Origin of the sequence: Actinomadura sp. NPDC047616 (assembly GCF_040642915.1) — a bacterium.
In the GTDB taxonomy this organism is placed as follows: domain Bacteria; phylum Actinomycetota; class Actinomycetes; order Streptosporangiales; family Streptosporangiaceae; genus Spirillospora; species Spirillospora miaoliensis.
Map to the genome: position 1 here is coordinate 150,502 of NZ_JBEYTB010000016.1, position 56,128 is coordinate 206,629.

General features: G+C 73.8%; 54 protein-coding genes. 20 read left to right on the plus strand and 34 right to left on the minus strand.

Annotated elements, in window-relative coordinates; genetic code table 11:
* The coding region (locus ABZ801_RS32105; protein ID WP_360705036.1) for a hypothetical protein at window positions 1-206 on the minus strand (206 nt) is incomplete at its 3' end.
* 36 nt (window positions 207-242) lie between these two features.
* On the opposite strand from ABZ801_RS32105, the gene ABZ801_RS32110 reads away from it, so the two are divergent.
* The gene (locus ABZ801_RS32110) at window positions 243-1,073 is read left to right on the plus strand and encodes a cyanophycinase (protein ID WP_344956718.1); all 831 of its coding nucleotides are present in this window, start codon (window positions 243-245) and stop codon (window positions 1,071-1,073) included.
* 3 nt (window positions 1,074-1,076) lie between these two features.
* Window positions 1,077-3,740 carry a cyanophycin synthetase gene (cphA, locus tag ABZ801_RS32115; protein WP_360705039.1) on the plus strand — a complete coding sequence of 888 codons (2,664 nt, stop codon included), beginning with the start codon at window positions 1,077-1,079 and terminating at the stop codon, window positions 3,738-3,740.
* Here cphA and ABZ801_RS32120 read toward each other — a convergent pair.
* From ABZ801_RS32120 to ABZ801_RS32175, 12 genes are all read right to left on the minus strand, one after another.
* Window positions 3,737-4,549 (minus strand): cytochrome c biogenesis CcdA family protein, encoded by an 813-nt coding sequence (locus tag ABZ801_RS32120; RefSeq protein ID WP_344956847.1) that lies wholly within the window; start codon window positions 4,547-4,549, stop codon window positions 3,737-3,739. The genes cphA and ABZ801_RS32120 overlap by 4 nt on opposite strands.
* A gap of 45 nt (window positions 4,550-4,594) precedes the next feature.
* On the minus strand, window positions 4,595-5,764 hold the full coding sequence (locus ABZ801_RS32125) for a 4-hydroxybenzoate 3-monooxygenase (protein ID WP_360705042.1): 1,170 nt from the start codon (window positions 5,762-5,764) through the stop codon (window positions 4,595-4,597).
* Between the two features lie 122 nt (window positions 5,765-5,886).
* Window positions 5,887-6,708, minus strand: coding sequence for an IclR family transcriptional regulator (locus ABZ801_RS32130; RefSeq protein ID WP_360705044.1), 822 nt, complete (start codon window positions 6,706-6,708; stop codon window positions 5,887-5,889).
* A gap of 26 nt (window positions 6,709-6,734) precedes the next feature.
* Window positions 6,735-7,163 (minus strand): 4-carboxymuconolactone decarboxylase, encoded by a 429-nt coding sequence (pcaC, locus tag ABZ801_RS32135; RefSeq protein ID WP_360705046.1) that lies wholly within the window; start codon window positions 7,161-7,163, stop codon window positions 6,735-6,737.
* A complete protein-coding gene (gene pcaD / locus ABZ801_RS32140) occupies window positions 7,160-7,933 on the minus strand; it encodes a 3-oxoadipate enol-lactonase (RefSeq protein ID WP_360705049.1) in 774 nt (257 codons plus the stop codon). The genes pcaC and pcaD overlap by 4 nt, the downstream gene beginning before the upstream one ends.
* Window positions 7,930-9,174 (minus strand): 3-carboxy-cis,cis-muconate cycloisomerase, encoded by a 1,245-nt coding sequence (gene pcaB, locus ABZ801_RS32145; protein ID WP_360705052.1) that lies wholly within the window; start codon window positions 9,172-9,174, stop codon window positions 7,930-7,932. Before pcaB ends, pcaD begins: the two co-directional genes overlap by 4 nt.
* Window positions 9,164-9,739: a protocatechuate 3,4-dioxygenase subunit alpha gene (gene pcaG, locus ABZ801_RS32150; RefSeq protein ID WP_360705055.1), complete on the minus strand. Its 576-nt coding sequence runs from the start codon at window positions 9,737-9,739 to the stop codon at window positions 9,164-9,166. The genes pcaB and pcaG overlap by 11 nt, the downstream gene beginning before the upstream one ends.
* Window positions 9,736-10,404 carry a protocatechuate 3,4-dioxygenase subunit beta gene (pcaH, locus tag ABZ801_RS32155; RefSeq protein ID WP_344956704.1) on the minus strand — a complete coding sequence of 223 codons (669 nt, stop codon included), beginning with the start codon at window positions 10,402-10,404 and terminating at the stop codon, window positions 9,736-9,738. Before pcaH ends, pcaG begins: the two co-directional genes overlap by 4 nt.
* A 41-nt stretch (window positions 10,405-10,445) precedes the next feature.
* The gene (locus tag ABZ801_RS32160) at window positions 10,446-11,129 is read right to left on the minus strand and encodes a 3-oxoacid CoA-transferase subunit B (protein ID WP_360705058.1); all 684 of its coding nucleotides are present in this window, start codon (window positions 11,127-11,129) and stop codon (window positions 10,446-10,448) included.
* Window positions 11,129-11,926 carry a CoA transferase subunit A gene (locus ABZ801_RS32165; protein WP_344956845.1) on the minus strand — a complete coding sequence of 266 codons (798 nt, stop codon included), beginning with the start codon at window positions 11,924-11,926 and terminating at the stop codon, window positions 11,129-11,131. Before ABZ801_RS32165 ends, ABZ801_RS32160 begins: the two co-directional genes overlap by 1 nt.
* 203 nt (window positions 11,927-12,129) lie before the next feature.
* Window positions 12,130-13,152, minus strand: a complete 1,023-nt coding sequence (locus tag ABZ801_RS32170) for a sigma-70 family RNA polymerase sigma factor (RefSeq protein ID WP_360705061.1) — start codon at window positions 13,150-13,152, stop codon at window positions 12,130-12,132.
* A 128-nt stretch (window positions 13,153-13,280) separates the two neighbouring features.
* The gene (locus tag ABZ801_RS32175) at window positions 13,281-13,520 is read right to left on the minus strand and encodes an XdhC family protein (protein WP_360705064.1); all 240 of its coding nucleotides are present in this window, start codon (window positions 13,518-13,520) and stop codon (window positions 13,281-13,283) included.
* A 133-nt stretch (window positions 13,521-13,653) separates the two neighbouring features.
* Between ABZ801_RS32175 and ABZ801_RS32180 the strand changes: the two genes are divergently transcribed.
* Window positions 13,654-15,462 carry a tetratricopeptide repeat protein gene (locus tag ABZ801_RS32180; protein ID WP_360705067.1) on the plus strand — a complete coding sequence of 603 codons (1,809 nt, stop codon included), beginning with the start codon at window positions 13,654-13,656 and terminating at the stop codon, window positions 15,460-15,462.
* A 131-nt stretch (window positions 15,463-15,593) separates the two neighbouring features.
* Complete coding sequence (locus ABZ801_RS32185; protein WP_344956694.1) at window positions 15,594-16,145, plus strand: universal stress protein; 552 nt, start codon at window positions 15,594-15,596, stop codon at window positions 16,143-16,145.
* 131 nt (window positions 16,146-16,276) lie between these two features.
* Here the strand turns inward: ABZ801_RS32185 and ABZ801_RS32190 are convergent, their stop codons facing one another.
* The 4 genes from ABZ801_RS32190 to ABZ801_RS32205 all read right to left on the minus strand — a co-directional run bounded on the left by ABZ801_RS32190 (window position 16,277) and on the right by ABZ801_RS32205 (window position 22,519).
* The gene (locus ABZ801_RS32190) at window positions 16,277-17,359 is read right to left on the minus strand and encodes an acyl-CoA dehydrogenase family protein (RefSeq protein WP_360705070.1); all 1,083 of its coding nucleotides are present in this window, start codon (window positions 17,357-17,359) and stop codon (window positions 16,277-16,279) included.
* Between the two features lie 85 nt (window positions 17,360-17,444).
* Window positions 17,445-18,638 carry an acyl-CoA dehydrogenase family protein gene (locus ABZ801_RS32195; protein ID WP_360705073.1) on the minus strand — a complete coding sequence of 398 codons (1,194 nt, stop codon included), beginning with the start codon at window positions 18,636-18,638 and terminating at the stop codon, window positions 17,445-17,447.
* A 166-nt stretch (window positions 18,639-18,804) separates the two neighbouring features.
* Window positions 18,805-20,955: an AAA family ATPase gene (locus ABZ801_RS32200; protein WP_360705075.1), complete on the minus strand. Its 2,151-nt coding sequence runs from the start codon at window positions 20,953-20,955 to the stop codon at window positions 18,805-18,807.
* 190 nt (window positions 20,956-21,145) lie between these two features.
* Entirely contained in the window at window positions 21,146-22,519 is a 1,374-nt protein-coding gene (locus ABZ801_RS32205) for a M28 family peptidase (RefSeq protein ID WP_360705078.1), read from the minus strand.
* 263 nt (window positions 22,520-22,782) lie between these two features.
* On the opposite strand from ABZ801_RS32205, the gene ABZ801_RS32210 reads away from it, so the two are divergent.
* The 3 genes from ABZ801_RS32210 to ABZ801_RS32220 all read left to right on the plus strand — a co-directional run bounded on the left by ABZ801_RS32210 (window position 22,783) and on the right by ABZ801_RS32220 (window position 24,808).
* Entirely contained in the window at window positions 22,783-23,562 is a 780-nt protein-coding gene (locus ABZ801_RS32210) for an ATP-binding cassette domain-containing protein (protein ID WP_360705081.1), read from the plus strand.
* A 130-nt stretch (window positions 23,563-23,692) separates the two neighbouring features.
* Window positions 23,693-24,286 (plus strand): TetR family transcriptional regulator, encoded by a 594-nt coding sequence (locus tag ABZ801_RS32215; RefSeq protein WP_360705084.1) that lies wholly within the window; start codon window positions 23,693-23,695, stop codon window positions 24,284-24,286.
* 84 nt (window positions 24,287-24,370) lie between these two features.
* The gene (locus ABZ801_RS32220) at window positions 24,371-24,808 is read left to right on the plus strand and encodes an SRPBCC family protein (RefSeq protein WP_344956682.1); all 438 of its coding nucleotides are present in this window, start codon (window positions 24,371-24,373) and stop codon (window positions 24,806-24,808) included.
* Here the strand turns inward: ABZ801_RS32220 and ABZ801_RS32225 are convergent.
* Window positions 24,766-25,767, minus strand: a complete 1,002-nt coding sequence (locus tag ABZ801_RS32225) for an alpha/beta hydrolase (protein WP_360705087.1) — start codon at window positions 25,765-25,767, stop codon at window positions 24,766-24,768. The genes ABZ801_RS32220 and ABZ801_RS32225 overlap by 43 nt on opposite strands.
* A gap of 145 nt (window positions 25,768-25,912) precedes the next feature.
* Window positions 25,913-26,665: a gamma-glutamyl-gamma-aminobutyrate hydrolase family protein gene (locus ABZ801_RS32230; protein WP_344956678.1), complete on the minus strand. Its 753-nt coding sequence runs from the start codon at window positions 26,663-26,665 to the stop codon at window positions 25,913-25,915.
* A 459-nt stretch (window positions 26,666-27,124) separates the two neighbouring features.
* Here ABZ801_RS32230 and ABZ801_RS32235 point away from each other — a divergent pair, with 459 nt between their 5' ends.
* Complete coding sequence (locus ABZ801_RS32235; RefSeq protein WP_360705089.1) at window positions 27,125-28,267, plus strand: globin domain-containing protein; 1,143 nt, start codon at window positions 27,125-27,127, stop codon at window positions 28,265-28,267.
* A 111-nt stretch (window positions 28,268-28,378) separates the two neighbouring features.
* Here ABZ801_RS32235 and ABZ801_RS32240 read toward each other — a convergent pair whose 3' ends face one another.
* Window positions 28,379-29,188: a helix-turn-helix transcriptional regulator gene (locus ABZ801_RS32240; RefSeq protein WP_360705178.1), complete on the minus strand. Its 810-nt coding sequence runs from the start codon at window positions 29,186-29,188 to the stop codon at window positions 28,379-28,381.
* A gap of 97 nt (window positions 29,189-29,285) precedes the next feature.
* Between ABZ801_RS32240 and ABZ801_RS32245 the strand changes: the two genes are divergently transcribed.
* Together ABZ801_RS32245 and ABZ801_RS32250 are read left to right on the plus strand one after the other, a co-directional pair.
* Window positions 29,286-29,738: a pyridoxamine 5'-phosphate oxidase family protein gene (locus ABZ801_RS32245; protein WP_344956674.1), complete on the plus strand. Its 453-nt coding sequence runs from the start codon at window positions 29,286-29,288 to the stop codon at window positions 29,736-29,738.
* 113 nt (window positions 29,739-29,851) lie between these two features.
* Window positions 29,852-30,244 carry a PaaI family thioesterase gene (locus tag ABZ801_RS32250; protein WP_360705092.1) on the plus strand — a complete coding sequence of 131 codons (393 nt, stop codon included), beginning with the start codon at window positions 29,852-29,854 and terminating at the stop codon, window positions 30,242-30,244.
* Window positions 30,245-30,462: 218 nt separating this feature from the next.
* Here ABZ801_RS32250 and ABZ801_RS32255 read toward each other — a convergent pair whose 3' ends face one another.
* On the minus strand, window positions 30,463-31,674 hold the full coding sequence (locus ABZ801_RS32255) for a hypothetical protein (protein ID WP_344956670.1): 1,212 nt from the start codon (window positions 31,672-31,674) through the stop codon (window positions 30,463-30,465).
* 185 nt (window positions 31,675-31,859) lie between these two features.
* Between ABZ801_RS32255 and ABZ801_RS32260 the strand changes: the two genes are divergently transcribed.
* Window positions 31,860-32,426 carry a hemerythrin domain-containing protein gene (locus ABZ801_RS32260; RefSeq protein ID WP_344956668.1) on the plus strand — a complete coding sequence of 189 codons (567 nt, stop codon included), beginning with the start codon at window positions 31,860-31,862 and terminating at the stop codon, window positions 32,424-32,426.
* Window positions 32,427-32,489: 63 nt separating this feature from the next.
* On the opposite strand, the gene ABZ801_RS32265 is transcribed toward ABZ801_RS32260, so the two are convergent.
* Window positions 32,490-33,215, minus strand: a complete 726-nt coding sequence (locus ABZ801_RS32265; RefSeq protein WP_360705096.1) for a dienelactone hydrolase family protein — start codon at window positions 33,213-33,215, stop codon at window positions 32,490-32,492.
* 134 nt (window positions 33,216-33,349) lie between these two features.
* On the opposite strand from ABZ801_RS32265, the gene ABZ801_RS32270 reads away from it, so the two are divergent.
* The gene (locus ABZ801_RS32270) at window positions 33,350-34,372 is read left to right on the plus strand and encodes a DNA polymerase IV (protein WP_360705099.1); all 1,023 of its coding nucleotides are present in this window, start codon (window positions 33,350-33,352) and stop codon (window positions 34,370-34,372) included.
* Between the two features lie 91 nt (window positions 34,373-34,463).
* Here ABZ801_RS32270 and thyX read toward each other — a convergent pair whose 3' ends face one another.
* Window positions 34,464-35,261 (minus strand): FAD-dependent thymidylate synthase, encoded by a 798-nt coding sequence (gene thyX / locus ABZ801_RS32275; protein ID WP_344956655.1) that lies wholly within the window; start codon window positions 35,259-35,261, stop codon window positions 34,464-34,466.
* 156 nt (window positions 35,262-35,417) lie between these two features.
* Here thyX and ABZ801_RS32280 point away from each other — a divergent pair, with 156 nt between their 5' ends.
* From ABZ801_RS32280 to ABZ801_RS32290, 3 genes are read left to right on the plus strand one after another with little or no spacing between them, the layout of a single operon-like run.
* Window positions 35,418-35,909 (plus strand): hypothetical protein, encoded by a 492-nt coding sequence (locus ABZ801_RS32280; RefSeq protein WP_344956653.1) that lies wholly within the window; start codon window positions 35,418-35,420, stop codon window positions 35,907-35,909.
* A complete protein-coding gene (locus ABZ801_RS32285) occupies window positions 35,909-37,963 on the plus strand; it encodes a molybdopterin oxidoreductase family protein (RefSeq protein ID WP_360705103.1) in 2,055 nt (684 codons plus the stop codon). The genes ABZ801_RS32280 and ABZ801_RS32285 overlap by 1 nt, the downstream gene beginning before the upstream one ends.
* A gap of 57 nt (window positions 37,964-38,020) precedes the next feature.
* The gene (locus ABZ801_RS32290) at window positions 38,021-38,800 is read left to right on the plus strand and encodes a hypothetical protein (protein ID WP_360705106.1); all 780 of its coding nucleotides are present in this window, start codon (window positions 38,021-38,023) and stop codon (window positions 38,798-38,800) included.
* 58 nt (window positions 38,801-38,858) lie between these two features.
* Here ABZ801_RS32290 and ABZ801_RS32295 read toward each other — a convergent pair whose 3' ends face one another.
* Window positions 38,859-39,635, minus strand: a complete 777-nt coding sequence (locus tag ABZ801_RS32295) for a hypothetical protein (protein WP_360705109.1) — start codon at window positions 39,633-39,635, stop codon at window positions 38,859-38,861.
* Window positions 39,632-40,663 (minus strand): adenosine deaminase, encoded by a 1,032-nt coding sequence (gene add, locus ABZ801_RS32300; protein WP_360705112.1) that lies wholly within the window; start codon window positions 40,661-40,663, stop codon window positions 39,632-39,634. The genes ABZ801_RS32295 and add overlap by 4 nt, the downstream gene beginning before the upstream one ends.
* A 95-nt stretch (window positions 40,664-40,758) precedes the next feature.
* Here add and ABZ801_RS32305 point away from each other — a divergent pair, with 95 nt between their 5' ends.
* Window positions 40,759-41,736, plus strand: coding sequence for a YafY family protein (locus ABZ801_RS32305; protein WP_344956638.1), 978 nt, complete (start codon window positions 40,759-40,761; stop codon window positions 41,734-41,736).
* On the opposite strand, the gene ABZ801_RS32310 is transcribed toward ABZ801_RS32305, so the two are convergent.
* From ABZ801_RS32310 to ABZ801_RS32320, 3 genes are all read right to left on the minus strand, one after another.
* Window positions 41,727-42,701, minus strand: a complete 975-nt coding sequence (locus ABZ801_RS32310) for an SDR family oxidoreductase (RefSeq protein ID WP_360705114.1) — start codon at window positions 42,699-42,701, stop codon at window positions 41,727-41,729. The genes ABZ801_RS32305 and ABZ801_RS32310 overlap by 10 nt on opposite strands.
* 116 nt (window positions 42,702-42,817) lie before the next feature.
* Window positions 42,818-42,967 carry a GPGG-motif small membrane protein gene (locus tag ABZ801_RS32315; protein WP_344956636.1) on the minus strand — a complete coding sequence of 50 codons (150 nt, stop codon included), beginning with the start codon at window positions 42,965-42,967 and terminating at the stop codon, window positions 42,818-42,820.
* Window positions 42,968-43,301: 334 nt separating this feature from the next.
* A complete protein-coding gene (locus ABZ801_RS32320; protein ID WP_360705118.1) occupies window positions 43,302-45,473 on the minus strand; it encodes an anthranilate synthase component I in 2,172 nt (723 codons plus the stop codon).
* Between the two features lie 579 nt (window positions 45,474-46,052).
* Between ABZ801_RS32320 and ABZ801_RS32325 the strand changes: the two genes are divergently transcribed.
* From ABZ801_RS32325 to ABZ801_RS32340, 4 genes are all read left to right on the plus strand, one after another.
* Window positions 46,053-46,274 carry a DUF3311 domain-containing protein gene (locus ABZ801_RS32325; protein ID WP_360705121.1) on the plus strand — a complete coding sequence of 74 codons (222 nt, stop codon included), beginning with the start codon at window positions 46,053-46,055 and terminating at the stop codon, window positions 46,272-46,274.
* A 3-nt stretch (window positions 46,275-46,277) separates the two neighbouring features.
* Window positions 46,278-47,888, plus strand: coding sequence for a monocarboxylate uptake permease MctP (mctP, locus tag ABZ801_RS32330; RefSeq protein WP_344956630.1), 1,611 nt, complete (start codon window positions 46,278-46,280; stop codon window positions 47,886-47,888).
* Between the two features lie 269 nt (window positions 47,889-48,157).
* The gene (locus ABZ801_RS32335) at window positions 48,158-49,054 is read left to right on the plus strand and encodes a hypothetical protein (RefSeq protein ID WP_360705125.1); all 897 of its coding nucleotides are present in this window, start codon (window positions 48,158-48,160) and stop codon (window positions 49,052-49,054) included.
* Window positions 49,041-49,664, plus strand: coding sequence for a class F sortase (locus ABZ801_RS32340; protein ID WP_344956626.1), 624 nt, complete (start codon window positions 49,041-49,043; stop codon window positions 49,662-49,664). The genes ABZ801_RS32335 and ABZ801_RS32340 overlap by 14 nt, the downstream gene beginning before the upstream one ends.
* 97 nt (window positions 49,665-49,761) lie before the next feature.
* Here ABZ801_RS32340 and ABZ801_RS32345 read toward each other — a convergent pair whose 3' ends face one another.
* From ABZ801_RS32345 to ABZ801_RS32370, 6 genes are all read right to left on the minus strand, one after another.
* A complete protein-coding gene (locus ABZ801_RS32345) occupies window positions 49,762-50,163 on the minus strand; it encodes a phosphomannose isomerase type II C-terminal cupin domain (protein ID WP_344956624.1) in 402 nt (133 codons plus the stop codon).
* A gap of 17 nt (window positions 50,164-50,180) precedes the next feature.
* Window positions 50,181-50,825, minus strand: a complete 645-nt coding sequence (locus ABZ801_RS32350; protein ID WP_360705128.1) for a TetR family transcriptional regulator — start codon at window positions 50,823-50,825, stop codon at window positions 50,181-50,183.
* A gap of 138 nt (window positions 50,826-50,963) precedes the next feature.
* Window positions 50,964-51,452, minus strand: a complete 489-nt coding sequence (locus ABZ801_RS32355) for a peptidoglycan-binding protein (RefSeq protein ID WP_344956621.1) — start codon at window positions 51,450-51,452, stop codon at window positions 50,964-50,966.
* 474 nt (window positions 51,453-51,926) lie between these two features.
* Complete coding sequence (locus ABZ801_RS32360; RefSeq protein ID WP_344956618.1) at window positions 51,927-53,156, minus strand: acyl-CoA dehydrogenase family protein; 1,230 nt, start codon at window positions 53,154-53,156, stop codon at window positions 51,927-51,929.
* 239 nt (window positions 53,157-53,395) lie between these two features.
* Window positions 53,396-54,373, minus strand: coding sequence for a glucosyl-3-phosphoglycerate synthase (locus ABZ801_RS32365; RefSeq protein WP_344956616.1), 978 nt, complete (start codon window positions 54,371-54,373; stop codon window positions 53,396-53,398).
* A 177-nt stretch (window positions 54,374-54,550) separates the two neighbouring features.
* Window positions 54,551-55,987, minus strand: coding sequence for a helix-turn-helix domain-containing protein (locus ABZ801_RS32370; protein ID WP_344956613.1), 1,437 nt, complete (start codon window positions 55,985-55,987; stop codon window positions 54,551-54,553).
* Window positions 55,988-56,128: the final 141 nt, after the last annotated feature.

The following is a 56,128-nucleotide window of genomic DNA, read 5'->3' on the forward strand; positions in this document are numbered from 1 at the left end:
CCGCCGTGCCTGTCGTCGCCGTGCCTGTCGTCGCCGTGCCTGTCGTCGCCGTGCCTGTCGTCGCCGTGCCTGTCGTCGCCGTGCCTGTCGTCGCCGTGCCTGTCGTCGCCGCCTCTGTCGTCGCCGCCCGGGTCGATGATGTCCCGGTCGATGCCAACGCGGCCGGAGTTCGTACGCTCATCCCTGTGCTCACCATCCGCACTCATATGACTACCTCTTGTGATCGAGGGTAACTACCCCGTGTGACAGACAGCACCACGGGGCACCGTCGCAGGGGCCGGCTGCTGATCATCGGCGGCGCGGAGAACCGCACGTGCGGCACCGGACCGCTGGAGACGTTCGTGCGCCTGGCGGGCGACGCCGCCGCGCGGGTGGTGGTGGTGACCACCGCCACCGAGATCCCCGAGGAGGTGACCGCCGAGTACACCGCCGCGTTCGGACGGCTCGGCGTGACCGCGGTGCGCGAGCTGCGGCTGCTGGGCCGGGCCGCGGCCGACGACCCCGGCGTGCTGGACGCCCTGGAGGAGGCCACCGGCGTGCTGTTCAGCGGCGGCGACCAGTCGCGCATCCGCACCCTGGTCGGGTCACAGACCAACCGGCTGCTGCGCCGCCGGCTGGAGGAGGACGGCCTGGTCATCGCCGGGACCAGCGCGGGCGCCACCGCGATGGGCCACTGGATGATCCTGGGCGGCAAGGGCCACGAGGTCGCCGCGTCCACGGTGCGGGTCGGGCCGGGGCTGGCGCTGATGGACAACGTCCTGATCGACATGCACTTTCTGGAACGCGGGCGGCTGCCGCGCCTGCTCAGCGGCATCGCGCTGGACACCCGGCTGCTGGGCGTGGGGATCGACGAGGACACCGCGATCGTGGTCGGCGACGGCGCCTTCGAGGTGGTCGGCTCCGGCCTGGTCACGGTGGTGGACGCCGAGCGGGCCACGGTCGGCTACGCGGCGGGCGACGACGAGCCGATGGCGATGCTGCACGTCGACCTGCACATGCTCCCGGCGGGCTGCCGCTTCGACATGGACCGGCGCAGACCCGTCATCGGCCGGCGTCCCGGGGAGGAGTCCTGACCGATGCGCATCGACGCGCTGCGCCGCCTCGGCGGCCCGAACGTGTACCTGTCCCGTCCGGTGCTGGTGGCCCGGCTGGAGCTGGCGGAGCTGACCGAGCGGGAGACCACCGACCGTCCCGGCTTCGCCGAGCGGCTGGTGGAGCTGCTGCCGGGCCTGGCCGACCACCACTGCTCGGCCGGCCGTCCCGGGGGGCTGCTGGACGCGATGGCCCGCGGCACCTACTTCGGGCACGTCACCGAGCACGTGTCGCTGGAGCTGTCCTGCCTGATCGGCCGCGAGGTGTGCTTCGGCCGGACGGTGTGGGCGGGCGCCCCCGGCGTCTACGACGTGATCGTCGAGTGCCCGCGCGACGAGCCGTCCGGCAGCGCGGTCCCCGGAACCCTGCTGGCGCTGGCGGTGCGGACGGTGACCGGGGTGCTGGACGGGCGGCCGCCCGCGCTGGAACTGGAACTGGCCCGTGTCCGCGCCGAGTACGAGCGGACCCGCCTGGGCGTCAGCACCGCGGCGCTGGCGCGGGCGGCGCGGCGCCGGGGCGTGCCGGTGCGCCGGGTGGGCGAGCTGAACCTGCTGCACCTGGGGCACGGGCGGCACCGCCGCACGGTGTGGGCGGCGATGACCGACGAGACGTCGGCGATCGGCATGGAGATCGCCGCGGACAAGCGGCTGGCGCAGGTCGTGCTGGCCGAGGCGGGGATCCCGGTGCCCGAGGGGCGGCTGGTGACGAACGCCGCCGAGGCGCTGGACGCGCTGCGCGAGATCGGCGCGCCCGTGGTGGTCAAGCCGCTGTCGGGGCACCAGGGCGAGGGCGTGCGGATCGAGCTGTCCGAGCCCGCCGAGGTGCTGGCCGCGTTCCGCGCCGCGGCGGGCGTGGACGACAGGGTGCTGGTGGAGTCCTACGTCCCCGGCCGCGACTACCGGGTGCTGGTGGTCGGCGGGCGGATGGCGGCCGCGGCCGAGCTGACCGCCGCGCACGTCGTCGGCGACGGGACGGCGACGGTCGCGGCGCTGGTCGCCCGCGTCAACGCCGACCCGGCGCGGGGCGAGGGCCACGACCGGCCGCTGACGCGGCTGCGGCTCGGCGCGGCGGAGGTGGCGCACCTGGCCCGCCAGGGGCACCGCCGCGACACCGTCCCCGCCGACGGCGAGGTGGTGTGGCTGCGCCGCAACGCCAACCTGTCCACCGGGGGCACCAGCCGGGACGTGACGGACCTGGTGCACCCGCAGGTCGCGCGGATGTGCGTGCGGGCGGCCGCGGCGATCGGCATGGACGTGTGCGGGGTCGACCTGCGGCTGCCCGACATCGCGGCGCCGCTGCCGTCCGATCCCGGCGCGGCGGGCGTGCTGGAGGTCAACGCCGCGCCCGGGCTGCGCATGCACCTGGAGCCGCACGAGGGCGAGGGCCGCGACGTCGCGGCGACGATCATCGACCTGATGTTCCCGCCGGGCACGCCGTCGCGGATCCCGATCGTGTCGGTCACCGGCACCAACGGCAAGACCACGACCGTGCGGATGGTCGCCCACATCCTCGCGCGCCGGGGCCTGCGGGTCGGCATGGCCTGCACCGAGGGCGTCTACATCGAAGGGCGCGGGGCGGGCGGCCTGGTGTACAAGGCCGACGCGTCCGGGCCCCGGTCGGCCGGGATGGTGCTGGCCGACCGTTCGGTGGAGGCGGCGGTGCTGGAGACCGCGCGCGGCGGGATCGTCCGCCGCGGCCTGGGCTACGACCGCGCCGACGTGGCCGTGGTCACCAACATCACCGCCGACCACCTCGGCGTCGACGACACCCTCACCCTGGACGACCTGGTGCACATCAAGGCGCTGGTGGCCGAGGAGATCCGGCACGGCGGGCAGCTGGTGCTCAACGCCGACGACCCGCGGACGGCGGGCCTGGCCGAGCGTCCCTCCGTGCGGCGGCGCGCGCCGGTGGTGCGGCTGTTCGGCGCCTCGGCGCGCAGCGGGGCCATCGCCCGGCACGTGGCGGCGGGCGGCGTGGCCTACTTCGTGGACGGCGGTGTGCTCATGGAGGCGGCCGGGGAGGAGCGCACGCCGCTGCTGCCGGTCGGCGAGATCGCCGGCGCGTTCGGCGGGCGCGCCGCGCACGTGGTCGCCAACGCGCTGGCGGCGGCGGCCGCCGCCCGCGCCCTCGGCACCCCGCCCGAGGTGGTCGCCGACGCGCTGCGCTCGTTCGCCCCGCACGACCGCAACCCCGGCCGCGGCTGCGTCTACCACGTCGGCGACAACCCGGTGCTGGTCGACTACGCGCACAACCCGGCGGCGGTCGCCGCGATCGGCGCGTTCGTGCGCCGCCAGTGGGACCGCCCGGGCGTGGCCGCCGTCACACTGCCCGGTGACCGCGAGGACGCCCTGGTCGCCGAGACCGCCCGCGCGCTGGCGGACGCGTTCGGCCGCGTCGTGATCTACGAGGACGAGGACCTGCGCGGCCGCGCGCCCGGCGAGATGACCGCACTGATCATCCGCGGGCTGCGCGAGCGCCGCCCGGACGTGCGGCACGTCGCGGCCGGTGACCTGAAGAGCGCGCTGACCACGGCCCTGACCCTCGCCGACCCGGGCGAGCCGGTGCTGCTGATGTACGAGAAGCTGCAGCCGGTCACCGACCTCCTGCACACCCTCGGCGCCGTCCCCCTTCAGCCGGGTGGCGGCTAGCCGCGGGTCCTGCGCGCGGCCCACCAGGTTCCGGCCGCCGCGACGCCGAGGAGGAGGACGAACGCCACGTCGGGCACGGCCCGACCCATCCGCTGCGCCCACTGTTCGAGCGCGACCTCCCGGTCGGGGCCGAGCGGCGAGGGCAGCGCGGCCGTCCCCTCGAAGGCCAGGAACAGCCCGCCGACGGCGACGAACAGCAGCCCCGACGCCAGCGACGTGGTGTGCAGCCGCAGCGGGCCCACGGTGAACGGCCTGCCGCGCAGCCAGCGGCGGCGTCCCAGGTCGAACCGGTCCCACAGCAGCGCCAGCACGAACAGCGGCAGCGCCATGCCCAGCGCGTAGACGGCGAGGAGCACGCCGCCGTACAGCGGGTCCCCCTCCACTGCGGCCACGGTGAGGATCGCGCCCAGGATGGGACCCGCGCAGAAGCCCGCCAGCCCGTACACGGTGCCCAGCAGGTAGGTCGACACCGCCGACACCGGACGCAGCCGTCCGGCCGCCTCCTGCGCGCGTCCCGAGGCGAACCCCAGACCGAGGATCTGCGCCAGCCCCAGCGCGATGACGATCACGCCTCCGGCGGTGACGAGCAGCCCGCGATGGCCGTTGAACAGCCGCGCGGCGGCCGACCCGGCCACGCCGAGCGGGACGAGCGTGGTGGCGAGCCCCGCGTAGAAGACGCCGGTGCGGGCCAGCAGCCGCACGGGCGCGGCGAACGAGTAGGCGAAGAACGCGGGCAGCAGCACCGCGCTGCACGGACTGACCAGGGCGAGCACGCCCCCGAGGAACGCCGCCGGATACCCGATGTCGATCACGTGCCCCCTCCCACGTGACCGGCAGGCTACTAGGGGCCGGGCCTACGCGGTGGAACCGGCCAGGGGCAGGCCGACGTAGTTCTCCGCCAGGCTGGTGGACGCGGCCTTCGACGACACGACGTAGTCCAGGTGGGAGCGCTGCAGGCGCAGGGCGAAGTCGTCGGCGGCCGGGTCGACGTGCAGCAGGGTGGTCATCCAGTACGAGAAGTGCTCGGCGCGCCAGACCCGGCGCAGGCAGTCGTGCGAGTAGGCGTCCAGCAGCGTCTCGGACCCGGTCGCGTAGTACTCGGTCAGCGCGGCGGCCAGCACGGTGACGTCGGAGACCGCCAGGTTGAGCCCCTTGGCGCCGGTGGGCGGGACGATGTGCGCGGCGTCCCCGGCCAGGAACAGCCGGTCGTGCCGCATCGGCTCGGCGACGAAGCTGCGCATCGGGGTGACCGCCCTGTCGGTGATCGGCCCGGGGGTCAGCTCCCACCCGTCGTCGGTGGCGAACCGGGCGGCCAGCTCGTCCCAGATCCGCTGGTCCGACCAGGCGGCCAGGTCCTCGTCCGGCGCGACCTGCAGGTACAGGCGGCTGACCTTGGGCGAGCGCAGGCTGTGCAAGGCGAAGCCGCGGTCGTGGTTGGCGTAGATCAGCTCCTCGGTGGACGGCGGGACGTCGGCGAGGATGCCGAGCCAGGCGAACGGGTACTCACGGGTGAACGTCCGCACGCCGGGCACGGCGGGACGCGACACCCCGTGGAAGCCGTCGCAGCCGGCGACGAAGTCGCACTCCAGGGTGTGCGTGCGGCCGTCCCGGCGGAACGTCACGCTCGGCGCGGACGGGTCGACCGCCACGACCTCGGCCTCGAAGCGGATGTCGCCGCCGTCGGCCAGGCGCCGCGCCACCAGGTCCTTGACGATCTCGGTCTGGGCGTAGACGGTGACCGTCCGGCCGGTCAGGTCGGTGAGCGGGATCCGGTGCCCGGCGCCGCCGAACCGCAGCTCCAGCCCGTGGTGCACCAGGCCCTCGCGGTCGAGCCGCTCCCCCACCCCGGCGGCGCGCAGCACGTCGGTGGTGCCCTGCTCCAGCATCCCGGCGCGCTGGCGGTGCTCGACGTACTCCCGGTCGCGGCTCTCCAGCACCACCGACTCGATGCCCTGCCGGTGCAGCAGCTGGGACAGCAGCAGTCCCGCCGGTCCGCCGCCGATGATCGCGACCTGGGTGCGCATGGCTCCTCCTCCTCGTGTCATCTGCGATCCTGGCGCCCGCCCCCGCCGGGTCAAGGCCCGATCTTCCGCCCACCGGAAACCGGCCGGTGGACTCGGGCGGTCGACTCGGCCGGCGGGCCGGGTCATTCGCCGGACGCGGCGGGCGGCGCGTCGCCGGGCGCGGGCGGCCGCGGCACCGCGGGTTCGACGCGCCAGTGCAGGGCCACGTCGCGCGACAGGGCCCGCGCGGCGGTCATCAGCGGCGGCAGCAGCCGCCGCACGTCGGCGCTGCGGGTGCGGGCGACCAGCGACAGGGCCGCCACGACCTCGCCGTCGGCGTCGCGGACCGGAACGGCGACCGAGGACGCGCCCACGGTCATGTCGTCGCGTGTGACGGCGTAGCCGTTGTGCCGCACCCGGGCCAGGACGTCCCGCAGCTCGTCCGGGTCGGTGATGGTGCGCGGCGTGTGCCGGGACAGCCCGGCCGCCAGGACCGGCTCGAGCACCTGCGGCGGCGCGAACGCCAGCAGCACCTGCCCCACTCCGGTGGCGTGCGGCGGCAGCGTGCTGCCGACCTGCGTGACCACGGGCACCGACCGGGTGCCGCGCAGCCGCTCCACGACCAGCGCCCGCCCCTCGCGCAGCACGGCGAGCTGCACGTTGTCGTGGGTGACCTCGTAGACGTCCTCCATGTGCGGCAGCGCCAGCTCGCGCAGGCCGGTGACGGCCGGGGCCTGGCTGCCGATGCGCCACAGGCGGGTGCCGATGCGGTAGGTGCCGTCGGGGACGCGTTCCAGGAACCCACCGGCGACCAGCTCGCCCACCAGCCGGTGCCCGGTGGCCAGCGGCAGCCCGGCGCGGCGGCAGATCTCGCTGAGGTTGAGTCGGACGCCGCCGAGGGCGAAGGCGTCCAGGATCGCCATGACCTTGCGCGCCACGCTGGGCGGCCGTGTTCCGTCCGTCATCGCACGCCACCCCCCTCGTCCGGCCGCTACCCGGCCTCGGGCGTCCCGCTCGCCTGCTCCTCCTCGGCCAGTACCCGCTGGGCGACGGCGAAGGCGGAGTTGGCCGCGGGCACCCCGCAGTAGATCGCGCTCTGCAGCAGCACCTCTTTGATCTCGTCCGGCGTGAGCCCGTTGCGCAGCGCGGCCCGTACGTGCATGCCGAGCTCCTCGAGGTGGCCGCGGGCGACCAGGGCGGTGAGGGTGATGCAGCTGCGGGTGCGGCGGTCCAGGCCGGGGCGGGTCCAGATCTCGCCCCAGGCGTACCGGGTGATCAGGTCCTGGAAGTCGGCGGTGAAGTCGGTGGTGCGGGACACCGCCCGGTCGACGTGGGCGTCGCCGAGCACCTCGCGCCGCACCTTCATGCCGTCGGCGTGCCGCCGCCGGTCGTCCACGGGCTCGTTGTTCGCGGAGGTCATGCGGGGAGTCCCTTCCAGGTGCGGTCCAGGTGCCGGGTGATCGCGCCGGTGACGGGGCCGGGGCGTTCGGCGTTGGCCAGGTGCCCGGCGCCGTCGACGACGACCAGGTCGGCGCCGGGGATGCGGCCGGCGAGCACGTCGCCGTGACCCGCGGGCGGCGTGGGCACGTCCTCGGCGCCCGCGATCACCAGGGTGGGCGCGGTGATCCGGACGAGCCGGTCGGTGACGTCGAAGGCCGCCAGGGCGTCGCAGCAGGCGGCGTACCCGGCCGGGTCGGTGGCGCGCAGCATCGCCACGTACGGGCCGGCGCCGGTGAAGCCGGGCGCGAACCACCGCTGCGCGGCGGTCTCGGCGACCGGCCCGACGCCCTCGCGGCGCACGAGCGCGGCGCGCTCGTGCCAGCCCTCCGGCGGGCCGAAGCGGGGGGACGTGCAGCACAGGATCAGGCTGGCGACGCGGTCGGGCGCGCTCAGGGCGAGCGCGGCTCCGACCGCCCCGCCCAGCGAGACCCCCGCGTAGGCGAACCTGCCGACGCCCTCGGCGTCGAGGATCTCCAGCACCTGGGCGGCCAGGTCGCCGACCGTGAGGGTCCTCCCGCCGCCGGGCGGAGGCGACTGGCCGTGGCCGGGCAGGTCGTACCGCAGCACCCGCCAGCGCGCGGTGAGCGCGGGCAGTTGCGGGGCCCACAGGCCGGTGGTGGTGCCCAGGGACGGGCCGAGGACGACGACGGGGGCGTCGCCGGGCCCGTCGACCTCGTGGTACAGGCTCACGTGCGGTTCCTCCGATACTCCCGGTACCGTGCCAGGGCCCGGTCGACCAGAGCCGGGGCGGCACCGGCGTCGGCGCGCCCGCCGTGCTCGGCCAGCACCTCCAGCAGGCCGTCGAGGTTGGCGCGCATGCGGTCGGACGCCACCTCCAGGCCGTCCAGCAGCTCGGCGGCGGTCTCGGCGGCGCCGCCGGTCAGGCGCAGCATCTCGCGCAGCGGCTGCCACTCGGCGTGCCACTCCCCCGCGGGCCGCTCGTGCGGCGCGGCCTGCGCGGCGAAGACGATCTGCGCGTACGCCGGTACCTGCAGCGCCGCGGAGCGCACCAGCGTCGACAGCGCGGGATTGCGCTTGTGCGGCATCGCCGACGATCCGCCGCGTCCGGGTCCGGCGGCCTCGGCGACCTCGTCGACCTCGCTCTGGGCGAGCAGGACGACATCGGTGGCGATCTTGCCGAGGGCCCCGGCGACCAGCGCCAGCGCCCCGGCCAGCTCGGCCACGGGCGTGCGGCGCGTGTGCCAGGGCAGCTCGGGCTCGGCCAGCCCCGTCTGCGCCGCGTAGGCGGGCGGCAGGTCGAGCGCGTGCTCGCCGAACGCCGCAAGAGTGCCCGCGGCGCCGCCGAGCTGGACGGGCAGCCGCAGCGCCGCCAGCCGTTCCCGGGCGTCCAGGCAGCCCAGCAGCCATCCGGCCGCCTTGAGCCCGAAGGTGGACGGCACCGCCTGGCGCGCCAGCGTCCGCGCGGCCATCGGCGTGTCGCGGTGCCGTGCGGCGTGCCCGGCCAGCGCGTCCAGCGCCCGGTCCAGATGCGCGAGGATCACGGCGCGGGCGCGGGACGCGACGAGCATCGCGGCGGTGTCGACGATGTCCTGGCTGGTGGCGCCCCGGTGGACGTGCCGCCCGGCCGGGCCCGCCAGCTCGCGCAGGTCGGCGATCAGCGGGACGACCGGGTTGCCCGCGCCGCGCGCCCGCCGCGCCAGGCCGGGCAGGTCGAACCGGTCGGCGCGGGCCGCCGCGGTGATGGCGTCGGCGGCCTCGCGCGGCACGACGCCGAGGTCGGCCTGCGCGCGGGCGAGCGCGGCCTCGGCGTCCAGCAGCGCCTGCAGCCACGCGGCGTCGCCGGTGGCCGCCTCGGCCTCGGTGCCCGCCCGCACGGGCGACAGCAGACCCGCGTCCGGCGAGAGAACCCCGGCGGAGGCGCCGCCGGACGCGGGGGCGGCCTCGGCGGGCCGTGGACGGTCAGAGGTCAAAGAAGACGGTCTCCCGTTCGCCCTGCAGGTGCACGTCGAAACGATACGACGCCTCGCCGTCGCGTTCGGCGATCAGGGTGGCGCGGCGGTCCTCCGGGACGACGCCGAGCACCGGGTCGCCGGCGTGGGCGGCGGTGTCCTCGGGGAAGTACACGCGGGTGAAGACCGGCTTGAGCAGGCCGCGCGCGAACACCAGCAGCGCGACGTAGGGGGCGCCGTCGCCGACGCGGCCGGGCTTGACCGTGCTGAACCAGTACTGGCCGGCCGGGTCGGTGCCGCAGCGGCCGAAGCCGGAGAAGTCGTGCCCGGCGCGGCGCAGCCCGCCCGGCCGCCGGGGGATCTCGCCGTCGGCGTCGGCCTGCCAGATCTCCAGCAGCGCGTCGGGCACCGGGGCGCCCGCGCCGTCCAGCACCCGGCCGTGCAGCCGGATCGCGCCCGCCTGCCAGCCCGGGACGACCTTGGGGCCGTCGTCGTAGGGAAGCGCGTACCCGTAGAACGGCCCCACCGTCTGCGACGGGGTGACGCCGAACGCCGGGGGGGCCTCGCCGCTGGTCGCCGCCGTCACGATGCCTCCATCGGGGTGTCGCCGAGCACGATGTCGAACTGGTAGCCCAGGGCCCACTCGGGCTCGGTGGTGTCCATGTCGAAGCGGGAGATCAGCCGTTCCCTGGCCTTGGCGTCCGGGATCGACTGGAAGATCGGGTCGAACGGGAACAGCGGGTCGCCGGGGAAGTACATCTGGGTGACCAGCCGCTGGGTGAACGCCGTGCCGAACACCGAGAAGTGGATGTGCGCGGGCCGCCAGGCGTTGTGGTGGTTGCGCCAGGGGTAGGCGCCGGGCTTGATGGTGACGAACCGGTAGCGGCCGTCGTCGTCGGTCAGGCACCGGCCCGCCCCGGTGAAGTTGGGGTCGAGCGGCGCGGGGTGCTGGTCGCCGCCGTGCGCGTACCGTCCGGCGGCGTTGGCCTGCCACAGCTCGACCAGGGTGCCGCGGATGGGGCGGCCCGCGGTGTCCAGGACCCGGCCCGTCACGATGATGCGCTCGCCGAGCGGCTCGCCGGGGTGCTGACGGGTCAGGTCGGCGTCCAGCGCGCCCAGTTCCTGGTGGCCGAAGACCGGGGAGGTCAGCTCCACGCTGTCGGGCCCGAGCTTGGGCATCACCAGCGGCTGCGAGGGGGCGCGCAGGACGGTGCTCTTGTAGTCGGGATGCAGGTACGGGGGATGGGTCATGGCCCGGGTCCCTTCTCGTGCGGGCGTCTGCGTGGGGGTGGTCATGCCACGGAGGGGCCGGTGGCGGACGCGGACTCGGCGGACGCGTCGGCGGGCGCGTCGGCGACGGGGGGTTCGGTGCGTTCGCGGATCTCCTCGGCGGTGACGCCGGGGGCGGTCTCGACCAGCACCAGGCCGCCGGGGGTCACGTCCAGCACGCCGAGGTCGGTGATGATCCGGTCGACGCAGCGCGCGCCGGTCAGCGGCAGCGAGCACTCCTCGACGATCTTGGGGGAGCCGTCCCGGGCGGTGTGGGTCATCACCACGATCACCCGCCGGGCCCCGTGCACCAGGTCCATCGCGCCGCCCATGCCCTTGATCATCTTGCCGGGCACCGACCAGTTGGCGAGGTCGCCGCGCGCCGAGACCTGCATGGCGCCCAGCACCGCGATGTCGATGTGGCCGCCGCGGATCATGCCGAACGACAGCGCCGAGTCGAAGCAGGACGCGCCGGGCAGCGCGGTCACCGTCTCCTTGCCCGCGTTGATCAGGTCGGGGTCGACCTCGTCCTCGACCGGGTAGGGGCCGACGCCGAGGACGCCGTTCTCGGCGTGCAGCACCACGTGCCGTCCGTCCGGGACGAAGCCGGGGATCAGCGTGGGCAGCCCGATGCCGAGGTTGACATAGGCGCCGTCCGGCAGCTCGGCCGCGGCGCGCGCCGCGATCTCCTCCCTGGACCAGGGCATCAGCCCTCCCCTTCCGCACCGGCCGGCGCGTCCGCCGCCGGGGCGGGACGCGTCGTGCGCTTCTCGATCGGCTTGTCGGCGGCCTGCTCGGGGGTGAGCGGCACCACCCGCTGGACGAACACGCCGGGCAGGTGCACGGCGTCCGGGTCGATCTCGCCCGGCTCCACCAGCTCCTCGACCTCGGCGAGGGTGACGCGCCCGGCCATCGCGCACAGGGGGTTGAAGTTGCGGGCCGCCTTGTGGAACACCAGGTTGCCGTGGCGGTCGCCCTTGGCCGCGCGTACCAGCGCGAAGTCGGTGGTGATGGCCTCCTCCAGCACGTAGGAGCGGCCGCCGAACTCGCGCACCTCCTTGCGCGGCGAGGGCACGGCGACGCTGCCGTCGGGCGCGTACCGCCACGGCAGCCCGCCCTCGGCGACCAGCGTGCCCACCCCGGCGGGCGTGTAGAAGGCGGGGATGCCCGCGCCGCCCGCGCGCAGCCGCTCGGCCAGCGTGCCCTGCGGCATCAGCTCGACCTCGATCTCACCGGCGAGGTACTGGCGGGCGAACTCCTTGTTCTCGCCCACGTAGGAGCCCATCGCCCGCACGATGCGGCCCGCGGCCAGCAGCTGCCCCAGGCCGCGGCCGTCCAGGCCGCAGTTGTTGGACACCACCGTCAGCCCGCCGGATCCCCGCTCGAACAGCGCCCCGATCAGCGCGGTGGGCACCCCGCACAACCCGAAGCCACCCACGGCCAGCGAGGCTCCGTCACCGATGTCGGCGACGGCCTGCGCCGCCGAGGCCACGACCTTGTCCATGTGCCTCCCGCCCGCGTCGCGCGCGGCGCCCCCGCCGGTGCGTCCGCCGCCGGGGTCGGCAGGGTTCGGCGTCATCGGCGGGCCGCCGCCTGGTTCGTTGCGCGCAGCGGGCCCGGAGCCGTCCGCGTCCGGGACCGCCGCCATCACCCACCCTGGCAGCGGACCGGTCCGGTGAGGAGGCCGATTTTCCGCTCAGTGGAAACTCAGGCGGGTGCGGGCAGCGCCTCCGGCAGGCCGAACACGGGGAACAGCGTGGTGTCGAAGAACGTCGAGGTGCGCTCCACGCCGTGCGGGCCGAGCGTGAGGACCTGGAGCTGGAACGGCCGGTGCACGCCGTCCTCGCCGCGCCGGTACATGGCGAAGGCGGGCTGCCCGTTGGCGGCGGTCGGCACCATCCGCAGCTCCCCCGGCTCGGGGCCGCACTGGGCGGCGATGAGCCGCACGATGTGCTCGCGGCCGACGAACCACTCGGGGAACGGCGGCATCTCCCAGACCGCGTCCTCCTTGAACAGCTCGACCAGCGCCGTCATGTCGGCGTTCTCGAACGCGGCGGCGTAGCGGTCGAGCAGCGCGCGCTGCTCGGGGTCGGCGGGCTCGACGACGTCGTCCCGGGCGGGCGCGATCTGCTCCAGCTGGGCGCGGGCGCGCTGCAGGGCGCTGTTGACCGCGGCGGTCGAGGTGTCGAACAGCTCGGCGACCTCGGCGGCCTTCCACTTGAGCACGTCCCGCAGGATCAGCACCACCCGCTGCTTGGGCGGCAGGTGCTGGAGCGCGGCGATGAACGCCAGGCGCATGCTCTCGCGGGAGGCGACGATGGCGGCCGGGTCGGCGGCGTCGCCGCCCATCGCCGTGTCGGGCATCGGCTCCAGCCACGGGACCTCGGGCGCGGCCACGACGGGCTTCTCCGGCTCGGCGGAGGGCGCGCCCAGGCCGGACGGCATGGGCCGGTTGCCGCGCTGGTCGATCGCGGTCAGGCAGACGTTGGTGGCGATGCGGTACAGCCAGGTGCGCAGGGAGGAGCGCCCCTCGAACCGGCCGTAGGAGCGCCACGCCCGCAGGTAGGTCTCCTGGACCAGGTCCTCGGCGTCGTGGATGGACCCCAGCATCCGGTAGCAGTGCGCGAGCAGCTCCCGCCGGTAGGGGTCGGCGAGCCGCTGGAAGTCGCCGTCCTGCGCGTCGCTCGGGGCGGTGCGCTGCCGGTCCTGGTCGACGGTCGGATGGGCCATGGTCGTCACCTTCGTCACGGGGCGCTGAGCCGGTTCGGTTCCGACGTTAGGCCAGCCCTCTGACAGAACGCGATTAAAACATCGATGTACCGGTTGACCAGGGACGACGGCGAAAATTACCGCGCGTCTCAGAACTCGTGGCCGCCGGGGCGGCCGTTGCGGTCGGCCAGCAGTCCCGCCAGCGTCGCCACGGCGATCTCGGGCGGGGTGCGGGACCCGATGTTGAGGCCGATGGGCCGGTGGACGCGGGCGATGTCCTCCGGCGGGACGCCCAGGCCGGTGAGCGCGGGGACGTGCGGCGCGGGATGGCGCGGGTTGCCCATGACGCCGACCCAGCGGACGTCGTGGGCCAGCACGTCGCGCAGCACCGGGCCCAGTTCGGGCCGGTGATGGTCGGCGTCCTCCCGCGTGCGCCTCCGCCCTGTTCACGTAATGTCCGCGCGTTCCGTCGGACCGGTATGGCAGGGTTCATCCAGCATCAACGGATCTTGGAGGGGGCACGTGACGGATCCGAGCGAGGGCATGACCGATCCCCGGCTGCAGGCGCAGGGCGAGCTGAGCATGGCGCGGCTCGCGCTCGACGACGGGGAACTGCGGCACGCGGCCGACCATGTCGCCAGGGCGCTGGTGTGCGACCCCGTCCTGCCCGAGGCGCACGAGCTGCTGGCGGCGCTGGCCGCGCACCCGCGGGGCGGCGCGGACCTGTTCCCCCTGGACCAGCCGGTGTTCCTGGGCACGGTCGTGGCGCGCGCGCACGTGCTGGCGTCCCGGGGCGAGCCGCAGCAGGCGTTGTCGCTGCTGGTGTCGGCGCAGAGTCACGAGCCCGGGGGCGCCTGGGCGGACGTGCCGTGGATGCGCGACCCCGCCCTGCCCGCCCGGCTGGCGCCCGACGACGTCAGCATGCTGGTCATGCGGCTGGCGAGCGGGCTGGGCGATCCGGTGCCCGAGGACGAGCGGCCGCCGCTGCGGCCGTTCTGCGACCTGGCCCGCGCCATGTGCGCCGCGCACCCGGGGCACGGCGCGATGCTGTGGACGTCCTCGATCCTGATGCGCCGCGTCGGCGCCACGGGCGAGGCCATCGAGCTGGCGGCGCGGTCGGAGTCGGTGGAGCCCTCGTTCCACGCGGCGATGGCGCTGGGGTACGCCTACCGCGCCGAGCGGCGCTACCAGGAGGCCGAGCAGGCGTGGCTGCGCGCGCTGCGCTTCGACCCGGGCAACCTGGCCCTGTACACCGACATCGGGGAGCTGCTCGCGCTCGCCGGCCGCCCGGCCGACGGCCTGGCGTGGGTCGAGCGCGCGTTGCAGCAGGACCCGCGCGACCCCAGCGCCTTCCCCACGGCCTGCGGGATGCGTTTCGAACGCGACGGCGACCTGGCCCACCTGGTGGCGCTGTCGGACTACATGCGCGAGCACCCCGACAACGGCCACGCCGACAGCGTGCTCACCCACCATTCGCAGCGCCTGTACTGGCTGGGGCACATCCCGCAGCCGGGTGAGGCGGTCATCAACGTGTTGCGCCAGGTCCTCTCCGACGAGGGTCCGCAGGACCCCACCGGCATCTCGCTGACCATCTCCGCTCCGGAGCCGCCCAGCGCCCTGCTGGCGTTCGCGGCGTCGGTGGGGGTCTCCGACGGCGTCACCATCACCGAGGTGCCCGAACCGGACGCGCGCCGCCCCGTGCCCGAGGTGTTCGCCGACGGGCCGGTGCGCGCGGTGCGCGGGAGCGTGTGGGCGTACCAGGGCACCCTGGCGCGGCCCGCCATGGCCCCTCCGTCCCAGGCCGCCGTGCAGGCCGTCCACGGCCTGGCGGGCCATCGGTGGCGTCACCTGCCCGCCGCCTACGACGACGCGGTGCGGCTGTCCGGGCTGAGCCTCAACGACCTGCTGGGGCTGCTGGTGCACCCACCGGTGCCGCACGAGGTCCCCCCTCAGCACCGCGCCGACTGGATCCGCTCGGTGCAGGCGTGGACGTGCCTGGGCATCGCGCACTTCCAGGCCGACCAGCCCTGGCACGGGTCCGAGCGCAGGGCCGTGCTGGTGGACCTGGCGTACGGGCCCGAGGACTGGGTGTCGGAGATGGCGCTCGCGGCCATGATCGCCACCGCGTGGGTCGACCCCGGCGTGCGCGCCGACGTCGCCGAGCTGGTCGCCTGGCGTTTCATGGCGGCCATCCAGGCGAGCCAGAGCCGTCCCGTCACCGTGCTGGAGTCACTGGCGTTCCTGGTGCGGGCCACCCCGGACGTGCATCCGGAGGTGCGCTCCCTCGCCGACGACGTCGTGGCGCCCCCGGACCCCCGCGCCACCGCCTAGCCGTCGCGCGCCGCGCCTCCCCGCTGCTCTTTCGCCGCCCGTACCGCGTCCGCGAGCCCTCTTTCACCCGCGGGTCATGCCTGCCAAGCTGAGGGGCACAATTTGAGGAGGAGGCGCGGAGGCGAGGCACCATGATCGCGAGACCGGAGGGCGGCCCGCGCGTGGTCGTGGGGGTCGACGACTCCCCCGGGGCCCGGTGCGCCCTGTCGTGGGCCATCGGCGAGGCCCGGCTTCGCGGCCTGCCGTTGTTGATCGTGCACGCCGCGCCGCTGCCGCCGCACGTGTCGGCGGCGGGCCAGCTCGGCTCGGGGGTCACCGAGGCGCTGCGCTCGGCGGGCGCGGAGCTGATCGCGCAACTGCTCGACGAGGTGGCCAACGGCACCCCGTGCGGCGTGGAGATGTCGGCGATGGCGCTGGTCGGCGAGCCGGGCGCGGCCCTGGTGCGGCTGGCCCGCGAGGACGACATCCTCGTCGTCGGGCAGGGCTCCCGGGGGCTGTGGTCGCGGCTGGTGCGGCCGTCGGTGCGGCTGCACTGCGCGCGGCGCAGCAGGGCCACGTTCGTGTGCGTGCGGCCACCGGCGTTCGAGTCGCTGCTCAACGACCTGGCCGGGCAGGACGACGGTCCCGAACGCTCCCGTCTGCGCCGCATGCTCGGCTGGGGCGGCTGGCAGCACACGACCTGAGCGCGCCGCCCGCCGCGGCCGGCGGGGCGGCGCCCCGGAGCAGGCGGACGGCCGGCGGCCGTCCCCGGCGGCCTGAGGCGCCACGCCCGCCGGCGCAGTGGAGGCGGAGGCCGCACCCCCGGGGGCGGAGGTCAGACCGAGGGCAGGTCCACCAGGTCGGCCAGCGCCGCGCGGTGCTGGTCGGGGGTGCCGAGGGCGATGGCCGCGGACTTGGCGCGCTTGAGGTAGAGGTGCGCGGGGTGCTCCCAGGTGAAGCCGATGCCGCCGTGCATCTGCACGCATTCCTCGGCGGCCTTCACCGCGACGGCCGAGCAGTGGGCCTGGGCCAGCGCCATGGCGACGGCGGTGTCCGGGTCGCCGGAGGCCAGGCAGGACGCGGCGTAGCGGGCCACCGCGCGGGCCTGCGTGACCGACGTCCACAGGTCGGCGAGGCGGTGCTTGAGGCCCTGGTACGAGCCGACCGGGCGGCCGAACTGGTAGCGGGTCTTCAGGTACTCCACGGTGGACTCCAGGCACCGTTCGGCCAGGCCGAGCTGTTCGGAGGCCAGCATGGCGGCGCCGGCGGCCAGGGCGGCGCGCACGGCGGCGTCGCCCTCGGCGACGCGGCGCGCGGGCACGCCCGGCAGCGCGATGTCGCACAGGCGCCGGGTCATGTCCAGCGAGGTCACCGGGGTGCGGCGGGCGTCGGCGGCGTCGACCGTGTACAGGCCGTCGGGCGCGGGCACCAGCAGCACGTCGGCGGCCGCGCCGTCGGCGACGCTGGTGACGGTGCCGGTCAGCGCGCCGTCCTCCACCCGCACGGACGTGCCGAGCGGGGCCCCGGGCGCCGTGTTGAACGGCACCGCCACAACGGCGATCCTCTCTCCGGCGGCCAGCTCGGCGAGCAGGTCTCCCCCGGCCTCGCCGGCGGCCAGCAGCGCGGCGGTGGCCAGGACGGCGCTGGACAGGAACGGGACGGGCGCCACCGCGCGGCCGAGCTCCTCCATCACCACGGCGGTCTCGCGCCAGGACGCGCCCGCGCCGCCGTGCTCCTCGGGCACCGGCAGCCCGGCGCAGCCGAGCTGGACGGCCACGGCCTGCCACAGGGCCGCGTCGTACGGCTCGTCCTTCTCGATGCCCGCCAGCACGTCGGTCCAGGGGCACCGGTCGTCGAGCACCCGGCGGACGCCGCCGCGCAGGTCGTCCTCGATCTCGCTGTAGAGCAGGTTCGTCACGGGCGCTCCTCCGTCGGCCCCGGGGTGGTCACGCGCTCGGTCACTCGGGGCTCGGTCACTCGGGGCTCGGTCACTCGGGGCTCGGTCACTTGGGCAGGTCCTTCCACGCCACGTCCTTGTCGACCCTGATCTCGCCGGGCAGGCCGAGCACCCGTTCGGCGATGATGTTGCGCAGGATCTCCGAGGTGCCGCCCTCGATCGAGTTGCCCTTGGCGCGCAGGTAGCGGTAGCCGGGCGAACGGCGGGTGAAGTCGACCTCGGTGGGACGGCGCATCGTCCAGTCGTCGTAGCGCAGGCCGTCCTCGCCGAGCAGTTCCAGCTCCAGCCCGGAGATCTCCTGGTTGAGCCGGGCGAAGGCGAGCTTGGCGGCCGAGCCCTCGGGGCCGGGGGCGCCGGCGGCCAGTTGCTGGCGCAGCCGCTCGCCGGTCAGGCGGGCCGCCTCGGCCTCCACCCACAGCCGCAGCAGCGTGTCGTGCAGCCCGGGGGTGCGCAGCTCGGGACGGTCGCGCCACAGCCCCGCCACCACGCCGATCATGCCGCCCTCGCGGGGGACGGCGTTGCCGCCGATGGCGACCCGCTCGTTCATCAGCGTGGTGGTGGCCACCCGCCAGCCCTCGCCGACCTCGCCGAGCCGGTGCTCGTCGGGGATGCGCACGTCGGTGAGGAAGACCTCGTTGAACTCGGCCTCGCCGGTGATCTGCCGCAGCGGCCGTACCTCGACGCCGGGCGCGGTCATGTCGCAGACGAAGTAGGTCATGCCGCGGTGCTTGGGCACGTCCGGGTCGGTGCGGGTGACCAGGATCGCCCAGCGCGCCTCGTGCGCCATGGACGTCCACACCTTCTGGCCGTTGACGACCCAGTGGTCGTCGTCGCGCACGGCGCGGGTGCCGAGCGCTGCCAGGTCCGATCCGGCGCCCGGCTCGCTGAACAGCTGGCACCAGATCTCCTCGCCCGTCCACAGCGGGCGCAGGAAGCGCTTCTTCTGCTCCTCGGTGCCGTAGGCCAGGATCGTGGGCGCGGCCATGCCGAGGCCGATGCCGTTGCGCTCGGGGTCGTTGCGCGGCGCCCCCGCCGCGGCGAACTCGGCGTCCACGACCGGCTGCAGGGCGCGCGGCGCGCCCAGCCCGCCCAGGCCCGGCGGGTAGTGCACCCACGCCAGCCCGGCGTCGAACCGGGCCCGCAGGAACGCCAGCCGCTCCATGCCGGACGGATCGTGGTCGGAGAGGAAGCTTCGGACCCGCTCACGCAGGTCGTCGGCGTCCGGCGGTGCTGAGCTCAAGGGGCGGACCTCCGTGGGACGAGCGGCGCCGCGGCCGCGATGCCCGACATACCAACTGGTCGGTATGGTCACCCTAGGAACAGCCGCCGACCGCGTCAACAGCGCGCCGGAGCCCCACGCGGATCCCTGGGGCCCGGCGCGCCGTCTCGACGGGAGAGGCGGCCGGTCAGCGGGACGGGACGGCGTCCAGCTCACCGGGCAGCGGGTCGCGGTGCAGCACCGTCAGGCTGGTCACGGCGCGGGTGAGCACCACGTACAGGCGGGCCAGGCCGCGCGGCTCGGCGGCCACGATCTCCGCGGGCTCCACGACGATCACGTGGTCGTACTCCAGGCCCTTGGCGAGCGTCGCCGGGACGACCAGCAGCCGGTCCCCGTCGCCGGTGTCGGGGCCGAGCAGCCCGTGCGGCACCTCCGCGCCGGCGAGCGCCTCGGCGTGGGCGGCGGCCGTGGCGTCGGGGACGATCAGCCCGACGGAGCCCTCGCGTTCCAGCGCCCGGCGCGCCTCCGCGACGACCGCCTCGGCCAGGTCGGGCACCTGGCGCACCGTCAGGGCGTCCGTTCCCGCGCGCAGGGAGCGGGGCGCGGCCAGGCCGGGGGCGATGTGCGGCAGGAGCCGGGCGGCGTAGTCCAGGACCGCGCCGGGGACGCGGAAGCCCAGCCTCAGCTCCGTCACCTGCCCGTCCTGGCCGAGGTGGCGCAGCACCTCGTCCCACGAGCGCGCCGACCAGGCGGTGGTGCCCTGGGCCAGGTCGCCGAGCACCGTCGCCGAGCCGGTGGCGCAGCGGCGGCCGAGGGCGCGCAGCTGCGTCGCCGACAGGTCCTGCGCCTCGTCCACCACGATGTGCCCGAGGGACGGGGTGCGCTCGATGAGGTCGTTCAGCTCGTCCAGAAGGGCGCGGTCGGCGGCGGTCCATTTCGCCGACCGGTGCGAGCGGTACGGCTTGCGCCACAGCAGCGCGGCCTGCTCGTCCTCGCCGAGCACGCCCTTGGCGGCGGTGCGCAGCAGGTCGGCGTCCGACAGCAGGCGGTACAGCACCTGCTCGGCGGTGACCTTGGGCCACACCTGGTCGACGAGCCGTTTGACGGGCCGGGAGCGGGCCACCTGGTCCTGGACGCGGTCGTCGGGCGCCTCGCCGCGCCGTTCCATCAGCACCAGCACCTGGTGCGCCAGCCGCTGGGCGAACGCGGCGCGGCCGTTGGCGTAGCGCATCGTCCCGCGCAGCGACGCGGCGATCTCGCGCACCTCGTGGTCGGCGAGCCGGAACCGGCTGACCCCGCGGGTGTAGAGCAGGCCCTCCTCGGGCTTGCGGATCTGCCGCCACAGGGCCCGGCGGAGCACCTCGGCCATCCGGGCGTCGCCCTTGAGCGCGGCGACGTCGGCGGGCTCCTCGGCGGCGGGCGCGCCGAGCAGGTCGTCCACGGTGGCCTGGTCGACGCGGATCTCGCCGAGCGCGGGCAGCACCGCGGAGATGTAGGCCAGGAACGCGCGGTTCGGTCCGACGATCAGCACGCCGGAGCGGGCCAGCCGCTCCCGGTGGGCGAACAGCAGGTAGGCGGCGCGATGCAGGCCGACGGCCGTCTTGCCGGTGCCGGGGGCGCCCTGCACGCACACGGTGTCGGGCAGCCCGGCGCGGACGATCTCGTCCTGGTCGGGCTGGATGGTGGCGACGATGTCGCGCATGGGGCCGGTGCGGGGCCGTTCGATCTCCCTGGTGAGGATGCTCGACGGGCCGAGGGAGCGGCCGTCGAGCGGCTCGTCCTCGTAGGCGGTCAGCTCGCCGCCCTGGAAGCCGAACCGGCGGCGCCGCCGCCAGCCCATGGGGTCGGCGGGCCCGGCGCGGTAGAAGGCCCGGGCGACCGGGGCGCGCCAGTCGAGCACCAGCGGGCGGCCCTCGTCGCCGTCGTGGACGTGGCGCCGTCCGACGTACATGGTGGCGGGCAGGTCGCCGCCGCGTCCGTCGCGCGCGTCCATGCGGCCGAAGAACAGCGGGGTGTCGGGCTGGTCGGCCAGCGCGGCGACCCGCTGGTCCAGCAGCGACTCCAGGTACTGCCGCGACACCCAGTCGGCGGCCACGTCGGCCGACAGGGAGCGGGCGGTCTCGCGCATGCGCCGCAGCGCCGCGCGCGACTCGGCGAGGTGCGCCCGCTCGGCGGCGAGCACCGCCTCGCTGTCGGCGGGCTCGTCCTGCGGGGGCCCGTCCTGGGAGAGCCCGTCTTGGGGTTCGGTTTGCGGGGGCTCGGCCGGCGGGGGCTCGGTCTCGCCGGTGTCCGGCTCCTCGGGCGATTCGCGCGCTACGGCCGTCGGGTCGGCGGGCATGCGTGTACTCCTCCGCGTGTGATGGTGGGCGACGCCGGGGCGTGGCCGGCGTCAGGCGAAACCATCGAGCTTAGCCGCGTTCCCGATCATGTGGTGGGACGTCGCGGAGGAGCCGTCCGGATGCGGACGGGCGTGCGCCGCCCCGCGTCCGAAGACGCGGGGCGGCGATGCCGCCGAGGAGAGCCGGGGCTCAGCGGTGGCGGGCCACCTCGTAGGCGGCGCAGCCGATGAGCTCCAGGGACACCTGCAGGCGCGGCAGGCTGATGTTGCCCTCGATGGTGTCCTCGGGGGTGTGGTAGACGGGCTCCAGCTGGCTGGGGGCCTCCTCGCCGCGCCAGCTGAAGTTGCCCGCGGCGATGCCGCGCTCGTAGAACGCCTCGTGGTCGCTGGAGCCGCGAGCCGTCGGGCCCTTGGTCTGGCCGACGTAGCCGAGCCGTTCGGCCGCCGCGGCGACCGCGGCCGTGGTGGTGTTGTTCGCGCCGTCCACCGACAGCAGCCAGTACGTGCCCGCGGGCGGGTGGCTGGTGGCGACCATGTCGTTCTGGAAGCAGCCGGTGATCTGGGCGACGCCCGCCTCGTCGAGCTGCTTGACGTAGTGACGGGCCCCGACCAGGCCGATCTCCTCGGCGCCCCACAGGCAGATGCGGATGTCCTGCTGGGTGGGCAGGCGGCGCAGCACGCGGGCCAGCTCCAGGCACAGCACGGTGCCGCTGCCGTCGTCGTTGCCGCCGGGCGAACCGGGGACGCTGTCGTAGTGGGCGCTGATGATGACCGCCTTGCCCTGCGGGTTGGGGAAGGTGGCCTTGCGCTCGGCGAGCACGTTGTAGGAGGTCAGCCCGGTGTGCTTGGTGACCTCCAGGGACAGCCGCCGGACGCCGCCGCGGATGCGCTCGGCGTGGTACTCGGCGATGCCCAGCACCGGAACGGCCACCGGCTCGGCCAGGTTCGGGAAGAAGGTCGACGCCTTGCGCTCGGGGTAGGTCGCGGTCCGCACGTTCTGGATGAGGACGGCGACGGCGCCCTTGGCGGCCGCGGCCTTGGCCTGGGCCAGTTCCTGGCCGGCGACCCGGGTGAACAGCGCGATCTTCCCGGTGAGGTCGGCGGTGACGGTGGTGGCGTCGCCGAGGTCGACGACGTCGCCCTTGGCGCTGCCCACGGCGCCGTTGGCCGCGGCGGCGCTCTGCCAGTCCTCGCGGCCCGCGCGCAGGACGGCCAGGCTCTTGTCGGGGATGCCGAACGGCTGCAGCGTCACCTTGTAGCCGAGGTCGCGCAGCACTCCGGCGATGTACTTGGCGGCGGCGTGCTCCTGCCTGGTGCCGCACACCCGCCAGCCGATCTCGTCGCTGAGGACCTTGAGGTGCTTGAGGGCGCGGCGCGCGTCGACGCGGGCGACCACCGCCTTGTCGGCGGTGGACAGCGACGGGGGGCGGACGGCGCCGGGGCGCTGCCGGGTGGCGGCGGCCGCGGTGCCGGGCAGCAGTCCGACGGTGGCGAAGCCCGCGACGGCCGCGGCTCCGGCCAGCAGGTCGCGACGCTTGACCGGCGCCGTCTTCTTCTGCGACATGGCGTCTCCTCGGGATATGAGGGCAGGCGGCGACGTCGGCCCCGGCCGGATCGCGGTCCGGGCGGCCGGCGGTCGACCTGCGACGGAGATCAGGGGGCGCCCTGTTCGCGGCGAAACTACGGAACGCGCCTTTTGGGGGGCAATGTCGCGCCTCGTTCCGAAACCTAACCGTGATCAACTTTGGTCGTCTTGCCCACCCCCGGGCACGTCAGTATCGTGACGACTCAGTGGTGATCCACGTCACACCCGGAAGGCGGTGGGTCGTGCGGGACGGAGAGCCCGGGCTGCGCGTGTGCGGCGTCACCGTGCGGCGCCGCGGGGTGACCGTGCTCGACGGCGCGGACCTGACGGCGCAGCCCGCGACGGTCACCGGACTGGTCGGGCCGGACGACGCCGGGGCCGCCGCCCTCGCCGACGTGGTCTGCGGCCTGCTGCGGCCCGCGTGCGGCAGCGTCCACCTGGACGGCGCCGACCTCGTCCGCAGGGCCCCGCGCCTGCGCGGCCGCCGGGGCGTGGCGCGCACCTTCCGCCGCCCCGAGGTGTTCCGCGGGCTCACCGTGCGGGAGAACGTGCTGGTCGCGGCGCAGGCGCACGCGCTGACGCGGGAGGTGCCCGGCCGCTCCCGCCGCGACCGGCGGCGGATCCGGCGGGCCGCGTTGCGGGAGGCCGGGACGGTCGCCGACGCGCTGCTGGAGCGCCTCGGCATCACCGCGTACGCGGCGCGGCGCGCCGGCCGGGTGCCGCCCGGCGTGGCGCGGCTGGTCGAACTGGCGCGGGCGCTGGCCGCCGACCCGCGCCTGCTGGTGCTGGACGAGCCGTCCGCGGGGCTGTCGGTCCCGCAGACGCGCGCGCTGGAGGTGCTGCTGCGCGAGGTGGCGGCCGAGGGCCCGGCGGTGCTGCTGATCGAACGGGACCTGGAGCTGATGATGGGCGTCTGCGACCGGCTCCACCTCATGCGCGCCGGCCGGGTCGTCGCGTCGGGCTCGCCGTTCGAGGTGCGCGAGACCTGCCGGCCCCGCCCGGCGCCGGTCGCCGGCCGCTGACCGCCGCCCACCAGGCGTCACGCCCGGCCCGCCGCCGTCCGGCGGCCGGCCGGGCGGCGATAATGACGGCACACGGTGGCCGTGCCGGATCAGGCCCGCGCCACGAGCCGACGCCGAAAGCGAGACGCGCATGACGACCGAGCGGCGCCCCGTCCGGGAGGCCCTGCTCGACGCGGCCGCCGAGATCCTCACCCGCGACGGGTACCGGGGACTGCGGATGCGGGACGTGGCGGAGGCCGCCGGGGTGAGCCGCCAGACCGTCTACAACGAGTTCGGCGACAAGTGGGGGCTGGCCCAGGCGGTCGTCATGTGCCACAACGACAGGTACCTGGACGGCATCGACCGGGTGCTGTCCGAGCACGCCGACCTGTACTCGGCGGTGGCGGCCGCCGTCGTCTACACGATCGAGACCGCCGCCGACGACCCGATCAACAAGACCGTGCTCACCGGCGCCGACGGGGACGAGCTGCTGCCGCTGCTGACCACGCGGGCCGAGCCGCTGCTGTTCACCGCCCGCACCCGCATCATCGACCACGCCACCGCCCAGTGGCCCGGCCTGGACCCGGTGGCCCTCACCGAGATGGCCGACGTCGCCATCCGGCTGACGATGAGCCACATGATGCTGCCGCACGAGCCGCCCGAGCGCGTCGGCCACCTCATCGCCCGCCTCGTCACCCGCTACCTGGCCCCGGCCACGGGAACGCGCGACGCCCGAGGTTCTTGATCGTCTCCTGTTGCCTTGATCACATCCGCGGCGCAGCATAGGGGCGAACCGGTCACACCCCCCAGACCGCCGAGGAGAACCGCGATGCCCACCAGGTCCTACGCCAGCACCGTGCTCAGCGCGCCCGCCGACGAGGTGTGGCGCTTCCTGCGCGACTTCGGGAACCTGGCCGACTGGATGCCCGCGGTGGCCACCGGCGTGATCGAGGACGGCGGGCCCGCCGACCGGGTCGGATGCGTGCGGCGGCTGATCGGCCCCGGCGACACGGTGTTCCGTGAGCGGCTGTGCGGCATGGACGACGCCGACCGCTCCTACTGGTACGAGATCCTGGAGTCCCCGCTGCCGATCCGCGACTACGTCGGCCGCATCCGGGTCGCGCCGGTCACCGACAGCGGGCAGTCGTTCGTCGAGTGGTACGGCGAGTTCTCGGTGGACGCGGCCGACGAGGAGGCCATGCGCAAGACCCTCACCGGCGCCATCTACCGCCCCGGACTGGAGGCGCTCGGCAAACGCTTCTCCTGACGTCCTCCCGCCCCGGCCGCCCCCGCCGCCGCGAAGGCGGCGCGCAGGCGGCGCACCGCGAACCGCATGGCGTCCACGGCGGCGTCGAAGTGCTCGGGCAGCAGGAAGAACGAGTGCACCACGCCCTCGTACCGGCGCAGCTCGACCGGCACCCCCGCCTCCGCCAGGCGCCGCGCGTACGCCTCGCCCTCGTCGCGCAGCACGTCCAGCTCGGCGGTGATCACGGTGGCGGGGGCGAGGCCGGACAGGTCGGGCGCGCGCAGCGGGGCCAGCAGCGGGTCGGCCGGGTCGGCGTCGCCCCGGTACATCTCCAGGCAGCGGGCCATCCCGGCGGCGTCCAGCCCGTACCCGGTGCCGTACGCGGCGTAGCTCGGGGTGTCCATGGCGGTGTCGGTGACGGGGTAGACCAGCAGCTGGTGCGCCAGGTCGAGGCCGCGGTCGCGGGCGGTGAGCGCGACCGCGGCGGCCAGGTTGCCGCCCGCGCTGTCGCCGGCGACCGCCACCGCCGCGGGGTCGGCGCCGAACCGCCCGGGATCGCGCGCGACGGCGGCGGTGACCGCCCACGCGTCGCGCACCGCCGCGGGGAACCGGTGCTCGGGGGCCAGCCGGTAGCCGACGCTGATCACGACGCAGCCGGTGTCCGCGGCCAGGTCGCGGCAGGCGGCGTCCACGCTGTCGAGCCCGCCCAGCACCCAGCCGCCGCCGTGCAGGTACACCAGCGCGGGCAGCGGCGCCCCGCCGGGCGGCTCGGGACGGTACAGCCGCACGGGGACGGCGCCGTCGGCGCCGGGCACGGCCAGGTCGGCGACGTGCGGCAGCTCGCGGCGGCGGATCGGCAGGGCCCGCAGCGTGGCCTCCAGCATGCGGCGGGTCTCCGGCAGCGTCGGCTCCGGCCCGTCCAGCGTGGTCAGGGGGGCGAGCATCTCCAGGTAGCGGGCGGTCTGCGGATGCATGGGCATGGCCGGCCTCCGGTCGCGGGCCGCGACGCGGCCAGACGGACGGGACAGCGGCGAACGTACCCCGATAAGCCGGGCTGAAGATCTCCCCGATTGCCATACCGGTCAGCGCACGGGGGGGCGGGGCGGCGTCAGCGCACGGGGCGGGTCAGCGGCCCCAGGCCTCGGCGACCAGCGCGTCGAACAGCCGGCGGTCCTCGCCCTCCTCGGGGTGCCACTGCACGCCCACGCCGAACCGGTGACCCTGCAGCTCGACGGCCTCCACGACCTGGTCCTCGGCCCAGGCGACCGCGGCCAGGCCCTTGCCGAGCCGGGCGATGGCCTGGTGGTGGCCGGTGACCACCTGGGCGGTCTCGCCGAGGATCTTGCCGATCCTGCTGCTCGGGCTGATCTGCACCGCGTGGCCGCCGTACATCCCGCCGGGCGGGGCGTGCCCGGTGTGCCCGACCGCCTCGGGCAGGTGCTGGACGAGGACGCCGCCGCGCGCCACGTTCAACGCCTGCATGCCCCGGCCGACGGCCAGGAACGGCATGTCGGCGTCGATGACGGCGCGCAGCAGGGCCAGCTCGAACCGGTCGCGCTGCGGCTGCGGCGGCCCGGTCTCGTGGTGGCGCCCCATCCCGTACAGCTGCGGATCGAGGTCGGCTCCCCCGGCGAACACGACCCCGCCCAGCCCCTCGACCAGGGCGTCGAGGCCGCGCAGCCCCGCCGTCGGCGGCAGCATGACCGGCACGCCCCCGGCGCGTTCGACCGACCGCAGGTAGGACACGGGCAGCAGGGCGGCCTCCCGCACCCACTCGCTCCAGCGGGCCGGTTCCAGACAGGTCGTCACGCCGATGAGCGGCGGTGCGCCGACGGCGGCCGCGCGGGGCTCGGGAGCCCCTCGGATCGCCTCTCCCATGCCCTCCCCCTTGATGAGCGCCGGCCCCGACCCCGGGCCGCACGGCCGCGAAACCGGCCCGGCCGGGAGCACCCCGGCCCGGCCGATTTCGAAATCTACCCTCCGGGTTGAGATTTATCCACCGCCCGGTAAATCGTGTTGCCATTCGCGGTCGGCCGCCCTTCCGCGCATGACTCCCCGCTTTGGTCCGGATTCACCCGAAAAATGAGTCCGAATGATCATCGAGACGGACCCGAACACATACCGAGCAGTATTCTTCTCCCGCCCTCACATGCGCCGATGACACCGGATAACCATTCCGCCACTCTTCGCACACCCCGCGCCGCCTTCCCTTCGACCGGTTGATTACCAGCGTCTTTCAGTGCGAGAATCTCACGAACTCGGACGTGGGGGGCGTCCGGCAGGCGCCGGCGGGCGGAGGGGCCCCGGCGAGAAAAGCCCTGGGGGGCGAGCTGGCAAATGTCATCGATACCCCGAATCGTCAAAGAGAGCTTCACCCGTATCGAACCCGTGGCGGACGGCGCGATCGCCTATTTCTACGGTCGCCTATTCGCCGAGAATCCACGGCTGCGCGCGCTTTTCCCGCCCGCGATGGACGGCCAGCGCGAACGCCTTTTCCAGGCGCTGGCCCGCGTCGTGTGGAGCCTGGACGCGCCCGGCGAACTGACCGACTACCTGGAACGGCTCGGCCGCGACCACCGCAAGTACGGGGTGCTGCCCGAGCACTACGCGGCCATGGGCGCGGCGCTGATCGCCACGCTGCGCAGGTTCGGCGGCGCCGACTGGTCGCCCGAGGCCGAGGCGGCCTGGACCGCCGCCTACCGCACCGCCGCCGACATCATGATCGCCGCGGCCGAGCGCGACGCGGCCACCGCCCCGCCCTGGTGGGTGGCCGAGGTCGTCGGCCACCGCCGCCCCACACCGGACCTGGCGGTGGTGACCCTGCGCCCCGACCGGCGGCTGGAGTTCACCGCCGGCCAGTACGTGCAGGTGCAGACCGCCCGCTGGCCGCGCGTGTGGCGCAGGTACTCGATCGCCAACGCCCCGCACCCCGACGGGACCCTGTCCCTGCACGTGCGGGCCGTGCCGGGCGGCTGGGTCAGCGGCGCGCTCGTCCGGCACACGCGCGTCGGCGACACCCTGCTGCTCGGCCCCGCCCGCGGCACCCTGACGCTCGACCCCGGCTGCGACCGCGACCTGCTGCTGGTCGCGGGCGGCACCGGCCTGGCACCGCTCAAGGCCCTGGCCGAACAGGAGCTCGCCTGGGGCCGCGAACGCCGCGTCCACCTGGTGGTCGGCGCGCGCGCCCCGCTCGACCTGTACGACCTGCCCGACCTGCGCCTGCTGGAGTCCGGCCACCCACGGCTGCGGGTGATGCCGGTGCCGTCCGACGCCCCGCCCCACGACGGGCTGCGCGGGCCCGTCGCCGACGCGCTGGGGCGGATACGCGAGCGCTGGGACGACCACGAGGTCTACGTGGCCGGTCCCCCCGGCATGATCAGGGCCACGGTGGACGCGCTGCAGAACCTCGGCGTGCCCCTGGACCGCGTCCACCACGACCTGCTGGAGGCCGAACGAGACGACGCCCGGACCTCCTCCTGACCCGCGCGCTCCTGCCGCCGGCCGCCCGCACCGCGCGGGCAGTTCCAGGGGGACGGCGCACCGGCGGCAGGTGCACCTCACCACCGCTCGACAAGGGGCGGTACCGCCCGGTCACCACCCGGCGCGCTCACGCAGGAACGCGCCGGTCTCCTCGTCGGCCGGGTAGAACGACTCGATGGCCAGCTCCGCCACCGTGACGTCGACCGGAGTACCGAACGTGGCGATCGTGGTGAAGAACGACAGCCTCCGCCCGTCGTCCAGCCGCAGCCGCAACGGGACGAACACCTCGTGGCCCGTGGGCGGCGGCGCGGGCTCGGCGGGGGCCTCGGCGCCGGGATAGTCGCGCAGTTCCCGATACAGGTCGGCCAGCGCCGGGTCGGCGGTGAGCGCCACATGCCGCCGCACCCGGTCGATCATGTGCGCCCGCCACTCCCCCAGGTTGACGATGTTCTTGGCGATCCCGCCCGGATGCATGCTCAGCCTGAGCACGTTCAGGGGCGGCTCCAGCAGCTCCGGCGGCGCCCCCTCCATGAAGAACTGCGCCGCGCCGTTGGCGTCGATCAGATTCCAGAACCGGTCGACCACCACCGCCGGGTACGGCTCGTGACCCTCCAGGACCTGCCGCAGGGCCGCCCGCACCGAGTTCATGCGCGGCTCCTCGATCGGGGTCTCGGTGTAGACCGGCGCGTACCCGGCCGACACCAGCAGCAGGTTGCGGTCGCGCAGCGGCACCTCCAGGTGCTCGGCCAGCCGCAGCACCATCTCCCGGCTCGGCGTCGACCGCCCGGTCTCCACGAAGCTCAGGTGCCGGGTCGACACGGCCGCCTCGGAGGCCAGCTCCAGCTGGCTGAGCCGCCGCCGCTGCCGCCACGCCCTCAGCTGCTCCCCGATCGGCCGCACGTCCCCCAGGGACATCGTCATCGTCGTCACGCTCCGACGCTACCGACCTCCAGGTCATACGCACGATTACGTCCCAGGTAACCCGGACTGTCGGAGGCGGCTGCCAGAGTTCTGGTCCATGGCGACATGGCGACAGTTCGAACAGGAGGCCCCGGAGCTGGCCGAGCGGATCCGGGAACGCTTCACGGCCGCCGACACCCACGTGCTGGCCACCCTGCGACGCGACGGCTCCCCGCGGGTCAGCGGCACGGAGATCGACTTCTCCGGTCCCGACCTGGCGTTCGGCTCCATGCTGAACGCGGTGAAGGCCCGCGACCTGCGGCGAGACGGCCGCTGCGCGATACACGCCCACCCCGCCGAGGGCGGCGACGCGAAGGTCGCCGGCGTGGCCGTCGAGGTCACCGACCCCGAGGAGAAGAAGACCTACACCACCGGCGGCGAACCCCCCGGCGGCTTCCACGCCTTCCGCCTGGAGCTCACCGAAGCGGTCCTGACCTCGGTCGAGGGCGACGAGCTGGTCATCCGCCTGTGGCGCCCCGGAAACCCGGTCAAGGTCCTGCGTCGCACGTGACGATCTCCCGGCGGGGGCGGCGCGCGGCGGGTTCGGTTACCCGGGAGGTAATCGACGGCCCGCCGCGCGTCGGGCAGGCTGCCGGCTGGAACCCGCCGGACGGAAGGACCCCCATGACCACCGACGACCTGCTCGACGCCATGCCGTTCGCGCGCGCCGTGGGCATCGAGATCGACGCCGCCGCGCCGGAGGAGGTCACGGGACGTCTGGCATGGGCGCCGGAGCGGTGCACCGCGGGCGGCGTCATGCACGGCGGCGCCGTGATGACTCTGGCCGACTCCGTCGGCGCGGTCTGCGCGTTCCTCAACCTGCCGCCGGGCACGTCGACGACGACTCTGGAGTCCAAGACCAACTTCTTCCGCGCCGTACGCGGCGGCGAGGTCCGCGCGGTGGCGCGCCCCCTGCACGCCGGGCGCACCTCGATCGTCGTGCAGACCGACCTGTACGACGCCGACGACCGCCGGGTCGCCCAGGTGACCCAGACCCAGGCCGTCCTGTCCCGCTGACGCGCGCGCACCGGCGCGCGAGGCGGGCGCGCCGTGCGGAGACCGGCTGCGTCGCGATCAGCGTCGGCCTGCCGGTCGGCCCCCGAGCACCGGTTCCCCGCACGGCAGGACAGCCGTCGCCGAGGCGACCGACCACATGCGCCCGGGTGCCCGGGACGACCGACGCGCGCCCGTCTCGGCGTGATGGGCGCGCGTCGCGGCCTGGGGTCGGGGTGGTGTCACCTGGAACGCGCGGGGACGCGCATCTCGCTGACGGGGTGCGGGCCCGCGGGCTCGTGGCGGTACTCCTCGCCGAACAGCTCGCGGTGCTCGTCGATGACGCGCTCGCTGGGCGGCTCCTCGCCGCCGTGGATCTGCTCCTGCATGCGCTCGAAGCGCTCGTGGGCCTCGCGCACGTACCCGGCGCCGAGCGTGGTCAGGTCGATCTGGGTGGCCAGCAGGTCGCGCAGGAACTCCTTGTTGGGCTCGAAGGTCACCGGCGCGGGCAGCTCGGGCGCCAGGATGCTCTCCGGGTCCCGCCCGTCGTGCCGGCGCATCATGTCGCAGGCGATGCGCAGGTGCTCCAGCTCCATGTTCAGGTGCAGCTCCCAGATGGCCTTGACCTTGGGGTCGGACTCGGTCTCCATCATCGAGTGGTACATGTAGCACTCGTTGTACTCGTGGTTGACCAGCCGCTCCCACCAGGTCTCGCCCGGGTCGACCAGCGACTCGTAGTGCGTGACGTGCTCCTCCTCGATGAGCCCGATCTCCTGGTAGAGCTGGCGGGCGATCGGCTCCATGTACTGCGGGCCGACGTTCATGTAGAAGTTCATCGTCTGCTGCTCGGACGCGGTGATCGTCAGCGCGTGCAGCTTGGAGATCGGCTCGGCCCGGTTCCGGTCGTAGGGGTCGCGGACGTTGTCGGCGGCGTCGCGGTGCTCCATCTTGGTGGGACGGCCCGGCATGACCTCGGTCATGTCACCGACGATCTTCTCGGCCTTGCGGTGCTCGATCATCTCGTAGAGGTTGGCGTACCGGTACAGGTGGTCGAAGTCCTCCAGCACGCCGAACTCGTACGCCTGCTTCAGGTACGGGTCGGGCTCCATCCGCGCCACCCACGAGGTGAGGTCCACGGCGACCTGCTCGTAGGAGATGGTGGTCTCCAACGCGCTGGCCTGGCCCGGCAGCAGCCAGTTGACGGTCTTCTGCTGCTGCTGCTCGATGTAGCGGACCTGGGCCAGCTGCCGCCTGATCTCGGGATCGGGACAGACCCGGGAGAAATGGTGGCTGAAGAAGACCGCCTCCACCTCGATGCCGTTCATCGTGATGATGCGGCACTTGGTGTAGGGATCGGCGCGGTCGGGGTCGACCGGCACGACGTTCATCTCCCGCCAGTTGCGCACCTGCCTGTCCAGCGGGATGCCCCGGTGTTCCAACGGGTTGAAGGACATGTACCTCCCCTTTCTGCCGAGATCGCCCCTGTGTGGAGATCGCGCCCATGGCGCCGTACCCGCCCCCACGCGCCCTTCACATTCGCCCGTCCCCAACTTTCGGCAATGTCCGCTTAGCCCTCTGACGTCCGGGTACGGCGACGCTCGCACGGTCGACGGACGAGAGCAGACGCGAGGAGCGACACATGGGCACTTCGACCACCCAGGCCCCGGCCCGTGACGTGATCGACCTGCTGTACATGCAGCACGGCCAGATCCGCGACCTGTTCGCGCAGGTCGAGAGCAGTACGGGCAACGAACGCCGGGACGCCTTCCGCAAGCTGGTGCGCCTGCTGGCGGTGCACGAGACCGCCGAGGAGGAGATCGTGCACCCGCTGGCCCGGCAGAAGCTGGACGGCGGCGACGGCATCGTCGACGATCGCCTGGGCGAGGAGCGCTCGGCCAAGGAGCTGCTCGCCGAGCTCGACGGCATGGACACCGAGGACCCGCAGTTCCTGCCCAAGCTCGACCGGCTGCGCATCGAGGTGCTCAGCCACGCCCGCGCGGAGGAGCGCTACGAGTTCGAGCGGCTGCGCGGCCAGTTCGGCAAGAAGGAGCTGTCGGCGCTGATGAGGGTCGTGCAGGTGGCCGAGGCGACCGCGCCGACCCACCCGCACCCGGGCGTGGAGTCCGCCACCAAGAACCTGGCGGCCGGGCCGCTGGCGGCGGTGATGGACCGCGTCCGCGACCTGGTGCGCCAGGTGAAGGGCTGACCGGACGGCACGGGGGCGGGCCGGCGGCGCGTCGTGGCGACGGAGCCGTCCGGGCCGACGCCTTTACGTTGTAGATTCCTTGTCGGCGAGGTGCTCGGCGAAGAACCCGAGGATGCGCCGCCAGCCGTCCTCGGCGTTCTCCCGGCCCCGTCCCTGCCGCAGCACGACCTTGGTCAGCGGGACCATGGGGGCGGGCACGTCGGTGTCGGTCAGGAAGCCGTGCCCCGTCCGGGGGTACTCCTTGACGTCGTGCGGCACCCCCGCCCGGGTCAGCGCGCGTTCCAGCCTGGCCGCCGCGCCCGGCAGCATCAGATCGTCGGCGCCGTAGCTGGCGACGACCGGGCAGGCGCCGGCCAGGGTGCGGGCGGCGTCGCGCGGCAGTATCCCGTAGTTGGCCGCCGCGGCCTGGAAGTCGTACCGGGCCGCCGCGACCAGCGCGAAGCCGCCGCCCATGCAGAACCCGATCACGCCGGTCCGGCCGGTGCAGTCGTCCCGTCCGACCAGCCACCGCCGCGCCGCCTCGATGGAGTCGTAGGTCGCGCCGCGCCGCGTCATCAGGTCGCGCATCGCCGCGCGCACGCACCGCAGCCACGGCGCGCCGTGGTACAGGTCGGGCAGGACGGCCAGGTAGCCGTGGGAGGCGAGCCGGTCGGCCTGCGCGCGCATGTCCGCGGTGGCGCCGAACGCCTCGAACAGGACCACGACGCCGGGCCACGGCCCCTCCCCCTCGGGCACCGCCAGGTACCCGGGCAGTTCCCGTCCGCCGAGCGGAATGCTGATGTCGGTCATGACCCCACACCCTCCCCCATCCCGGCCGCCGTTCCCACTTCCGACGCGCCCGGCCCGAGCGCCACCGGCGCGTCGTCGGAACGGGGACGGTGATCGGGCTGGCCGTGAAGGCGCGGGCGGAGCGAGAATCAGATATGGCCCGCTGGGTCCTGCACGTCGACCTCGACCAGTTCATCGCCGCCGTGGAGGTTCTGCGTCACCCGGAACTGCGCGGGCGTCCGGTCGTCGTCGGCGGGGACGGCGATCCGACCAAGCGCGGCGTGGTCGGCACGGCGTCGTACGAGGCCCGTGCCCACGGCGTCCACTCCGGCCTGCCGCTCCGCACGGCGGCGCGGCGCTGCCCGGAGGCGGTGTTCCTTCCCGTCGACGCCGGCGCCTACCGGGCCGTCTCGGCCCGGGTCATGGCGACGCTGCGGGAGTTCGACGCCGTGGTGGAGGTGCTCGGCTGGGACGAGGCGTTCCTGGCCGTCGAAGGCGACGACCCGGAGGCGACGGCCCATGAGATCCGCGCTCGGATACGCGCGGCGACCGAACTCGAATGCACGGTGGGCATCGGGCAGAACAAGCTCCAGGCCAAGCTGGCGACCGGCTTGGGCAAGCCGGCCGGCGTCTTCCGGCTCACCCACCGGACCTGGTTCGAGGTGCTCGGCGACCGGCCGACCGACGCGCTGTGGGGCGTCGGGGCCAAGACCGCCAAGCGGCTGAAGGCCATGGGCATCGCCACCGTCGGCGAACTGGCGGCGGCCGACCCGCGGACCCTCGCCGAGCGTTTCGGCCCCACGATCGGGCCGTGGCTGGTGCGGCTCGCCCAGGGGCAGGACCACTCGCCGGTGGACGGCGCACCGTACGTCCCGCGCTCCCGCGGCCGCGAGACCACTTACCAGCACGATCTGCGCGACTGGGAAGAGGTCCGTCGCGAAGTGTCCAACCTGGCGCGGCAGGTCGCGCACGAGGCCGCCGCGGAGCGGCGGCGCGCCGCACGCGTCATCGTCAAGGTCCGCTACGCGCCCTTCATCACGCGGACCCACGGCCGGGCACTGGAGACGCCGACGGCCGAGGCGTCCCGGATCGAGGAGGCCGCCCTCGCCGCCCTCGACCGGTTCACCGAACGACGGCCGGTGCGCCTGCTGGGCGTCCGCGCCGAGTTCGCCCGCTGACCGTTTCCGTCGTGCTCGGCGCACTACGCGACCTGGCCGCCACCGTCACCCGAATGCTCCAGGGCCCGCCCCAGTAGCACCGCCCCGGCGGTCAGACCTTGCGCCATCGGGGGATCCAGGCACCGTCCTCGATCTCGTAGTCGCCGAACAGGGCGGGGGCCTCGCGGCGCATCACCTCGCCGATGCGGTGGAACAGCAGGCGGATCTCCTCCTCGGCGCCGGCGGCGGTGCGGTTCTCGATCGTGTGCCGCAGGGTGCGGACGTTGGCCGTCCACACCAGTCCGGTGGCCACGCCCTCGGGGGCGAAGCGGCGCATGAACGAGGTCTTGTGCTTCTTCTCCTTGAAGGGCACGCCGTCGTCGTCGAGGCGGAAGCGCTGGGCCATCCAGCCCTGGAACTCCTCCATCTGCTCCAGAAGCGCGGTGGCGCGCTTCATCAGCTCGGCGTCCTCGCGGGCCCACTCGGGGAACCAGAACGGGATGTCCTGCAGCCGCACGAAGCGCAGGGACTCCTGGGAGATGGCGACGCCGGGCCGGTGCCGGACGAGCTCATGGGTCAGCACCCGGCTGACGTTGTGCAGGACGAAGCTGAAGCTGACGTGCTCCAGCACCGAGCCGTGCATGCTGCGCAGGATGTTCTCCAGGTAGGCGTCCTGGTCGGTGCGGATCCGGGTGACGTTGGGGTTGAGGCCCGGCTCCCAGGAGCGGTAGCACAGCCGGCCGGCGAACTCGGCGAGGTTCTGCGGGTCGTTCAGCTCGGCGTCGAGGTCGCCGCGGTCGAGCCGCTCCAGCCAGCTCTCCCCGCCCACGTCGCGCAGATAGCGGGCCACCTCGTCGTAGTCCAGCTCAGGCCGCGCGACGAGGTACACCTCAGGCTCGACGCTCTTCACGTGCTCTTCCCCCTACCGGTCGTTTCCTCGGCGCCTAGCAAACCAGTTTCGCCCGGCGGTTCGCGAACCGGTGCGGTCGTCATGGACGTATGGGGGTGACACTCCTGTCATGGATGCAGCAGACTGGGAGAGTTCGCAGGTCTGGGGAGGAACGGGATGCAGTCGACGCCGGCGGTGCGAGGGCCCTATCGCGGGCGGCCGATCTCGTTCCTGGGCCCCTACGAGACGGCCGGGTGGCGGCTGAAGGTGTACGGGATCACCTCGGAGGGAACGCGGCCGCCGGCCGGTCTGGTGGACGCGGCGCTGACGCTGGCGCCCGAGGTCATGCCGGCGCCCGCGGTGCTGCGCGACGGGGCGGAGCCCGACCGTTACGGCCTCGGGTTCGTGGTGGTGCACCGGGCGGGCGACTTCTGCTTCGCGCTGTACGACTGGTGGGCCGGGGAGAACGAGATCCACCAGCGGCTGTACTCCTCGCCGCTGGACGATCCGCGGGCCCTGCGGCCGCATCCCACACCGGCGGTGTTCTGCGTGTGGGAGGGGGCGGTCGTCGACCACGAACGGCGGGCGTGGCTGCGGCACGTGCTCGCCCGGCCGGACGCGCCGGACGTCGACGCCTACCTGGGCGACCGCTTCGAGGGGACGGTCTGATGGCGGCCGAGCTGAAGGTGCTGGGCGCCTGCCCGCTGGACTGCCCGGACGACTGCTCGTGGGTGGTGACGGTGCGCGACGGCGAGGCGGTCGGGCTGCGCGGCAATCCCGACCACCCGTACACCAGGGGCGCGCTGTGCACCAAGGTCAACCGGTGGCTGGAACGGGCGGGCGACGCGGACCGGATCCGGTATCCGCTGCGGCGGACGGGCCGCAAGGGAGAGGGCCGGTTCGAGCGGATCTCCTGGGACGAGGCGCTCGACGAGATCGCCACGCGGCTCGACCACGTCGTCCGCGGCCACGGCGGCGAGGCGATCTGGCCGTACTGGGGCACCGGGACGCTCGGCTACGTCCAGGGCCTGGAGGGGACGGCGGGCCGGCGGTTCTTCAACGTGCTGGGCGCCTCGGCGCACGACGCCAACATCTGCTCGTCGGCGGGCAGCTCCGGGCTGAAGTGCACGATCGGCTCGTCGGCGGGCATGGACCCCGAGGACCTCGCCCACGCCCGGCTGGTCCTGCTGTGGGGGACGAACCCGCTGACCAGCGGCCACCACGTGTGGAAGTTCGTCCAGGCGGCGCGGCGCGAGGGCGCGTACGTGGTGGCGATCGATCCGGTCGCGACCCGGACGGCGCGGCAGGCCGACGAGCATCTGGCGCCGCTGCCCGGCACCGACGCGGCGCTGGCGCTGGGGCTGCTCAACGTGGTCGTCGGGCTCGGCGCGCAGGACGAGGACTACATCGAACGGCACACGCTGGGCTGGGCGGAGTTCCGCGAGCGGATCCAGGAGTTCCCGCCGGAGCGGGCGGCGCGGATCACCGGGGTGCCCGAGGACGCGATCGTCGCACTGGGCGAACGGATCGCGCGGACGCGTCCCACCGCGATCCGCGCCACGCAGGGGTTGCAGCGGCACGGCGGCGGCGCGGAGACGCTGCGGACGCTGGCCTGCATCCCGGGCGTGACGGGCGACTGGGCGCGGCTGGGCGGCGGGCTGACGTTCTCCACCTCCGGTCACGTCAAGCTGAACCGGGCCGCCCTGTTCCGGGACGACCTGCGGCCCGGCCCGGTGCGGACGCTGTCGATGAGCAGGCTCGGCGAGGGGCTGCTGGAGGTGGACGACCCGCCGGTGATGGCGCTGTTCGTCATCGCCGCCAACCCGGTGGGCAGCACCCCGCACCAGAACAAGGTCCGCCGCGGGCTGGCCAGGGAGGACCTGTTCACGGTCGTCCTGGAGCAGTTCCCGACCGACACGACGGACTACGCCGACATCGTCCTGCCCGCCACGATGCAGCACGAGCACGCGGACCTGCACGACGGCTACGGGCACCTGTACCTGACGTGGAACGAGCCGGCCGTGGCGCCGCCGGGCGAATGCCTGCCGACCACCGAGACGTTCCGGCGGCTGGCGCGGCGCATGGGGCTGACCGAGCCGAGCCTGTACGACTCCGACGAACGGCTGGCCGAGCAGGCCCTGTCGTCCGAACATCCCTGGCTCACGGGCATCACCCTGGACAGGCTCCGCAAGGAGGGCTTCGTCCGCCTGGCGGCGCCGAAACCGTTCCTGCCGTATGCGGAGAGGTTCCCGACGCCTTCGGGACGGCTGGAGTTCCGGTCGCAGCGGGCCGAGGCGTTCGGCCTCGACCCCGTGGCCGGGTACACGCCCCCCGGCGAGGTGACCGACGCCGAGCGTGCGCGCCGTTTCCCGTTGGCGCTGGTGTCGGCGGCGTCGCACCACTTCCTCAACACCGTGTTCGGTGAGAACGCCGAGCTGCGGCGGCGTTCGGGCGGGCCGACCGTCCGGCTGCACCCCGACGACGCGGCCGCGCGCGGGCTGGCCTCGGGCCAGCGGGTGCGGGTGGCCAACGAGCGCGGGGCGTTCGAGGCGGTGCTCCAGGTCACCGACGAGGTGCGGCCGGGAGTGGCGGCGACGAGCAAGGGGCACTGGCCCAAGCTGTCCGGAGGGGCGAACGCCAACGCGGTGGTGGACGAGCGCGACACCGACCTCGGGGGCGGTCCGGTGTTCCACGACACCCGCGTGGAGGTGTCGGCGGTGTGACACCCGCGCGCGCCTGATCGGGTGCTCGGTACGGTTGGGCGCGTACGGAGGGAATCCATGACGTTTCAGTCCGATACCGGCGCGTTGCTCGACCGGGCCAGGAAGTACGAACGGCAGGGCCGGGCCGAGGAGGCCGCGTCGGCGTACGCCCGCGCCGCCGACGCGCTGGAGGCGCGGGCGGACTGGTTCTCGGCCGTCGCCGTGCGCGCCCGGCACGCCCGCGCGCTGTGCGACGCGGGCCGTACCGACGAGGCGCTGCGGGTCCTGGCGGCCGCCGACCGCGCCGCCTCCGGGCTGCCCCTGCCCGCGTCGACCGAGCCGCGCGCCGTCCTGGACGGGCAGGCCGCGCACGTGCTGGCGGGCGCGGGCCGCATGGACGAGGCGGTGGGACGCGCCGTCAGATCCGTGTCGGGTTTCCGGGCGGTCCAGGACCACAGGCGCGCCGACAGGGTCGCCGTGCACGCGGCGCGGCTGGCGCTCAAGCGGTCCGGGCCGCGCGCCGCCGTGCCCGTCCTGCGGGAGCTGCTCGCCCTGCTGGCGCCCGCGTCCGACGGACACCGCCAGGTGGCGGGCATGCTCGCCGACGCCGAACGGCAGCCCGACCGCGACCACGACATCCTCCTCGCCGACCCGGACGTCCCGACGTGGGGTCGCTTCGCGCACGCCATGGCGGTGGGCGCGCACCTGGCGGTCGGCAACGGGGTGGCGTGGAACTCGGTCACCGACGGCCGCGAGACCCGCGAGGAGAACCGGCGGCTGCTGGCGGACAGCTCGTGCTGGGGCGGATGCTGCGGTTCGACGACGGCGAGTTCGGCGACTGGTACGCGCGTTCCCTGACCGGTCACCGCATCCTCACGCAGGACCCCGCCAGCCCGTGGCGGAAGCTCGCCTGGGGTTAGTCCTCGCGCGGGCCGCGCCGCCACCGCGACCAGGCGGCGGTGAGCGCCGCCGACTCGTCCTCGTCGAGCAGATGCGGGGCGCCCACGGCCAGCGCGGCGCCCAGCAGCGCCAGGCACGCCCCGTGCCAGGCCCCGGCGAGCATCTCCTCGGTTTCGCCGTCGTCCTCCACCACCTCGACGCCCGGGCGTCCGCGCAGGCGGGCGCTCTCGTGCACCGCGTGCGACACCGCGCTCAGCCCCGATCCCACGGGCGACCCCGACGGCCCGGCACCCGGGATCCGCAGGACCCCCTCGTGCGCATCGCCGAGGTAGGGGCCGGGGTTCGGCTGCGTCGCGAGCCACCTGTCCCAGGCCGCGCCGTAGGCGGAGGCGGCATGCGGGTGGCGGGCGGCGGCGAGACGTTCGGCGTCGTCCTGGGTGAGGTCCTTCGCCGCGTCGATCACCTCGGCGACGCGGCCGCCGTGCGGGCCGAACACGGTCGCCACGGGAATCTCCTCGACCACGCGCACGGCGGCCGCACGGGTGTAACTCGCCGACGGCGGCAACTCGCCGTCGGCCCGCGCGATGGCGGCGCGCGCCTCGGCCGTGTCGGGTTCGACGACCTCGACGCGCCACAGCCGTCCGGGCCACCGCCAGATCGGGAAGCCCTCCAGGGATCGCTGCACGACGATCCACGGCGGCCGCGGCGCGGGGAGCGTCACGCGGCGTCCCGGCGCGGCCCCGGCCATGGGACCGGGATCCGCGTCGGGCACGTAGACGAAGCCCCGGATCACGCGGCGACGGCCGCGTCGATGTCGTCGAGGATCGCCCGCTTGCCGTCCTCGTCCAGGAAGGACGCGGTGACCGCGTTGCGCGCCAGGCCCGCCAGCTCGGCGCGGCCCAGCCCGAACACCTCGGCGGCCACGCGGTACTCGCCGGTGAGGGTGGTGTCGAACATCGGCGGGTCGTCGCTGTTCAGCGTGACGAACAGGCCCTGCTCCAGCATCGCCGGCAGCGGGTGCTCGGACAGGTCGCCGACCTGGCCGGTGCGCAGGTTGGACGTGGGGCACACCTCCAGCGGGATCTGGCGTTCGCGCAGCAGGTCCATCAGCCGCGGGTCCTGGACGCAGGTGATGCCGTGGCCGATGCGTTCGGCGCCCAGGCCCTCGACGACCTCCCAGATGGTCTCCGGCCCGGTCATCTCGCCGCCGTGCGGGACGCTGTGCAGCCCCGCGTCGCGGGCGGCGCGGAACGCCGCGCGGAAGTCGTCCCGGTAGGGCGGGCGCATCTGCTCGACGCCGCCGATGCCGAAGCCCACCAGCGCCTGCGGCGCGTGCTTGACGGCGTGCTCGGCCGTGGCGGCGGCGCCGTCGGCGCCGAACTCGCCCGGGATGTCGAAGATGTAGGCGACGCGGATGCCGTGCTCGTCGCGGGCCCGCCGCGCGGCCTCGTCCAGGGCCTCGGTGACGGCGGGCATCGCCATGCCCATCCGCTGGTGCGTGTAGGGGGTGACGGTCAGCTCGACGTAGCGGGCGTTCTGCGCGGCCAGGTCGCGGGCGGCGCCCAGCACCAGGGTGGCGACGTCGTCGGGCGTGCGGACGAGGCTGGACACCGCCTCGTACACCTGCGCGAAGTGCGGGAAGTCGCGGAAGCGGTAGAAGGCGCGCAGCTCGTCCTCGCTGGTGGGGACGGGGCCTTCGGGGTGGCGGCGGGCCAGCTCCAGGACGGTCGGCAGGGACGCCGAGCCGACCAGGTGCACGTGGAGCTCGACCTTGGGAAGGGCGTCGATGAACGTTTCGATGGGCGTGGTTCCGTTGGGCACGGGGGCGACGCTAACAGGGCCGTCACCAGCCGCGACAGCGGATTTCCAGGTATCTGACACGATCATGTCAGAAACGGCTGCGGCAGGATGGAGGCATGCGCGCGTCCCGGCTGATCTCACTGGTGCTGCTGCTGCAGGCGCGGGAGACGATGACGGCCGCCGAGCTGGCCCGCGAGCTGGAGGTGTCGGAGCGCACCGTCTACCGCGACATGGAGGCGCTGTCGGCGGCCGGGGTGCCGGTGTACGCCGAGCAGGGCAGGAACGGCGGTTACCGGCTGGTCGGCGGGTACCGGACGCGGCTGACCGGGCTGAGCCGGGAGGAGGCCGAGGCGCTGTTCCTGGCCGGGCTGCCCGGCCCGGCCGGTGACATGGGCCTGGCCGACGCGGTCGCCGCCGCCGAGCTGAAGGTGCTGGCCGCGCTGCCGGCCACGCTGCGCGACGCGCCGCTGCGCGCGGGCCAGCGCTTCCACCTGGACGCCCCCGGCTGGTTCGGCGACGCCGAGCCGCCGCCGCTGCTTCGCGACCTGGCGCAGGCCGTGTGGCGGGACGAGGCCGTCGAGCTGCGCTACCGCCGCGGCCGCGAGGTCACCCGGACGCTGCACCCGTACGGCCTGGTCCTGAAGAACGGCGTGTGGTACCTGGTCGCGCGGGTCGCGGACGGGCCGGGCCCGGGGCCGTACCGGACGTACCGCGTCGACCGGATCGTGGCGGTGCGGGCGCTCGGTGAGACGTTCCCGCGCGACGGGGACTTCGACCTGGCCGGCCACTGGGCCGGGCAGGCCGAGGAGTTCCTGCGCTCGATGCTGGGCGAGGAGGTCAGGGTGCGGCTGAGCCCGGCGGGCATGCGGCGGCTGCGGTACACCGTCGAGCCGTACGCGGCGCGCCGGGCCGCCGAGCGGGCCGGGGAGCCCGACGGGCAGGGGTGGGTGACCACCACGCTGCCCGTCGAGTCCCCGGAGGTCGCCGAGAGCGAGCTGATGCGCCTGGGCCCGGAGGTGGAGGTGCTGGATCCGCCGGAGCTGCGCGAACGCATGGCCCACAACGCGGCCCGGCTGGCCGCGCTCTACCGGTAGCCGGTGACGTCGGCGGGCCGGCCCGCCCACTGGACCTCGCGAAGGTACCGCCAGGCGTCCGGGCGGCTGCCGTCCACGTCGGTGAACCCGTACACCTGGGCCAGGCCGCCGCTGGACAGCGACCGCCCGTTCCAGCGGGCCCGGTCGGGGTCGGTGGCCAGCGCGACGACGGCGCGTCCCACATAGGCCGGGGACTCGGAGATCGCGAAGTGCGGGTCGACCTTCGCGCCGTCCTGCCAGGTGTCCTCGGTGACGCCGAAGTGCTCCAGCATCGCCTCCGACCGCAGCCACCCCGGGGTCAGCGCCACCGCCGTGCAGCCGTGCTCCTTGATCTCCTCGGACCAGGCCAGGCCCATCCGGATCACCGACCACTTGGCCAGGTCGTAGAAGAAGCCGGTCTCGCGGCGGTAGGAGGCGTTGGACTCCAGGGTGCCGTCGGTCATCTCGATCACCAGCCCGCCGGGCCGGCGGATCAGCAGCGGCAGGGCGTGGCGGGCGGTGACGACGTGGGTCTCGACGCCGAGGCGGAGCGTGCGCAGCCCCCTGCCGAGGTCCAGCTGCCACACCGGGGTGTTCCACTGGATGAGGTGGTCGGCGCCCCAGACGTCGTTGACCAGGATGTCCAGGCGGCCGTGGTCGGCGTCGATGCGCCGGACCAGCGCGGCGACCCGGTCGGGTTCCAGGTGGTCGACGGCGACCGCGACGCCCTCGCCGCCCGCGGCGGTGACGAGCTCCGCGGTCTCCTCGATGGTCTCGGGGCGGTCCATCTCGGACCGCCGTTCACGGGTGGTGCGGCCGGTGACGTAGACGGTGGCTCCCGCGGCGCCGAGCTCGACGGCGACGCCTCGCCCGGCGCCGCGGGTGCCCCCGGCCACCAGCGCGACCTTGCCCGACAGTGCTCCCGCCCGCGCGTCGGCGTCCGTGTCCGGTGCCGTGTCCGGTGCCAGGTTCGGTTCCTTGTTCATGGACCCGATGCTGGCGGCGAAACCTGACAGGTGATGTCAGACATTCGGCCGGATCTCGGCGGGGCCGATCACACGGGTGGAGGGGTTACGGTTCGAGGGGTCGTGGCTCGGCGGCGCTAGACGTTGAAGATGCTGACGCCGCCGGGGCCGACGAGCAGGCCCACGATGATGAGCGCGATACCGAAGATCAGGTCGCGCCGGGCGATGAGGACATAGATTCCGGCGATCACCAGGATCACCGCGATGAGCCAGAGCAATGTGACCATGCACGCGGGGTCCCCCGGGCAGGACGGACCAAACACGCGAAACCGACGTGTCGGACATTTGCCCAGGTAATAGGCATAAACCGCAGGTGCGTTCTGGACGGAGGGGGCGAACCCCCTCCGGCCGGGGATAACGCAGCGGCACCCATGCCAGGGAAACTCGACACGCGTGTGCCGCTCCGCCAGTATCCCGTCTCAGAACGCGGTTCGGACAGGCCCCAGGGGACTATTTCCATCGGACCGATTAGCCCTCCGGGGCCATCCGAAAGAACTTCCCCGGGCCGTCCCGGCGTCCCGCCCGGCTCGGGGCGCCGCCCGGCTCAGTGCGCAGCGCGGCTCAGCGCGGGGCGCGGCGGCACAGGCGCAGCACGTTGGCGACGATGCGGTGACCGGCCCGCCCCTGCGCGGTGAGGATCGACTCGGGGTGGAACTGCACCGCCCAGCGCCGCCGCTCCGGATCCTCGATCGCCATGACCACGTCGCCGGTCAGCGCCGTCACCTGGAATCCCTTCACCCGTTCGGGCGTGCTGTGCAGGGAGTGGTAGCGGGCCGCGGTGAACTCGTCCGGCAGTCCCTCCAGCAGCTCGCCCCCGGCCACCTTGACCGTTCCGGGCTTGCCGTGCGCGGGCTCGGGCAGCAGCGACAGCTCGCCGCCCTGGTGCTCGACCATCGCCTGCAGGCCCAGGCACACACCGAACACCGGCAGTCCGCGCTCGTCCAGGGCGTCCAGCAGCGCGGCGGTGGCGAAGTCCTCGGGACGGCCGGGGCCGGGCGACAGCACCACCAGGTCGGGGGCGTGCTCGTCCAGCAGGCGCGACGGGAAGCCGTGCCGCAGCGTGACCACCTCGGCGCCCTGCTGGCGGAAGTAGTCGGCCAGGGTGTTGACGAACGAGTCCTCGTGGTCGACCAGCAGCACCTTCAGCCCCTCCCCGGCCCGCTCCGGCGCGGGCTCGGCGGCGGCCGCGGCGGCCTGCGGGTCCTGGGAGGCGGCCAGCGCCTGCAGCAGCGCGCTCGCCTTCAGGTGCGTCTCGCGTTCCTCCTCCTCCGGGACGGAGTCGTACAGCAGGGTCGCGCCGGCCCGCACCGTGGCGACGCCGTCGCGGATCTGCGCGGTGCGCAGCGTCAGGCCGGTGTTCATCGACCCGTCGAAGCCGACGAACCCGACCGCGCCGCCGTACCAGCGGCGCGGCGAGTCCTCGTGGTCCTCGATGAACTGCATCGCCCACGTCTTGGGCGCCCCGGTGACCGTGACGGCCCACATGTGCGTGAGGAAGGCGTCGAAGGCGTCGAACCCGGGCCGCAGCCGTCCCTCGATGTGGTCGACGGTGTGGATCAGCCGCGAGTACAGCTCGATCTGCCGCCGGCCCAGCACCCGGACGCTGCCGGGCACGCAGACGCGCGACTTGTCGTTGCGGTCGACGTCGGTGCACATGGTCAGCTCGGACTCGTCCTTGGCCGACGCCAGGATGGTGCGGATCTGCTCGGCGTCCTCCAGCGGGTCCTGGCCGCGGCGGATCGTCCCGGCGATCGGGCAGGTCTCCACGCGGTCGCCGGTCACCCGCACGAACATCTCCGGGGACGCCCCCACCAGGTATTCGCCCTCGCCCAGGTTGAACATGAACTCGTAGGGCGCCGGGTTGGTCTCGCGCAGCCGTTCGAAGAACGCGGCGGGCGAGTGGCAGCGGCCGAACATGGCGTGCCCGGGCGTCACCTCGAACAGGTCGCCGCGGACGAACTTCTCCTTGGCCTCCCGCACCATCCGCGCGTACACGCCGGGAACGGGCTGGGGCGGCAGTTCGGCGGGAGCGTCCGGGACAGGGGTCGGCGGGGTCAGGCGCGGCAGCCCGGCGGTGCCGCGGCCGTCGACCTCGAAGTCGTAGGCCAGCCGGTGCTGGGTCTCCCGCTTGCGGTCCACGACGATCATCTCGTCGGCCAGGTGCAGGACGAGGTCGCGCTGGTCGGCGGGCCGCCGATGGCGCAGGCGCAGCGGCTCGAACTGCAGCGACAGGTCGTAGCCGAACGCGCCCCACAGCCCCAGGTGCGGGTCGTCGCAGCGCAGCAGGTCGACGACGGCGCGCAGCGCGGTGAACACCGTCGGCTGGCGGCTGCGCTCCTCCTCGGTGAAGAACTCCTCGGTGGGCGGGACGAACACCGCGAACCGCCGGTCCCTCTCGTCGGCGGTCACGGTGCCGGTGCCGCGCAGCGCGGCCGCCAGCGCCGGGAGCAGCACGCGCCCGCGGTCGTTGAGCGCGCGCGCCTCGACCTCGCGGCCACGGGCGACGATCTCCACGCACGGGTCGATGTAGGCCATGTGCCAGCGGCTGTAGCGGCCGGGATACTCCATGCCGGAGCTGAGCACGCCGCCGCGCCGCTCACCCACCGCCTCGACGAGGGTGTTGAGCACCTCGGACTTGCGTTCGGCCTCGACCGGCGTGGCCGTACGGGTCACCCGTACACCCCCGGCCGTCACGAACCGACTGGTCTGCGCTTGCTGTGAGACGGTGTCCACCCGGGTGGCCCTTCGCGTGTCGGGCCCTCATCCGCGAGACGACGAAACGACCGCCGGATGAGGGCGGTCGCCTGGAAGTCAACGTCAACGAACCGGCGCCGCCTCAGCGGCGCCACCACCAGCGGCGGCTCGGGCACGCACTCACCGCCGTGGTGGCGGTGAACGGGTGACCGTGGCCGGATCGCATAATGGCGAGCTTACCGGGCCGTCTCGCGCCCGGCCAACCGTCCCGGCGCGCCGCGGTGATCGCCACGCGCGGCACGGGGTGATCGCCACGCGCGGCGCGCACCGCGCACGGCGGCCGGCCGCACGGTCTCACCACCCGCCTGACCTGGACTCCCGCCCCGGATTCCCCGGCCGGGCCCGACATTCGCGGCCGTGACCGGCGCCGTGGCCGCACCGAGGCGCGCACCCGCCCCCTGACATGGGATTTCGCTCCTGGATCGCTCCATACACTCGTGCCGTCGCCGAGATCAGCCTGTGACCGACGCCGGGGTAGGCTCCGGCACCGCCCCTGACGCCGGGCCGTCTCATCATGCGAGACGACTCCGGTGACGCCCCTGTGACGAGGAGGCTCCCTTGTCCGCACAGACCCCTCCGCCTGAGCGCGGAACCGACCGCAGCCCGTGGAACTGGCTGCTGCTTCCCGCGGTCGTGGTGCCGCTGCTGACGTTCCTGTTCAACCGTGACGAGCCCCGCCTGTTCGGCTTTCCCGCCTTCTACTGGGTGCAGATGGCCTTCATCCTGCTCGGCGTGGCCTGCACCACGGCCGTCTACCGCATGACGCGCCGGAGGGACTGAACGATGTCGACCGATCACCTCACCGAGCTGATCATCTTCGCCGCGTTGTTCCTGCTGGTCAGCGGGATGGGTTTCGTCGCGGCGCGGTGGCGGCGACCGCAGACCATGGACAGCCTGGACGAGTGGGGCCTCGGCGGCCGCAACTTCGGCGGCTGGATCACCTGGTTCCTGGTCGGCGGCGACCTCTACACCGCCTACACCTTCGTCGCGGTGCCCGCGCTGGTGTTCGGGGCGGGCGCCGCCGGTTTCTACGCCGTCCCGTACACCGTGGTGGTCTACCCGCTGGTGTTCCTGGTGCTGATCCGGCTGTGGTCGGTGTCGCACGTGCACGGCTTCGTCACCCCGGCCGACTTCGTCCGGGCCCGGTTCGGCTCGCCCACCCTGGCGCTGGCCATCGCGGTCACCGGGATCGTGGCGACCATGCCGTACATCGCCCTGCAGCTGGTGGGCATCGAGGCGGTGCTCAAGGCGATGGGGATCAACGGCCACCTGCCGATCATCATCGCGTTCGGCATCCTGGCCGCCTACACCTACCAGTCCGGCCTGCGCGCGCCCGCGCTGATCGCGTTCGTCAAGGACGTGCTGATCTACCTGGTGATCATCGTCGCGGTGCTGTACATCCCGGCCAAGCTCGGCGGCTGGGGCGACATCTTCGACTCGGCGCAGGCCAAGTTCGCCAAGACCCCGGCGCCCAGCGACGGGATCCTGCTGGACGGCACCAACCAGCTCAACTACGCCATGCTGGCACTGGGCTCGGCGCTGGCGCTGTTCCTGTACCCGCACAGCATCACCGGCATCCTGGCCGCCCGTAACCGCGACACCATCAAGCGGAACATGTCGGCGCTGCCCGCCTACAGCTTCGTGCTCGGCCTGATCGCGCTGCTGGGCTTCATGGCCATCGCCGCCGGGGTCAAGCCGATCACCACCGACGGCAAGGCCGACACCAACACCGTGGTGCCGGTGCTGTTCGACCACATGTTCCCCAGCTGGTTCACCGGGATCGCCTTCGCCGCCGTGGGCATCGGCGCGCTGGTGCCCGCCGCGATCATGTCGATCGCCGCGGCCAACCTGTTCACCCGCAACATCTACAAGGAGTACATCCGGCCGGACGCCACCGACAAGCAGGAGGCCACGGTCAGCAAGCTGGTCTCGCTGATCGTCAAGGTCGGCGCGGTGGCCTGCATCCTGCTGCTGGACCCCGAGTTCTCCATCGACCTGCAGCTGATCGGCGGTGTGATCATCCTGCAGACGCTGCCCGCGGTGGGCCTCGGCCTGTTCACCCGCTGGTTCCACCGCGGCGGCCTGGTCGCCGGCTGGGCGGCGGGCCTGGCCACCGGGCTGTGGATGCTGTACCAGATCCCCAACCCGGCCAAGGGCAAGGAGCACTTCGGTGGCTCGGCCTTCAAGCTGAGCGACTTCGGCCTGGACACCAAGATGACGATCTACGTGGGCGTGGTGGCCCTGGCGGTCAACCTGGTGGTGGCCGTGGCGGGCACGCTGGTGTGCCGCGCCGCCAAGCTGGCCGACGGCACCGACATCACGCGCGAGGCCGACTACACCGCCGACGAGGGCGACCCCAAGGTCAAGGAGCTGGACCTGAGCGCCAGCACCTGATCCCCGGCCCCGCCCGACGGGCACCCTGGATCCGACGGCCCGGCCGCCGCGTGGCGGCCGGGCCGTTCGCGCGTCCGGGGCCCGGCCGCCGCCGGGCGGCGGGACGCGCGGACGGACGCACCAGCCGGATCTCCCCGGTGGACGTTCCCGCCTGGCGGATCGGCTAGAGCCGACAAAGATCCGTTCATACCTCCCCCATACGGAAAGTGGCGGAGCGTCTCCAGGGAAGCACCCTCCGTATTCGAATCCACGGACCTTTGGAGGGAAGGGTGCGCGCGACAAACGCCGTCCGCACGACTCTGGCGATGGGCGCCATGCTGTGCGGAACCGTCCCGACCATCTCGGCCGCTCCGGCCGCCCACGCCGACGGCCTGGCGATCGAGCCGGCCGTCGCCCGTCCCGGCCAGCGGGTCACCGTGGCCGGCAACTGCGGTGACGTCGACAACCTCGTCCAGGTGACCGGCGCGGCACGGGGCGCGGGCGCGGTGCGGGACGGCTGGTTCGAGATCAAGGCCCTGGTGATCGAGGCGGATCCGGGCCGGCACACGCTCGAGGCCAAGTGCGCGACGTCCAAGAAGTCCCACGCCGGCCGGTTCGAGGTCCGCAAGCAGGGCCTCAAGCAGGACGAGAAGGACGACGGCCCCGGGCCGGACGGCGGGCTCGGCCATGGGCCAGGGCCGGACGACGGCTACGGACGCGACGGTTTCGGTCGTGACGGCGGTTTCGGTCGTGACGGCGGCTTCGGACGCGACGACGGCTTCGGTCGTGACGGCGGCTTCGGACGCGATGACGGCTTCGGACGCGACGACGGCTGGGGCGGCAAGCACGAGGGCGGCGGCAAGTTCGGCCAGGAGAAGCTGTGGATCAACCCCGGAGGCGGCGGCCCGGGCGGCGGCCCCGGCGGCGGTCCGGGCGGGGGGCCGGGCGGCGGCCCCGGCGGCGGTCCCGGCGGCGGTCCCGGCGGCGGTCCGGGCGGTGGCCCCGGCCCCGGCCCGGGCCCCGGTGGCGAGCAGGGCCGCCAGCCGCGCGGCTGGGCCGAGACCGGCGGCGGCGGCACCCAGGGCTCCGACGCTCCGTGGCTGCCCACCGGGGTGGTGCTGCTGGTCGCGGCTGCCGGGATCGGCGGGACGGCGCTGATGCGTTCCCGGGCCCGTGGGCGGGCGTGACCGCGGCGGTTACGCCGTCGCGGCCGTGCTGGCGGTCGTAGGCGCGCTGGCGGTCGGGAACGGGGTACGGAGCAACGTCTCCGCGTCCGCGCCCTACCGCGACTACGGCGGCCCGCGCGTGCTCTGGAAGATCCCCGACGGATCGGCGGCGCCGTCGTCGCCGCCGGTCCGCGTCGAGATCCCCGCCATCGGGGTGCGCGCCCGGGTGACGCCGGTCGGCCAGAAGGCCAACGGCATGGTGGAGGTGCCGCCGTTCGAGCACTCCGACCGCGCCGGCTGGTACCGGCACGGCCCGTCCCCCGGCAGCCGGGGGGCGGCCGTGCTGCTGGGCCACTACGACGACAAGCGCGGTCCCGCCGTGTTCTACCGGCTGCACGAGCTGAAGCCCGGCTCGCTCGTACGGGTGACGCGGCGGGACGGGCGAACGCTGACGTTCCGCGTGGACGCCAAGGAGCAGGTGCCGAAGACGCGGTTCCCCGGCAAACGCGTGTACGGCAACGTGCGGTACGCCGGGCTGCGCCTGGTGACCTGCGGCGGCGCCTACGACCGCAAGGAGCGGTCCTACCGCGACAACATCATCGTCTACGCGCACATGGTGAAGAAGCGCTGACGCCGCCCAGCCGTTCGACGTCCGCCCGCCTCCCCGGTGAACGACCGGTTGCGGCCGTCCCGCCAGAGCCGGGCGCCCGGGGAGGGCGGCGGCGCGGTCAGGTGCGGCCGTAGGCGTCCTCGAGGCGTTCGATGTCGTCCTCGTCGAAGTGCCCGAACGCGATCTCCAGCACGCGCACCGCCGGGCCGGACGAACCGAGCCGGTGCGTCTGCCCCGCCCGGATGAACACGCGCTCGCCCACCTCCGGCAGCAGGCGCCGCCCGTCCACCTCGAACACCGCGCCCGGGTCGAGCGCGACCCACAGCTCGTCGCGGTGCCGGTGCCGCTGCAGGCTGAGCCGCTGCCCCGGCGCCACGTGGATCACCTTCACCGTGGACGCCTCGTTGTGGGTGAAGCGCTCGAAGCTTCCCCAGGGCCGCCGGTCCACCTCGACCGGCGGCTCGTCCCGCGGCCCGGTCTCGACGGTCGCGGGCGCCTCGGACACTGTCCCTTCAGTCAACGCTCACCTCAGCCTTGTCAGCCATCGTCGTGCGAACCCTCCTGGGCAAGGTCGTATCCGGCGGCGGCGGGCAGCCCGCCGAGGATCAGGTCCACCAGGCCGTCGACCACCACCTCGCGCGGCACCTCGTCGGCGTGGTCCAGCCACCAGTCCCCCGCGGTCTGCACCATGCCGACGACCGCGTGCCCCCACACGTAGGCGCGGGTGCGGTCCCGCAGCCGCCCCTCGGCGATCATGACCTCGGCCAGCTCCCGGCTCACCTCGCGGATCATCGTGCTCATCGCGCTGTGCGTGGACGGGTCCTCGGCGCTGGCGCGGTGCATGAGGAACCGGTAGAGGGCCAGGTTCTTGGAGATGACCGCCAGGTAGGTGTCGATGGTGGAACGGGTGCGGGCGCGCACCGAGTCGGACCGGGAGAACTCCTCCCGGATGCCCTCGATCAGCTTGAGCGTGTGCCGTTCGGCCAGCGCCCGGTACAGCCCGCTCTTGTCGCCGAAGTGCCGGTACAGGATGGGCTTGCTGATCCCCGCCTCGGCCGCGATCGCGGCCATGGACGCCTCGGGACCCTCCCGCTGGATGACCCGGTCGGCCGCTTCGAGCAGGGCACGCCGACGATCGGGGTCGCGCCGCGTCCCCCGCCCCGTCGTCTCCCGCGTCACCATGTCGAGAACGGTACGCTACCGGGTCGCACGTCCCGTGCCTGCATCGGTGCACCGCCGAACTCCTCCCGCCACCGGTCTCCCGCGCACGACGGGGCCGGCGCCTCTGCACCGACGCCGGCCCGGTCTTCGGGTGTGCGCTCACATGGCCGCCGCCACGGGCGCCTTCTCCAGCCAGGCCTCGTCCCAGGTCCGGCGGTCGATCTTGCCGGTCTGCGGCAGGCTCTTGAACTTCTGCAGCTCTTTGCAGATCGTCTCGGTCTGCGGGCCGAAGTCGCCGTCGACCTCGAGTTGCGGCCAGCCGCGGTTGTTCACCTGCCGCTGCCACTTCCGGACGTCCTTGTTGTTCATGTCGCCCTTCTCCAGGGTGCGGCCGGGCGCCTGCGGCGGCTCGGTGCTCCGGGCCTCCCAGGCGGCCTTCCAGGTGATGGGGCCGACGATGCCGTCCTCCTCCAGGCCGTGTTCCATCTGGAAGTTGGCGCACAGGCGTTTGCTCTCCGGTCCGTAGATGCCGTCGACGGTGATGTGCCAGCCGCGATCCCTCATCTGCTGCTGCCACGGCCTGACGGTGGCCGTCTGGGTGGGCGGCGGGAAGCTCAGCGGCGGCGGCTGGAATGACGGTGCCGTCATGCGTTCCTCCTCAGGTCGAGGTGGTGGCGCGCCCGAGGCGGGCCGCGCCACACCCGCAGGTGATCACTGCGTCCGTTTTGCGTGACCTCTCCGGAAATGAGGCCGCACTTCCAACGCACCACGGGGCGACAGGGGATGTCCACTTTCATGACGCATTTTGACGACTGTCTTAACCAGGCATGACCGGCTTCGTCCGAAGCAGGCCATACCGAACCACGGACGTCAGTTTCGTGAGTTTTCAACCCCGAGCGGCCGCGTTCTCGGCAAGGGCGCCGCCCGACTCGCCGGAGCACCGCACCAGCGCACATATAGGCCAAAAGAGACCCACGATTCCGGAACCGCTTCGTCCTCGCACAGCCCGACACGTGCGGCCGTCCCCCCGTCATGGGAGAGCCCGCGCCGCCTGGCCCTCACGGAAGGCCAGGCGGCGCGGGCGTGCTCGCCCCGGCCCGGCACGCGTGCGGCGGCCGGCCCCTATCGGATCGGCAGCCCGGTGACGGCGCGGCCGATGACCAGGCGCTGGATCTCGCTGGTGCCCTCGAAGATCGTGAAGATCTTGGAGTCGCGGTGCATGCGCTCCACCGGGTACTCGCGGGTGTAGCCGTTGCCGCCGAGGATCTGGATGGCCTCCTCGGTGACGCGCACGGCCGTCTCGCTGGCCATCAGCTTGGCCATGGACCCCTCGGCGTTGGTGAAGTCGTGGCCGGCGCGCGCCATCCACGCGGCCCGCCACACCAGCAGCCGGGCGGCGTCGATCCGGGTCTTCATGTCGGCCAGCTTGAACGCGATGGCCTGGAACTCGCCGATCTTCTTGCCGAACTGCTCGCGCTCGCGCGCGTACTGCAGCGCGTAGTCGTAGGCGGCGCGGGCCACGCCCAGCGCCATCGCGCCCACGGCCGGGCGGGTGGTCTCGAACGTCTTGAGCGCGGCCTGGCCCTTGGTGCTCTTGCCCTCGCGGACCCGGGCGATGCGCTCGTCGAAGCGCTCCTTGCCGCCGACGATGAGCCCGCCGGGGACGCGCACGTCGTCCAGGATCACCTCGGCGGTGTGCGAGGCGCGGATGCCGTGCTTGCGGAACTTCTGGCCCTGCCGCAGCCCGGGGGTGTTCGGCGGGACGATGAAGCTGGCCTGGCCACGCGAGCCCAGTTCCGGGTACACCGAGGCGACGACCACGTGCACGTCGGCGATGCCGCCGTTGGTGGCCCAGGTCTTGGTGCCGTTGAGCACCCACTCGTCCTTGGCCTCGTCGTAGACCGCGCGGGTGCGGATGGCGCCCACGTCGCTGCCGGCGTCGGGCTCGGAGGCGCAGAACGCGCCCAGCCGCACGTCGTCGGGCGTGCCGAACATCTGCGGCACCCACTCGCCGACCTGGTCGGGGGTGCCGACGGCGGCGATCGACGCGGCCGCCAGGCCGGTGCCCACGATCGACAGCGCGATGCCCGCGTCGCCCCAGAACAGTTCCTCGAACGCGACCGGGATGCCCAGGCCGGTCGGCTCCAGCCACTGCGTGGCGAAGAAGTCCAGCGAGTACAGGCCGACCTTGGACGCCTCCTGGATGATCGGCCAGGGGGTCTCCTCGCGCTCGTCCCACTCCTCGGCGGCCGGACGCACCACGTCCCGGGCGAACTCGTGCACCCAGTCCCGGACCTCGCGGACGTCCTCGCCGGGTTCCAGGGAGAACGGTGCGGCCTCGGTGCTCGTCATATTATTGACCCTTTCTCCAATATCATCTGTTACCAACGGTAGCACCTTTGGGTTACCACCGGTAACACCATGACCGGAGTCACACCGGCGGATGACCCTCGCCATCGCGGCGCCGTGAGCGGCGAGGGAAAGGGTCCTCGCGGAGCCAGGAGAAGACAAGAGCACAACGGAACCGGCGTCCGCCACCCGGCCGGCGGCGGACGCCGGTTCCGAAGACGCCGGTTTCTCGGGCGCCCGGGTCAGGAGAGCAGGGAGCGCCGCCCCTCGGCGTACTCGGGAATCTCGATCATGGGCGGGCGCTCCCCCACGCCGACGTCGCTGACCCGCACGTCGTGGCCGTCGGCGCCGCGCCGGAACTGGGTGAGCGCGGTGGCGGGGGCCTCCAGCGGCAGCATCCGGCCGTGCCGCTGCAGCCGCGACCACGCGGTGAGCATGATCTGCCCGGACATCGCGCCCAGCGCCTCGGTGGTCTGGTGCGCGTGCACCCGCCGGCCCAGGTCGACCTGCGCGATCGCGTCCAGGCCCGCCTGCTGGAACACGTCCAGCAGCAGCCCGAGCTCCACGCCGTAGCCGGTGACGAACGGCAGCCGCTCCAGCAGCGCCCGCCGCCCGGCGTACTCGCCGCCCAGCGGCTGCATCACCCCGGCCAGCAGCGGCCAGTGCAGATTGATCAGCGGCCGGGCGACCAGCTCGGTGACCCGGCCGCCGCCGCCCTCGACCGGGCGGTCCCCGGTGAGCAGCGGACGGTCGTAGCAGCCCTTGACGTAGCCCACGGCGGGATCGGTGAGCAGCGGGCCGAGCAGCCCGGTGACGTAGGACGAGGTGAAGCCGCGCAGGTCGGCGTCCACGAAGACGATCACGTCCCCGGAGGTGACGGCCAGCGACTTCCACAGCGCCTCGCCCTTGCCGGACATGCGGCCGTGCTCGGGCAGCACCGAGTCCTGGGCCACCACGTCGGCGCCCGCGGCGGCCGCCACGTCGGCGGTCCGGTCGGTCGACCGGGAGTCGATCACCACGATCTCGTCCACCAGCGGCGCCCGTTCGACCAGGTCCTCCCGGATGGCGGTGACGATCGCGCCGACCGTCGCCTCCTCGTCGCGCGCGGGCAGCACGACGCTGATCCGGGTGCCGCCCTTGGCGGCGAGCAGGGTCTCCAGCGGCCACTGCGCCGACACGCTGGTCCGGCGGCGCAGCCACGACGCGACCTCAGGCAGCACGCGTTCTCCCTTCCGCAGGCCGTCTCGGTGTCGCGGGGGGCGGTCCCCCACCCTCCGGGCGGACCCCGGCGAAGGCGTCCACTGACCTGCAGAACGCCAGCTCATCGCAGTTCATTCGCCGGTGGAACACCCGCACGGCAGTCGACCCGAAGAGTTAACAGCCCGACAACACATCGGTCATTCGGCGGCGTGGCGGTCGAGGAAGGTGTAGACGTCCGCCTCGTCCACGCCGGGGAACGCGCCGGGCGGCAGCACCGACAGCACGTGCGAGTGCGCCCGCGCCGACGGCCAGGCCATGCCCTCCCAGCGCTCGGCCAGCTCGGCGGGCGGACGCTGGCAGCAGTCGCCGTCCGGGCAGGCGGAACGGTGCCGGTTGGTGGTCTCCCGGCCGCGGAACCAGCGGGAGTCCTCGTACCGCACGCCCAGCGTGATCGCGAAGTCGCGCTCGTGGCTGGGGTCGATGTGCGACAGGCACCAGTAGGTGCCCTTGGGGGTGTCGGTGTACTGGTAGTAGACGGAGAACCGGTCGGCGGCCTGGAACACGTGGCGGCCCGCCCACTGGCGGCACATCCGCTGCCCCTCGATCGCGCCGGTCTCGTCCTGCGGGAACACCAGGCCGTCGTTGGCGTACGCCTTGTAGATCGTGCCGTTCTCGTCGTTCTTGGTGAAGTGCAGCTGCAGGTCCAGGTGGTGGGTGGCCATGTTCGTGAAGCGGTGCGCGGCCATCTCGTAGGACACCGAGAACACGTCGGCCAGGTCCTCCACCGACAGCTCCCGGGCCGCCTTGGCCTCCTGCAGGAACGGCACGACCGAACGCTCGGGCACCAGCACGGCGGCGCCGAAGTAGTTGGCCTCCACCCGCTGGCGCAGGAAGTCGCCGAAGTCGCGGGGCACCTCGTGGTCGAGCGCGATGTGCCCGAGCGTCTGCAGCAGGATCGTGCGGGGGGTGTGCATGCCGAGCTGCTCGCGCTCCAGGTAGATGCGCCGGTTGCGCAGGTCGGTGATCGACCGGACCGACCGCGGCAGGTCCTGGACGTACCGCAGCTCGAACCCGAAGTGGCTCACCAGCGCCATCAGCACACCTTGGGACACCGCGCCGCCCCGGTAGCCGACCGCGTCCAGGGTCTGGGCGGCGGCATGCTCGATCTCGCCGAAGTAGTTGCCGCGCTCGTGCATCTGGCGGCGCAGCTCGGCGTTGGCCTTGCGCGCCTCCTCGGGGCTGGCGGTGGGCTTGGTGCGGCTGCGCCGCAGCTCCCCGTACAGCGTGAGGATGTGCTCGATCACCTCGTTGGGCAGCCGCTTGCTGACCTTGAGGTGGGACAGGCCGAGCGACCGGTACAGCGGGTCGCGCTGCGCCTCCTCCAGGGCGATCTCCAGCTGGGCGCGGCGGCTGGGCGGCTGGCGGCGCAGCAGCTCCTCCACCGGCACCTCCAGGGCGGCGGCCAGCGCCTGCAGCAGCGACAGCTTGGGCTCGCGCCGTCCGTTCTCCAGCAGGGACAGCTGGGACGGGGCGCGCCCGACCCGGTCGCCGAGGTCCGACAGCGTCATGCCCCGGGCCCTGCGCAGATGGCGCAGCCGCTGCCCGAACGTCACGAGGTCTACGTCACTCGTCAAGTTGAGAGGTTCTTCTGACCGCAAGGTCGTCATGGCTTCATGTTAGCGAAAAATCGCCACATCTTCTGTTACTCACCGGTTCATCTGGGCGGGACGCCGTGGGCATAGTCGAGACAAGCACCCAGGGGACGACACAGAAGG

Coding starts and splice junctions, on each gene's coding strand:
- ABZ801_RS32270 (WP_360705099.1), top strand. CDS start 33,350: ATGGCCCGCTGGGTCCTGCACGTCGACCTCGACCAGTTCATCGCCGCC.
- ABZ801_RS32185 (WP_344956694.1), top strand. CDS start 15,594: ATGATCGCGAGACCGGAGGGCGGCCCGCGCGTGGTCGTGGGGGTCGAC.
- ABZ801_RS32360 (WP_344956618.1), bottom strand. CDS start 53,156: ATGACGAGCACCGAGGCCGCACCGTTCTCCCTGGAACCCGGCGAGGAC.
- ABZ801_RS32235 (WP_360705089.1), top strand. CDS start 27,125: ATGTCATCGATACCCCGAATCGTCAAAGAGAGCTTCACCCGTATCGAA.
- ABZ801_RS32205 (WP_360705078.1), bottom strand. CDS start 22,519: ATGTCGCAGAAGAAGACGGCGCCGGTCAAGCGTCGCGACCTGCTGGCC.
- ABZ801_RS32165 (WP_344956845.1), bottom strand. CDS start 11,926: ATGGACAAGGTCGTGGCCTCGGCGGCGCAGGCCGTCGCCGACATCGGT.
- ABZ801_RS32355 (WP_344956621.1), bottom strand. CDS start 51,452: ATGACGGCACCGTCATTCCAGCCGCCGCCGCTGAGCTTCCCGCCGCCC.
- ABZ801_RS32350 (WP_360705128.1), bottom strand. CDS start 50,825: ATGGTGACGCGGGAGACGACGGGGCGGGGGACGCGGCGCGACCCCGAT.
- cphA (WP_360705039.1), top strand. CDS start 1,077: ATGCGCATCGACGCGCTGCGCCGCCTCGGCGGCCCGAACGTGTACCTG.
- ABZ801_RS32305 (WP_344956638.1), top strand. CDS start 40,759: ATGCGCGCGTCCCGGCTGATCTCACTGGTGCTGCTGCTGCAGGCGCGG.
- ABZ801_RS32130 (WP_360705044.1), bottom strand. CDS start 6,708: ATGACGGACGGAACACGGCCGCCCAGCGTGGCGCGCAAGGTCATGGCG.
- ABZ801_RS32255 (WP_344956670.1), bottom strand. CDS start 31,674: ATGTCCTTCAACCCGTTGGAACACCGGGGCATCCCGCTGGACAGGCAG.
- ABZ801_RS32230 (WP_344956678.1), bottom strand. CDS start 26,665: ATGGGAGAGGCGATCCGAGGGGCTCCCGAGCCCCGCGCGGCCGCCGTC.
- ABZ801_RS32280 (WP_344956653.1), top strand. CDS start 35,418: ATGCAGTCGACGCCGGCGGTGCGAGGGCCCTATCGCGGGCGGCCGATC.
- ABZ801_RS32160 (WP_360705058.1), bottom strand. CDS start 11,129: ATGCCCTGGTCCAGGGAGGAGATCGCGGCGCGCGCCGCGGCCGAGCTG.
- pcaC (WP_360705046.1), bottom strand. CDS start 7,163: ATGACCTCCGCGAACAACGAGCCCGTGGACGACCGGCGGCGGCACGCC.
- ABZ801_RS32245 (WP_344956674.1), top strand. CDS start 29,286: ATGGCGACATGGCGACAGTTCGAACAGGAGGCCCCGGAGCTGGCCGAG.
- ABZ801_RS32225 (WP_360705087.1), bottom strand. CDS start 25,767: ATGCCCATGCATCCGCAGACCGCCCGCTACCTGGAGATGCTCGCCCCC.
- ABZ801_RS32260 (WP_344956668.1), top strand. CDS start 31,860: ATGGGCACTTCGACCACCCAGGCCCCGGCCCGTGACGTGATCGACCTG.
- ABZ801_RS32240 (WP_360705178.1), bottom strand. CDS start 29,188: ATGACGATGTCCCTGGGGGACGTGCGGCCGATCGGGGAGCAGCTGAGG.
- ABZ801_RS32265 (WP_360705096.1), bottom strand. CDS start 33,215: ATGACCGACATCAGCATTCCGCTCGGCGGACGGGAACTGCCCGGGTAC.
- ABZ801_RS32215 (WP_360705084.1), top strand. CDS start 23,693: ATGACGACCGAGCGGCGCCCCGTCCGGGAGGCCCTGCTCGACGCGGCC.
- ABZ801_RS32315 (WP_344956636.1), bottom strand. CDS start 42,967: ATGGTCACATTGCTCTGGCTCATCGCGGTGATCCTGGTGATCGCCGGA.
- ABZ801_RS32220 (WP_344956682.1), top strand. CDS start 24,371: ATGCCCACCAGGTCCTACGCCAGCACCGTGCTCAGCGCGCCCGCCGAC.
- ABZ801_RS32285 (WP_360705103.1), top strand. CDS start 35,909: ATGGCGGCCGAGCTGAAGGTGCTGGGCGCCTGCCCGCTGGACTGCCCG.
- ABZ801_RS32125 (WP_360705042.1), bottom strand. CDS start 5,764: ATGCGCACCCAGGTCGCGATCATCGGCGGCGGACCGGCGGGACTGCTG.
- ABZ801_RS32250 (WP_360705092.1), top strand. CDS start 29,852: ATGACCACCGACGACCTGCTCGACGCCATGCCGTTCGCGCGCGCCGTG.
- mctP (WP_344956630.1), top strand. CDS start 46,278: ATGTCGACCGATCACCTCACCGAGCTGATCATCTTCGCCGCGTTGTTC.
- ABZ801_RS32290 (WP_360705106.1), top strand. CDS start 38,021: ATGACGTTTCAGTCCGATACCGGCGCGTTGCTCGACCGGGCCAGGAAG.
- pcaH (WP_344956704.1), bottom strand. CDS start 10,404: ATGACCCATCCCCCGTACCTGCATCCCGACTACAAGAGCACCGTCCTG.
- ABZ801_RS32200 (WP_360705075.1), bottom strand. CDS start 20,955: ATGCCCGCCGACCCGACGGCCGTAGCGCGCGAATCGCCCGAGGAGCCG.
- ABZ801_RS32310 (WP_360705114.1), bottom strand. CDS start 42,701: ATGAACAAGGAACCGAACCTGGCACCGGACACGGCACCGGACACGGAC.
- ABZ801_RS32170 (WP_360705061.1), bottom strand. CDS start 13,152: ATGGCCCATCCGACCGTCGACCAGGACCGGCAGCGCACCGCCCCGAGC.